The sequence below is a fragment of the Kitasatospora sp. NBC_01302 genome (genome assembly GCF_035976515.1).
Classification (GTDB): Bacteria; Actinomycetota; Actinomycetes; order Streptomycetales; family Streptomycetaceae; genus Kitasatospora.
This window is the reverse complement of the sequence record NZ_CP108404.1, coordinates 6,509,417-6,565,333: the sequence shown is the minus strand read 5'-3', so window position 1 is coordinate 6,565,333 and position 55,917 is coordinate 6,509,417. Positions and strand designations below refer to the sequence as shown.

The 55,917-nt window shown below is 74.4% G+C and carries 53 protein-coding genes, 1 other RNA gene and 1 pseudogene (1 of these 55 running past the window's edge); 30 read left to right on the top strand and 25 right to left on the bottom strand.

Translation table 11 applies throughout. The annotated features are described in order from the left end of the window. A protein-coding gene (locus OG294_RS28840) for an IS481 family transposase (RefSeq protein ID WP_327069464.1) crosses the window boundary here: on the top strand, positions 1-947 show its 3' portion. It extends 7 nt beyond the left edge of the window; only the last 947 of its 954 coding nucleotides appear in the window; its start codon lies beyond the left edge, outside the window; its stop codon occupies positions 945-947. A 9-nt stretch (positions 948-956) separates the two neighbouring features. Then, positions 957-1,901, top strand: a complete 945-nt coding sequence (gene hemC, locus OG294_RS28835) for a hydroxymethylbilane synthase (protein ID WP_327069463.1) — start codon at positions 957-959, stop codon at positions 1,899-1,901. A gap of 76 nt (positions 1,902-1,977) precedes the next feature. On the opposite strand, the gene OG294_RS28830 is transcribed toward hemC, so the two are convergent. Beyond that, positions 1,978-2,499 (bottom strand): DUF3761 domain-containing protein, encoded by a 522-nt coding sequence (locus OG294_RS28830; RefSeq protein ID WP_327069462.1) that lies wholly within the window; start codon positions 2,497-2,499, stop codon positions 1,978-1,980. A gap of 119 nt (positions 2,500-2,618) precedes the next feature. Continuing rightward, positions 2,619-2,786: a hypothetical protein gene (locus OG294_RS28825; protein WP_327069461.1), complete on the bottom strand. Its 168-nt coding sequence runs from the start codon at positions 2,784-2,786 to the stop codon at positions 2,619-2,621. 241 nt (positions 2,787-3,027) lie between these two features. On the opposite strand from OG294_RS28825, the gene OG294_RS28820 reads away from it, so the two are divergent. The 5 genes from OG294_RS28820 to OG294_RS28800 all read left to right on the top strand — a co-directional run bounded on the left by OG294_RS28820 (position 3,028) and on the right by OG294_RS28800 (position 7,015). Further along, a complete protein-coding gene (locus tag OG294_RS28820; protein WP_327069460.1) occupies positions 3,028-3,510 on the top strand; it encodes an NUDIX domain-containing protein in 483 nt (160 codons plus the stop codon). Beyond that, complete coding sequence (locus OG294_RS28815; RefSeq protein ID WP_327069459.1) at positions 3,507-4,040, top strand: hypothetical protein; 534 nt, start codon at positions 3,507-3,509, stop codon at positions 4,038-4,040. Before OG294_RS28820 ends, OG294_RS28815 begins: the two co-directional genes overlap by 4 nt. A 42-nt stretch (positions 4,041-4,082) precedes the next feature. Beyond that, positions 4,083-5,123: an NAD(P)-dependent oxidoreductase gene (locus OG294_RS28810; RefSeq protein ID WP_327069458.1), complete on the top strand. Its 1,041-nt coding sequence runs from the start codon at positions 4,083-4,085 to the stop codon at positions 5,121-5,123. Positions 5,124-5,258: 135 nt separating this feature from the next. Further along, on the top strand, positions 5,259-5,681 hold the full coding sequence (locus OG294_RS28805; RefSeq protein ID WP_327069457.1) for a hypothetical protein: 423 nt from the start codon (positions 5,259-5,261) through the stop codon (positions 5,679-5,681). Then, positions 5,681-7,015 (top strand): WXG100-like domain-containing protein, encoded by a 1,335-nt coding sequence (locus tag OG294_RS28800; protein WP_327069456.1) that lies wholly within the window; start codon positions 5,681-5,683, stop codon positions 7,013-7,015. Before OG294_RS28805 ends, OG294_RS28800 begins: the two co-directional genes overlap by 1 nt. Here OG294_RS28800 and OG294_RS28795 read toward each other — a convergent pair. The 3 genes and pseudogenes from OG294_RS28795 to OG294_RS28785 form a co-directional block, all read right to left on the bottom strand. Then, a pseudogene (locus OG294_RS28795) lies at positions 6,987-7,187 on the bottom strand (hypothetical protein); the annotation flags it as partial. The gene OG294_RS28800 and the pseudogene OG294_RS28795 sit on opposite strands and share 29 nt — an antisense overlap. Before the next feature lie 74 nt (positions 7,188-7,261). After that, a complete protein-coding gene (locus OG294_RS28790) occupies positions 7,262-8,095 on the bottom strand; it encodes a GH25 family lysozyme (RefSeq protein ID WP_327069455.1) in 834 nt (277 codons plus the stop codon). Between the two features lie 270 nt (positions 8,096-8,365). Continuing rightward, entirely contained in the window at positions 8,366-8,581 is a 216-nt protein-coding gene (locus OG294_RS28785) for a hypothetical protein (RefSeq protein WP_327069454.1), read from the bottom strand. Between the two features lie 146 nt (positions 8,582-8,727). Here OG294_RS28785 and OG294_RS28780 point away from each other — a divergent pair, with 146 nt between their 5' ends. Beyond that, positions 8,728-9,129: a MauE/DoxX family redox-associated membrane protein gene (locus tag OG294_RS28780; protein WP_327069453.1), complete on the top strand. Its 402-nt coding sequence runs from the start codon at positions 8,728-8,730 to the stop codon at positions 9,127-9,129. Positions 9,130-9,585: 456 nt separating this feature from the next. Here OG294_RS28780 and OG294_RS28775 read toward each other — a convergent pair whose 3' ends face one another. Beyond that, the gene (locus OG294_RS28775) at positions 9,586-9,822 is read right to left on the bottom strand and encodes a hypothetical protein (protein WP_327069452.1); all 237 of its coding nucleotides are present in this window, start codon (positions 9,820-9,822) and stop codon (positions 9,586-9,588) included. Here OG294_RS28775 and OG294_RS28770 point away from each other — a divergent pair. Next, complete coding sequence (locus OG294_RS28770) at positions 9,815-10,309, top strand: hypothetical protein (protein ID WP_327069451.1); 495 nt, start codon at positions 9,815-9,817, stop codon at positions 10,307-10,309. The genes OG294_RS28775 and OG294_RS28770 overlap by 8 nt on opposite strands. 83 nt (positions 10,310-10,392) lie before the next feature. Here OG294_RS28770 and rnpB read toward each other — a convergent pair. From rnpB to OG294_RS28755, 3 genes are all read right to left on the bottom strand, one after another. After that, an RNA gene (gene rnpB / locus OG294_RS28765) (RNase P RNA component class A) lies at positions 10,393-10,798 on the bottom strand. A gap of 13 nt (positions 10,799-10,811) precedes the next feature. Next, on the bottom strand, positions 10,812-12,308 hold the full coding sequence (locus tag OG294_RS28760; protein WP_327069450.1) for a DHA2 family efflux MFS transporter permease subunit: 1,497 nt from the start codon (positions 12,306-12,308) through the stop codon (positions 10,812-10,814). A 68-nt stretch (positions 12,309-12,376) separates the two neighbouring features. After that, a complete protein-coding gene (locus OG294_RS28755) occupies positions 12,377-12,853 on the bottom strand; it encodes an SRPBCC family protein (RefSeq protein WP_327069449.1) in 477 nt (158 codons plus the stop codon). 116 nt (positions 12,854-12,969) lie between these two features. Between OG294_RS28755 and yaaA the strand changes: the two genes are divergently transcribed. Then, positions 12,970-13,761, top strand: a complete 792-nt coding sequence (gene yaaA / locus OG294_RS28750) for a peroxide stress protein YaaA (RefSeq protein ID WP_327069448.1) — start codon at positions 12,970-12,972, stop codon at positions 13,759-13,761. Between the two features lie 45 nt (positions 13,762-13,806). Here the strand turns inward: yaaA and OG294_RS28745 are convergent, their stop codons facing one another. From OG294_RS28745 to OG294_RS28735, 3 genes are all read right to left on the bottom strand, one after another. Beyond that, entirely contained in the window at positions 13,807-14,979 is a 1,173-nt protein-coding gene (locus OG294_RS28745) for a bifunctional RNase H/acid phosphatase (RefSeq protein ID WP_327069447.1), read from the bottom strand. Between the two features lie 4 nt (positions 14,980-14,983). After that, positions 14,984-15,727 (bottom strand): zinc ribbon domain-containing protein, encoded by a 744-nt coding sequence (locus tag OG294_RS28740; RefSeq protein ID WP_327069446.1) that lies wholly within the window; start codon positions 15,725-15,727, stop codon positions 14,984-14,986. Positions 15,728-15,804: 77 nt separating this feature from the next. After that, positions 15,805-16,656 (bottom strand): Nif3-like dinuclear metal center hexameric protein, encoded by an 852-nt coding sequence (locus OG294_RS28735; RefSeq protein ID WP_327069445.1) that lies wholly within the window; start codon positions 16,654-16,656, stop codon positions 15,805-15,807. A gap of 422 nt (positions 16,657-17,078) precedes the next feature. Between OG294_RS28735 and lanL the strand changes: the two genes are divergently transcribed. The 7 genes from lanL to OG294_RS28700 all read left to right on the top strand — a co-directional run bounded on the left by lanL (position 17,079) and on the right by OG294_RS28700 (position 27,061). Continuing rightward, a complete protein-coding gene (gene lanL, locus OG294_RS28730; RefSeq protein ID WP_327069444.1) occupies positions 17,079-19,871 on the top strand; it encodes a class IV lanthionine synthetase LanL in 2,793 nt (930 codons plus the stop codon). Beyond that, positions 19,868-21,904, top strand: a complete 2,037-nt coding sequence (locus OG294_RS28725) for a S9 family peptidase (RefSeq protein ID WP_327069443.1) — start codon at positions 19,868-19,870, stop codon at positions 21,902-21,904. Before lanL ends, OG294_RS28725 begins: the two co-directional genes overlap by 4 nt. Positions 21,905-22,237: 333 nt before the next feature. Continuing rightward, positions 22,238-22,393, top strand: coding sequence for a hypothetical protein (locus tag OG294_RS28720; RefSeq protein WP_327069442.1), 156 nt, complete (start codon positions 22,238-22,240; stop codon positions 22,391-22,393). Between the two features lie 217 nt (positions 22,394-22,610). Then, entirely contained in the window at positions 22,611-23,264 is a 654-nt protein-coding gene (locus OG294_RS28715) for a class I SAM-dependent methyltransferase (RefSeq protein ID WP_327069441.1), read from the top strand. Between the two features lie 286 nt (positions 23,265-23,550). After that, the gene (locus OG294_RS28710; protein ID WP_327069440.1) at positions 23,551-24,828 is read left to right on the top strand and encodes a hypothetical protein; all 1,278 of its coding nucleotides are present in this window, start codon (positions 23,551-23,553) and stop codon (positions 24,826-24,828) included. A gap of 6 nt (positions 24,829-24,834) precedes the next feature. Further along, positions 24,835-25,857 carry an N-acetylmuramoyl-L-alanine amidase gene (locus tag OG294_RS28705; protein WP_327069439.1) on the top strand — a complete coding sequence of 341 codons (1,023 nt, stop codon included), beginning with the start codon at positions 24,835-24,837 and terminating at the stop codon, positions 25,855-25,857. Between the two features lie 157 nt (positions 25,858-26,014). Continuing rightward, positions 26,015-27,061: a hypothetical protein gene (locus tag OG294_RS28700; RefSeq protein WP_327069438.1), complete on the top strand. Its 1,047-nt coding sequence runs from the start codon at positions 26,015-26,017 to the stop codon at positions 27,059-27,061. A 73-nt stretch (positions 27,062-27,134) separates the two neighbouring features. On the opposite strand, the gene OG294_RS28695 is transcribed toward OG294_RS28700, so the two are convergent. From OG294_RS28695 to OG294_RS28685, 3 genes are all read right to left on the bottom strand, one after another. Further along, positions 27,135-28,214 carry a prenyltransferase gene (locus OG294_RS28695; RefSeq protein ID WP_442789238.1) on the bottom strand — a complete coding sequence of 360 codons (1,080 nt, stop codon included), beginning with the start codon at positions 28,212-28,214 and terminating at the stop codon, positions 27,135-27,137. Continuing rightward, positions 28,211-28,945: a class I SAM-dependent methyltransferase gene (locus OG294_RS28690; RefSeq protein WP_327069437.1), complete on the bottom strand. Its 735-nt coding sequence runs from the start codon at positions 28,943-28,945 to the stop codon at positions 28,211-28,213. Before OG294_RS28690 ends, OG294_RS28695 begins: the two co-directional genes overlap by 4 nt. 80 nt (positions 28,946-29,025) lie before the next feature. Beyond that, a complete protein-coding gene (locus OG294_RS28685; protein WP_327069436.1) occupies positions 29,026-30,357 on the bottom strand; it encodes a glycosyltransferase family 4 protein in 1,332 nt (443 codons plus the stop codon). Positions 30,358-30,661: 304 nt separating this feature from the next. On the opposite strand from OG294_RS28685, the gene OG294_RS28680 reads away from it, so the two are divergent. The 6 genes from OG294_RS28680 (at position 30,662) to OG294_RS28655 (ending at position 37,710) form a co-directional block, all read left to right on the top strand. Continuing rightward, positions 30,662-31,924, top strand: coding sequence for a prenyltransferase/squalene oxidase repeat-containing protein (locus OG294_RS28680; protein WP_327069435.1), 1,263 nt, complete (start codon positions 30,662-30,664; stop codon positions 31,922-31,924). Further along, complete coding sequence (locus tag OG294_RS28675; RefSeq protein WP_327069434.1) at positions 31,921-32,607, top strand: SCO2322 family protein; 687 nt, start codon at positions 31,921-31,923, stop codon at positions 32,605-32,607. The genes OG294_RS28680 and OG294_RS28675 overlap by 4 nt, the downstream gene beginning before the upstream one ends. Before the next feature lie 5 nt (positions 32,608-32,612). Next, positions 32,613-33,749, top strand: a complete 1,137-nt coding sequence (locus OG294_RS28670; RefSeq protein ID WP_327069433.1) for a CbiQ family ECF transporter T component — start codon at positions 32,613-32,615, stop codon at positions 33,747-33,749. Next, positions 33,746-35,392: an ABC transporter ATP-binding protein gene (locus tag OG294_RS28665; protein WP_327069432.1), complete on the top strand. Its 1,647-nt coding sequence runs from the start codon at positions 33,746-33,748 to the stop codon at positions 35,390-35,392. Before OG294_RS28670 ends, OG294_RS28665 begins: the two co-directional genes overlap by 4 nt. A gap of 41 nt (positions 35,393-35,433) precedes the next feature. Beyond that, positions 35,434-36,237 (top strand): ECF transporter S component, encoded by an 804-nt coding sequence (locus OG294_RS28660; RefSeq protein ID WP_327071702.1) that lies wholly within the window; start codon positions 35,434-35,436, stop codon positions 36,235-36,237. A gap of 249 nt (positions 36,238-36,486) precedes the next feature. Beyond that, on the top strand, positions 36,487-37,710 hold the full coding sequence (locus tag OG294_RS28655; protein WP_327069431.1) for a sensor histidine kinase: 1,224 nt from the start codon (positions 36,487-36,489) through the stop codon (positions 37,708-37,710). Between the two features lie 11 nt (positions 37,711-37,721). On the opposite strand, the gene OG294_RS28650 is transcribed toward OG294_RS28655, so the two are convergent. Together OG294_RS28650 and OG294_RS28645 are read right to left on the bottom strand one after the other, a co-directional pair. After that, on the bottom strand, positions 37,722-38,045 hold the full coding sequence (locus OG294_RS28650) for an antibiotic biosynthesis monooxygenase family protein (protein ID WP_327069430.1): 324 nt from the start codon (positions 38,043-38,045) through the stop codon (positions 37,722-37,724). A 29-nt stretch (positions 38,046-38,074) separates the two neighbouring features. Next, the gene (locus OG294_RS28645) at positions 38,075-40,138 is read right to left on the bottom strand and encodes an MFS transporter (protein WP_327069429.1); all 2,064 of its coding nucleotides are present in this window, start codon (positions 40,136-40,138) and stop codon (positions 38,075-38,077) included. Between the two features lie 193 nt (positions 40,139-40,331). Here OG294_RS28645 and OG294_RS28640 point away from each other — a divergent pair, with 193 nt between their 5' ends. After that, the gene (locus tag OG294_RS28640) at positions 40,332-41,312 is read left to right on the top strand and encodes a peptidoglycan-binding domain-containing protein (protein ID WP_327069428.1); all 981 of its coding nucleotides are present in this window, start codon (positions 40,332-40,334) and stop codon (positions 41,310-41,312) included. Here OG294_RS28640 and OG294_RS28635 read toward each other — a convergent pair. The 4 genes from OG294_RS28635 to OG294_RS28620 form a co-directional block, all read right to left on the bottom strand. Beyond that, on the bottom strand, positions 41,309-41,890 hold the full coding sequence (locus tag OG294_RS28635; protein WP_327069427.1) for a TMEM165/GDT1 family protein: 582 nt from the start codon (positions 41,888-41,890) through the stop codon (positions 41,309-41,311). The two genes, OG294_RS28640 and OG294_RS28635, sit on opposite strands and share 4 nt — an antisense overlap. Before the next feature lie 201 nt (positions 41,891-42,091). After that, a complete protein-coding gene (locus OG294_RS28630; protein ID WP_327071701.1) occupies positions 42,092-42,874 on the bottom strand; it encodes an ABC transporter permease in 783 nt (260 codons plus the stop codon). A gap of 73 nt (positions 42,875-42,947) precedes the next feature. Then, complete coding sequence (locus OG294_RS28625; RefSeq protein WP_327069426.1) at positions 42,948-44,507, bottom strand: dolichyl-phosphate-mannose--protein mannosyltransferase; 1,560 nt, start codon at positions 44,505-44,507, stop codon at positions 42,948-42,950. A 71-nt stretch (positions 44,508-44,578) separates the two neighbouring features. Beyond that, the gene (locus tag OG294_RS28620; protein ID WP_327069425.1) at positions 44,579-45,862 is read right to left on the bottom strand and encodes an MFS transporter; all 1,284 of its coding nucleotides are present in this window, start codon (positions 45,860-45,862) and stop codon (positions 44,579-44,581) included. 154 nt (positions 45,863-46,016) lie between these two features. Here OG294_RS28620 and OG294_RS28615 point away from each other — a divergent pair, with 154 nt between their 5' ends. Then, on the top strand, positions 46,017-46,547 hold the full coding sequence (locus OG294_RS28615) for a MarR family winged helix-turn-helix transcriptional regulator (protein ID WP_327069424.1): 531 nt from the start codon (positions 46,017-46,019) through the stop codon (positions 46,545-46,547). Positions 46,548-46,654: 107 nt separating this feature from the next. Beyond that, positions 46,655-47,443 (top strand): VOC family protein, encoded by a 789-nt coding sequence (locus tag OG294_RS28610; protein ID WP_327069423.1) that lies wholly within the window; start codon positions 46,655-46,657, stop codon positions 47,441-47,443. A 111-nt stretch (positions 47,444-47,554) separates the two neighbouring features. On the opposite strand, the gene OG294_RS28605 is transcribed toward OG294_RS28610, so the two are convergent. Beyond that, entirely contained in the window at positions 47,555-49,414 is a 1,860-nt protein-coding gene (locus tag OG294_RS28605) for a glycosyl hydrolase family 18 protein (protein ID WP_327069422.1), read from the bottom strand. A gap of 439 nt (positions 49,415-49,853) precedes the next feature. On the opposite strand from OG294_RS28605, the gene OG294_RS28600 reads away from it, so the two are divergent. The 4 genes from OG294_RS28600 to OG294_RS28585 are packed head-to-tail and all read left to right on the top strand — an operon-like array spanning position 49,854 to position 53,623. Further along, positions 49,854-50,798, top strand: coding sequence for an ABC transporter ATP-binding protein (locus OG294_RS28600; RefSeq protein ID WP_327069421.1), 945 nt, complete (start codon positions 49,854-49,856; stop codon positions 50,796-50,798). Then, positions 50,795-51,640, top strand: a complete 846-nt coding sequence (locus OG294_RS28595) for an ABC transporter permease (protein WP_327069420.1) — start codon at positions 50,795-50,797, stop codon at positions 51,638-51,640. Before OG294_RS28600 ends, OG294_RS28595 begins: the two co-directional genes overlap by 4 nt. A 25-nt stretch (positions 51,641-51,665) precedes the next feature. Further along, the gene (locus tag OG294_RS28590) at positions 51,666-52,958 is read left to right on the top strand and encodes a sensor histidine kinase (RefSeq protein WP_327069419.1); all 1,293 of its coding nucleotides are present in this window, start codon (positions 51,666-51,668) and stop codon (positions 52,956-52,958) included. Then, positions 52,955-53,623 (top strand): response regulator transcription factor, encoded by a 669-nt coding sequence (locus tag OG294_RS28585; protein ID WP_327069418.1) that lies wholly within the window; start codon positions 52,955-52,957, stop codon positions 53,621-53,623. The genes OG294_RS28590 and OG294_RS28585 overlap by 4 nt, the downstream gene beginning before the upstream one ends. 12 nt (positions 53,624-53,635) lie before the next feature. Here OG294_RS28585 and OG294_RS28580 read toward each other — a convergent pair whose 3' ends face one another. The 3 genes from OG294_RS28580 to OG294_RS28570 form a co-directional block, all read right to left on the bottom strand. Beyond that, positions 53,636-54,214: a Uma2 family endonuclease gene (locus OG294_RS28580; protein ID WP_327069417.1), complete on the bottom strand. Its 579-nt coding sequence runs from the start codon at positions 54,212-54,214 to the stop codon at positions 53,636-53,638. 94 nt (positions 54,215-54,308) lie between these two features. Then, positions 54,309-55,220: an undecaprenyl-diphosphate phosphatase gene (locus OG294_RS28575; RefSeq protein ID WP_327069416.1), complete on the bottom strand. Its 912-nt coding sequence runs from the start codon at positions 55,218-55,220 to the stop codon at positions 54,309-54,311. Positions 55,221-55,373: 153 nt separating this feature from the next. Then, positions 55,374-55,916: a DoxX family protein gene (locus OG294_RS28570; RefSeq protein ID WP_327069415.1), complete on the bottom strand. Its 543-nt coding sequence runs from the start codon at positions 55,914-55,916 to the stop codon at positions 55,374-55,376. Between the last annotated feature and the right edge of the window lies 1 nt (position 55,917).

Genomic DNA, 55,917 nt, shown 5'->3' with positions numbered 1-55,917 from the left:
ACCGTAACGCACCCCTGACCGAGACCGGACGCCTGCGCCTGGCCCGCTGCGTGGTCGAGGACGGCTGGCCCCTGCGCCGGGCCGCCGAACGCTTCCAGGTCTCGCCGACCACGGCCAAGCGCTGGGCCGACCGCTACCGTGCGCTCGGCGAGGCCGGGATGGTCGACCTCTCCAGCCGGCCCCACCACAGCCCCCGCCGGACCCCGACCCGCACCGAGCGGCGGATCATCAAGGTCCGCGTCCTGCGGCGCTGGGGCCCGGCCCGCATCGCCTACCTCCTGCGACTCAACCCGGCCACCGTGCACCGGGTCCTGACCCGCTACCGCCTCGCCCGCCTGGCCCACCTGGACCGCGCCACAAGTCGGCCGATCCGACGCTACGAACACAGCGCGCCGGGCGAGTTGGTCCACGTCGACATCAAGAAGCTCGGCAACATCCCCGACGGCGGCGGCCACAAAACCCTGGGCCGCCAGGCCGGCCGCAAGACCCGCTCCGCAGTCGGATACAGCTACCTCCACAACGCCGTCGACGACCACTCCCGCCTGGCCTACAGCGAGATCCTGGCCGACGAACGCAAGGACACCGCCGCAGCGTTCTGGACCCGGGCGAACGAGTTCTTCGCCCGGGCCGGGATCACCGTGAAGCGCGTGCTGACCGACAACGGCTCCTGCTACAAGTCCCACCCCTGGCGCGACGTCCTCGCGGCGGCCGGGATCACCCACAAGCGCACCCGGCCCTACCGCCCGCAGACCAACGGCAAGGTCGAACGCTTCAACCGCACCCTGCTCGACGAGTGGGCCTACGCAAGGCCCTACCGCACCGAGCAGGAACGACGCGACGCCTACCCCACCTGGCTCCACACCTACAATCACCACCGCGGACACACCGCACTCGCAGGCAAGCCACCCGCCAGCCGCGTCCCCAACCTCACGGGTCAGAACACCTAGGCTGGATGCATGCCTTCCTCATCGCTGCCCGCAGTGCTCCGGATCGTCTCCCGCTCCTCCCCCATGGCGCTCGCCCAGGTGGAGCGGTTCCGCACCGAACTCGCCGTGCTGCACCCGGGGATCCGCACCGAGGTGGTCCCCGTCAGCACCGCCGGCGACCGCTGGACGGGCGCGCTCTCCGCGCTCGGCGGCAAGGGCGCGTTCACCAAGGAGGTGGACGCCGCGCTGCTCGCGGGCGAGGCGGACGTCGCGGTGCACTGCGTCAAGGACGTGCCCGCCGACCGGCCGCTGCCGGCCGGCACCGTCTTCGCCGCCGTGTTGCGCCGCGACGACCTGCGCGACGCGCTGGTTCACCCCGGCGGCCTGACTCTCGATCAGCTGCCCCCCGGCAGCCGGATCGGCACCTCCTCGGTCCGCCGGGTCGCCCAACTGGCCGTCAGCCACCCCCATCTGAGCTGCGTGCCGATGCGCGGCAACGCCAACAGCCGGCTGGCGAAGCTCGCCGCGGGCGAGGCCGACGCCCTGCTGCTGGCCGCCAGCGGACTCGCCCGGATCGGCGAGGAGCAGCAGATCAGCGAGGTGCTGAGCCTGGAGGCGATGTGCCCGCCGATCGGCGCCGGCGTGCTGGCGCTGCAGTGCCGCGAGGAGGACACCAGCACCATCGAGGCGGTGCGCGCGCTGAACGACGAGGCCACCTGGCGGGAGACCACCGCCGAGCGGATGTTCCTGCACGTGCTCCAGGGCCACTGCAACAGCCCGATCGCCGGCTTCGCGCGCGCCGAGCGGGACGGCCGGCTCTCGCTGCGCGGGCGGGTCTTCTCGCCGGACGGCAAGAGCGTGCTGGACGCCCACGAGTGGGCCGGGCCGCTGGACCCGGCCACCCTGGGGACCTCGGTGGCGGTGGCACTGCTGCGGCAGGGCGCGCGCGAGCTGATCGACAGCATCCCGCACTGAGCGCACCCGGCCGGCCACCCCGTCGCGGTGGACCGGCCGGACAGGGCCTGTCCGGCCGGTGTTCGCCGGACAGGCCCTACTTGAACCAGTGGCGGACGCCGTGGTGCTGCGAGCAGGTGCCCTGGAAGTGCGCGGAGTCGGAGGTGCTGCCGTCGGCGCACTCGGCGGTCTCGCCCGAGTGCGCCGGGGTCAGGCCGAGGTCCCAGCCGCAGTCGCCGGTGGTGTGCGAGGCGCAGCTGCCGGCGGGGGCCTTGGTCTGCGCCGGGGGCTGCGACGTCGGCTCGGCCGCGGGCCCGGTGGGCTCGGCCGGCTTCGTCGGCGGTGCGACCGGGGCGGACGGCCGGCTGGTGGGCGAGTGCGTCGGCTGGTGGCTCGGGGCCGCCGCGGTCGGGGCCGCCGGGCTCGCGCTCGTCGGCGTGGGTGCGGGTGCCGACGAGGCGGGCGCGGGCGCCTGAGCCGTCGTCCGCGTGGCTGCCGCCTGCGGCTTCGCCGTGTCCGTCGCGTCCGGGTCGCACCCCGCCGTCAGCAGCACCGCCGCCACCGCGCCGGCCGCGATCCAGCCGCCGGCCCTGCGCGGACCCTTCGTCCAGTTCCCCACTGGTCCCCCACCCCTCGTACGTTTCTCGGACATCATTGCGTCCGATCTTCATACTTTATTAAGGGGTATCGGCACCACCCTTCACCCGGTCACCGATCGGTCACACCGCGCACCGCCCGCTACTCCCCCTCCCGGCGGTGCTCCTCCGCCGCCTCGGCCACGCCCGCCTCGTGCCCGGCCGCGTAGACCCGGCGCACGAAGTCGGCGGCCTGTTCCTGCGTCAGGTCGCTGGTCAGTGTCATCAGCTCGTCAGTGAATCGGATCAGCCAGTGCTGTCGGTGTGCCATGCCTCCTATGACACAGCGTCAGATGTCCACCGCGCACGCCGACCTCACCCGTTCGGGGGTTCGAGCCCCGTACGCGGCACCGATCCGCGAGACTGACCGCCACCATGCCCCGCGAGGCGCAGCCGACACTCTGGGAACCCTGGGAGCAGCCGATGCCGACCGCCCAGCACCTGCCGATGATTCAGCACATCCAGCAGACGCTGTCCGACTATCTGACCCACCATCCGAGCAGCACGCCGAGTTGGCCCCCGCGCTGGCACTGGCCGCCGAGTTGGCCGCCACCCCCGGCGCCGACCCGGCCGAGCACTTCACGGTCAGCACGGCCGTCCAGGGCCCCGGCGGCGTGGTCCTCTACCTGCACCACCGCGCCCAGGCGGCCTGGCTGCTGCCCGGCGGACACCTGGACACCGCCGACGGCTCGCTGCTCGCCGCCGCCGAGCGCGAGTTGGCCGAGGAGACCGGGATCCGCACGGCGGTGGCGGTCGGGGAGCTGCCGCTGGAGTTCTTCCGGTACGTCAGCCGGCTCACCGGCAGCACGGCCTACCACGCCCGGTTCCGGCACACCGTCGATCCGCTGCCCGACTGCCGGCTCCAGGAGTCGGAGGTGACGGCGGCGCGCTGGATCCCGCTCGCCGAGCTGACCGACCGGCGGCTGCGCGAACGGCTGACCGGGCCCGGCCCGGATGCGGCGGTCGGCCGGGGATCGGCGAGCATGTCCGGATGACCTCCACGTACGCGCACGTCGAACGCGAGCGCCGCTTCCTGCTCGCCGCGCCACCGGACCCCGATGCCGTCACCGCCACCCGCCGGATCACCGACCGCTACCTGGACGGCACCCGGCTGCGGCTGCGCCGGATGGCCTGCGTGGACGACGGCACGGTGGTCCACAAGTTCACCCAGAAGGTGCCCGCCGAACGACCCGGCCCGGTCCAGGGGTTGATCACCAACACGTATCTGACGGCCGCCGAGCACCAGGTGCTCGCCGCCCTCCCCGCGGCGGTCCTGAGCAAGACCCGGCTCAGCGTGCCGCCGCTCGGCATCGACGTCTTCGACCCGCCGCTGCACGGCCTGGTGCTCGCCGAGGCCGAGTTCACCAGCGACGAGGCCGCCGAGGCGTTCCGGCCCCCGGCCGGGGTGGTCGCCGAGGTGACCGCGGACGCGCGCTTCACCGGCGGGCGGCTGGTCCGCACCGAGCGGGCCGAGCTGCTCGGCTGGCTGGCCGGGTACGGGATCGCGGTGCCGGACGGGCGGTAGGGTCGCCCCGCACGGCGACCAACAGGGGCGGGGGCGGATCGCATGGCACGGGTACTGCTGCTGGACGCGGCACCGGGCGAGTTGCTCGGGCGGGAGCTGACCAGGCTGCTCGACCACGGGCTCGCCGTCACGCTCAACCTGCGCCGCATCCCCGCCGCCGAGCGCCCGGCGGTGCGCGCCGCCTGGGGCGGCCGGGTCGGGTTCACCGACTTCGACGCCTTCGACCAGCAGGCGCTGATCGCCGCCACCGTCCAGGACGGGCGAGGGCACGACGCCGTCAAGTCCCGCTCGGGTCCGGCCCTGCGCGCCGCCTTCCTGGCGGCGGCCGCCGACCCGGCGCTGGCGCACCCGCTGCGGGTGATCGGCCGGGCGGGCGCGGGCACCGACCACGTCGACCTGCCCGCCGCCACCGCGCACGGCGTCACCGTGACCCATACGCCCGGCGCCAACGCCGCCGCGGTCGCCGAGTTCGCGCTGGCCCAGCTGCTGACCCTGACCCGTCGGCTGCAGGAGCACAACCGGGCCGCGCACCAAGGGCGCTGGCCGACCGCCGTGGCCCCGGCCGCCGAGCTCTCGGAGCTGACCCTGGGGATCGTCGGCGCCGGACGGATCGGACAGGCGCTCGCCGGGCGGGCCACCGCGCTCGGGATGACCGTGCGGACGCTGGGCCGGGAGGGCGACCCAGGGCCTGCCCTGGCGGCGCTGCTCGCCGCCAGCCAGGTGGTCTCGCTCCACCTGCCGCTGACCGGGCGGACCCGCGGCCTGATCGGCCGGGCCGAGCTGGCGCTGCTGCCGCCCGGGGCGATCCTGCTGAACACCGCGCGCGGCGGCATCGTCGACGAGCAGGCGCTGGCCGAGGCGCTGCGCGATCCGGCGCATCCGCTGGCCGCCGCCGCGGTCGACACCTTCGAGCACGAGCACGCCGCCTTCGCCTCACCGCTCTTCGGCCTGCCGAACGCGCTGCTCACCCCGCACGTGGCGGGGATGACCCGGGGCGCGATGGCCACCGCCGCGCTGCGCTGCGCGGACCAGGTGGCGGCGCTGCTGGCCGGCGCCCGCGCGGGCGTGCCCGTGGCGAACTGAGCCGCGACGGCCGCTGAACGGGCGTCAGCAAGGCGTCAGGAGCGGGGCCATGATCGTTGGGATCTCGTCAAGGGCGGGTGAACCCGGGCTGAACTCCGGTGAGCTGGCGGGGTGCCGAATCCTCCACTGCCCGATGTGCCGTCCCCCACCGGCGGCTATCGCAACGCCCCCACCCAGGACCCGCCGTACAACGGACCGAGCCTTCCGACGCTGCCGAGCCTCGACGGCACCCTGGTCGTCGACTTCGCCCTGATCGGCAAGGCGGGGGCCGACGCGGGCAACGCGGCCGACAGCATGGCCACCGCCTGGACCGCCCTGAGTTCCGCCGCGCTGTTCGGTGCGGCGCCCTGGGGGGACGACGCCGCCCTCGGCCAGGGCTTCGACCAGCAGTTCGCGCAGCCGCGGGACGACCTGCTGAAGGCGATACAGGCGCTGCCCGACACCCTGAAGCACCTCGCCGACGCCCTCGGCGGCGCCCACGCCACGCTCAAGAGCGGCGATGAGCAGAGCAAGGACCTCGCCCGGTCGTTCCTGCCGCCCGGCACCGGAGGCGCATGATGGCGGTCGATGCCCCCCACGCCCACCTGTCACAGGACGTCCAGAACCTGATCATGATCCTGGTGGGCAACCAGTGGCCCACCGGGGACGAGACCTCCCTGCGGACCGAGGCGGCGGCCTGGAGCGCGGCGGGGGCCGCGGTCCGCACCTGCATCCGGGACCTGGCAGACGCCAAGGCCCAGCTCGACCAGGGCCTGACCGGCAGCACCAAGGACGCCTTCGACGCCTATCTCGCCAAGCTCGCCACCGCCGACGACGCCGCGATGCCGCTCATCGCCCAGTGCTGCGACGCCGCCGCCGATGCGCTGGACAACCTGGCGAACGAGATCGAGACGCTGCGGATCGAGATCATCGGCGCGGCGGTGGTCCTCGCCATCCAGTTGGCGATCGATCTCGCGATGTGGATCTTCGGCGGCGCGGCGGCGGCACCCGTGGAGATCGCGATCACCCGGGCCACCGTGCTGGCCTTCCTGCGCAAGGCGATGATCAGCGCGCTGGCCCGGATCGCCGAGTCGGTGCTGGCCCAGGTCGGCTTCGACCTGCTGGCCCAGGTGATCGAACTGGCCCAGGGTCACCGCAAGTCGATCGACGGCAGCGAGCTGAACACGGCGGCCATCAACGGCGCGATCGGCGGCGCGGTCGGCGTCGGCGCCGGATGGCTCGGCAAGGGTCTCGCCAAGGGCCTGGGCAAGGGCCTCGGGAAGGGCTTCACCTCGCTGACCGGCAACGAGGCCGGCAAGTTCGCCAAGGGCGCGGCCGACCTGGTCTGGAACACCGGCTACGGCGCGCTGACCGGGATGGCCGAAGGCGCCGCGCAGGACGCGAGGTGGGGGCTGTCGGGCGACTACGTCTCCGGTGCGGCCAACGGTGCGTTCGGCGGGGCGTGGGGTTCGCGACACGCGGCGATGAACCCCGGGAACAAGTTCTCCCTCTCGCCGGCCGACCACTTCGAGGGCTGGCTGAACGGCAAGCTGGAGGGGCCGCCACCGCCGGCCGGCGGCGGCACCCACGGAGGTGGGGACATCGAGCTCAAGCCGCTGCCGCCACTGCCGCCGCCGGACCTCGACAAGCCGCTCCCGCCGCCACCGATCCCCCGGGCCACCAGGCCCTCGACGTCAGGCGGGCCACAGATCACGGTGCTCGACCCGCCGCCGACCGAGGACGCCCCGCCGACCACCGGTGGCCCTCCCGTGCTGCCGCTCCCGGACTTCGGGCCGGAGCTGCCGACGCACCTGTTCGACCCGACCCCGCCGCCGAGTCCCCGCCCGCATCCGCAGAGCGTCTCGGACTCCGTGCTGGCCGAGCTCAACCCCGGTCCGCACGGCGGCTCCTGAGCTCGTCCCAGGAGATCCCCAGCAGCCGCAGCACCGCCGTCGTGCCCGCGGCGGCGAGGATCACCAGCAGGAACGGCGCCCGGCGCCAGGCCAGCACGCCACCCACCAGCACGCCGAGCGGGCGGGCGAATCCGGCCGGGCCGTGGCCGGCGAAGAGGGAGAAGGTCGCCACCCTGATCTCCGAACACAGCTGACCGGCCCCGCGGCAGCGCGGGGCCGGTCAGGTACGGGGCCGGCGGCGGACCGTCAGGTGACGGGCGCGGTCCAGGCCGCCGACCAGGTCTGCGGACCGACGACGCCGTCCACCTGGAGCCCCTTCTCCTGCTGGAACTGACGGCAGATCGAGTCGCTCTGCTGGCCGTAGTAGCCGTCCACGCCGATCGACCAGCCGCGGTCCGCCATCCGCTGCTGCCAGACCCGGACGTTGTTGTCGTGCAGCAGCGGGTCCTGCAGCCGCAGGTACTCCCCGGGCCAGGCCGGCGCGCTCGGCTGGGGTGCGAACGACAGAGCCCAGGAGCGCAGTTGGTCGGTGCTGTCGAGGTGGCAGTAGTCCTTGTCCGCGTCCCCGGTGTCGTCGTACTGGTGGAAGAGCCAGTTGGCCGTGATCCCCGGCTGACCGGCCGGCACCCCGGCGGTGGCGATCCACAGGAAGTCCTGGAAGAACCCGCTGGTGTCGACGTTCTGCCAGTAGTCCAGGTTGCAGTACAGACCGACCGGGCTGTGCGGCAGCCGCCCCTTGACGTACCGCAGCCAGGTGTCCTTGTAGCTCACCTGCGTGCTCGACGCGACGCCTCTGTTGGCTGCGTCGTAGCCCTCCCAGTCCAGGCAGACCAGCTCGCCCTGCTCCGGCTGCACCAGCGAGAGGAAGTAATCGGCCTCCGTCTGCGGCGAGTCGGCCATGTCGGGGTAGTGGTAGTACCCGACCACGAGCCCCGCCCCGCGCGCGTGGTCGCGCTGCGCGGTCCACTCGGGATTGGTGTAGCTGGTGCCCTGGCTGACCTTGACGAATGCGAAGCTCAGGCCGGTCGTGTCCGGCGTGGCCGACTGGTAGCTTGCCCAGTCCTGACCGTAGATCCCCAACGGACTCCTCCGTCTTCGGCGACCCTGGCCGCCCGGCACCGCGCCCGCGGCGCACTCGCACCGTACGGTTCGCGGCGTCGGCCCGGCTGCTGACGTGGTCTGTATGCCCACCTGTCAGCCCGCCACGCGCGGGCGCACGCTGCCGGTACGCCAACGTCGGAGACCGCCCGTCCTGGCGGAAACGCCCTGTTCTGATCCCTTCCCGTGAATCCGTCTCCCGGGCGGGACCGGATGTCCCGCCCGGGAGACGGATTCAGTGGGCCACCGGGCTCAGCTGTTGTTCGGGCAGCAGTACGGCATGGTCTCCCAGCCGGCACAGAAGGCGCTGTCCCAACACTTGTAGACGCTGGCCCGACCGGGGCTGTATGCGCCACAGGTCGAGTCGGTGATGCACCGGCTGTCCTTCACCCACCAGGTCGCCTCGGCGGTGACCTTCGGGGCCACGGCGTTGGCCATGCGGTCCGCGATGCGCTGAAGAGTACGCATGCGCTCTCCTCTCCTCAGGGACCGCAGGGCGCGGTCCGGTGCTCGGACGCTAGGCGGTCGGTGTCGAGGGATCGTTCGGGTGCTTCTGAATCTTTCGCGAATGCGGTCGCCCTAGGCTGCGGCGGACCGGGAAGAGGAGGTCGTCCGTGTTCTGCACTGCTGTTGCCTGCAGGAGTCTGCTCGCGCTGGTCTTCGGCGTGTCGGTCTTCTCGAAGCTGCGCAGCCGCCATGCGTTCGCCGGCTTCGTCGCCGGCGCCCGGGCGCTGCTGCCCGCGCCGGTACCCGCCGGGCTGCCCGTGCTCGGCGCCGCGGTCGCGGCCGAGGCCGCCGCGGCCGTGCTGACCGTCCTGCCGTGGACGGCACCGGCCGGTCTGACCCTGTCCTGCGGGCTGCTGATCGTCTTCAGCTGGGCGATCGCGGCGGCCCTGCGGCGCGGCGCACCGCCGCCGTGCCCGGCAACGGGGCCACCGGTGCGCCGGACTGCGCCGGGCCCAGACCCGGCAACACGATCCACCTCGGTGACGGCACCACCGAGAACCGCGTCGTGAACGCCAACTCCAACACCAACCAGTGGGTCAGCCTCGGGGTGTTCAACTTCGCGGCCACCGGCAACGACATCCAGGGCGTCGAGCTGAGCAACTTCACCCAGGACGGTACCGGCGCGAGCGGCGACGACATCGCCTGGGACGCCGCCTACTTCCAGCCGCTGCCCCTCGCCTGGTCCCGTCAGGGCGTCCTGCCGGACAGCGTCAACTCCATCGGGACCCGGGCGGACACCGGTGACTCCACGATGGAATACCACCTGATCGGAGTTCGCCCAGCTCGACCAGGGCTACCTGGACGCGAACACCACGCTCGTCACGCTCTCGGTCGGCGGCAACGACGCGCGGTTCATCGACGTGGTCAAGAACTGCATCCTCAACATCGCCTTCAGCGACTGCGCGAACACGACGCTGAGCGGCGACACCGCTCCCCTCGGTCAGGCCGAGCCCAACATCATCAACTCACAGGTCCACGACTCGGTCCTGCTCGACCTCCAGGAGATCCACAAGCGCGCACCCAATGCCAGGATCGTCCTCATGGGCCATCCGCCGCTCTTCGAGAACCACGGGAACTGCCTCCACAGTCGTTCCATCCACCGCCAACGGTGCGACCCTGTACGGGCAGGCTCTCACCCAGACCCTCAACAGCACGGGCAAGTAGTTGACCAAGCGCTCCAAGCGGACCGCCGCGGTGATCATCGGCATACTCTGCCTGGTCACCGCGGCGGTCGCCGGCCTCGTCCACGTCATCGACCGGTTCACCCGGACCGGTGGTGATCTCGCGTACGCACACGCCAAGACGGCGGCCCGCTCGATCGCCCACCAGGTCCAGCAGGACTTCGACAGGTCCGCGGCGGCGGACAGCGCGTCCGACCGCACGGCGGTGGCGCAAGGCCTGGTGAAGTCCGTCCCCCAAGGACAGCAGGGCAACGGCCTCGTCTTCGCCACCGGCAGCGACGGAGCCACCAGCAGTGTCTCCTTCGCGGTCGACGCCCACGCGTCCAGTCCCGACACGATGGGGGCCGGCGAAGCCGAGTCCTCGATCCGCCTGTGCGTCAAGCTCTCCTGGAACAGCGGGGCGGACAAGCCCTCACGGCTGAGCGACACTCCCTGCCCGGCAGATCTGCAGCCGGGCGGCAAGGGGGAGCCCGGGTACGTCTCCAGGCTCGTCACCCTGTCCGACTGAATCGACGGCTGCCGCAGGGGCCGGAACGGACCTGTGGCAGCCGTCAGTCGGGCGTGCGCCCTGAACTGCGGCGGTACAGGAGGCGGTTGAGTCGGCCTGTACGCCGGGTTCTGTCTCCCGGGGTGCTTGCGCGGCCCGGGGAGGCGGTCATCCATCTAGGGCTGCCGTTGCCGACAGCCTCGTGCGGTCTACCCGCGAGCTCGGGCGAGCAGCCCTCGAACACCCGCGCACGGTGCCCGAGGGCACCGATCTTGACCTTGCTCCGAGTGGGGTTTACCGAGCCGGCCGAGTCACCTCGGTCGCTGGTGGTCTCTTACACCACCGTTTCACCCTTACCCGCCGCCGCTTGCGCGACCACGGGCGGTCTGTTTTCTGTGGCACTGTCCCGCGGGTCACCCCGGGTGGGCGTTACCCACCACCCTGCTCTGTGGAGCCCGGACGTTCCTCGGCGGATCCGTGAGGACCCGTCGCGACCGCCCGGCCGGCTCAACCGCCGTGCTGGCTATCGTAGCCGGTCGGAGGGCGTCGGCCGGACAGCGGGCCGACCCGACGCCGGGGCGGGGGCGGTGGGGTCGAGGCGGGCGGCGACCCGCTCGGCGGTGCCGCGGGCCCAGCCGGTGGTGGTGACCACGCCGAGCAGGGCGATCACCCCGCCGAGGGCGGTGATGATCCACCAGCCGGCGTGGCTGGCCGGGGCCAGGCCGGTGGCCAGCGGGCCCACCACGGCGGCGGTGACCACGGTGCCGATCACCGCGACGCCCAGCGACTGCCCGACCTGGCGGCTGGTCGAGGCGACGGCCGCCGCCACCCCGGCCTGCGCGCGGGGCATGCCGCTGACCGCGGCGTTCGTGATCGGCGCGTTGACCAGGCCGAAGCCGAGCCCGAAGAGGCTGTAGGCGAGCAGCAGCAGGGCGGGCGGCGAGGTGGCGGTCAGCCGGGTGAGCAGCGCCCCGCTGGCGGCCAGCGCGGGACCGGCGATCAGCAGCGGCAGCCGCGGGCCGCGCGAGCCGACGATCCGGCCCGAGATCGGGGCGCAGACCAGCGTGAAGGCGGCGATCGGCAGCGTCCACAGGCCGGCCTCCACCGGGCTGTAGTGGCGCACCTCCTGCAGGTACAGGGTGTTGAGGAAGAGGAAGCCGCCGAGCGAGGCGAAGGCGCAGACCGCGATCACGGTCGCCCCGCTGAACGGCGCGCTGCGGAAGAACCGCAGGTCGAGCAGGGGTTCCCGGCGGCTGCGCTCCCAGAGCGGGAAGGCGATCAGCGCGAGCAGCGCGACCACGGCCAGGGTCAGGATGCCCGGCGAGGTCCAGCCCTGCCCCGGCCCCTCGATGATCGTGGCGGTGCCGGCGCCGAGCGCGACGATCGCCAGCAGCTGGCCGACGGGGTCGAGCCGGCGCGGCTTCGGCGCCCGGGACTCGGGGACGAAGCGGGCGGCCAGCACGAAGGCCAGCAGGCCGATCGGGATGTTGATCAGGAAGATCGAGGGCCAGCCGTAGCTGTCCACCAGCAGGCCGCCGAGCACCGGGCCGAGCGCCATGCTGATGCCGACCACGCCGCCCCAGACCCCGATGGCCTGGGCCCGCTCGCGCGGATCGGTGAAGACGTTGGTGATGATCGACATGGCGACCGGGTTGAGCATCGAGCCGCCGACGGCCTGCACGGCGCGGAAGGCGATCAGCCAGCCGAGGCTCGGGGCGATGCTGCACAGCAGCGACCCGAGCACGAAGAGCAGCAGGCCGAGCTGGAATATCCGGCGCCGCCCGACCCGGTCGGCGACCGAGCCGGAGAGGATCAGCAGCGAGGCCAGCACCAGGGTGTAGGCGGCGATCACCCACTGCAGGCCGGAGGCGGGTGCGTGCAGATCGCGCTGGATGGCGGGGAGCGCGACATTGACGATGGTGTTGTCGAGTCCGACGATCAGCAGGCTCAGACAGCAGATCGCCAGGATCAACAGGCGCCGCCGTCGGGTGAGGGCGGTCGGCTCGGTTACGTCAGTCACTCGGCCATCCTATGCATTCGTAGGATGATTTCGGAATGCCTCCCAGGCAGAGGTATTCACCGGATCCGTCAGCGCGTGCCGGCCAGCGCCTCGCAGTACACCTTCAGCCCGGCCGCCTCCAGGGCGAGGTAGCGCCGGGTCAGGCGCCCGAGCAGCAGCCCGGCGAGCCAGGCGAGCGGCCCGTTCTGCCGCAGCTCCAGGGTGACCTCGGTGCCCCGCGGCTCGGCGGCTCCGCGCGGGTACGGGTACAGCAGGTGCGCCGCCACCGTGCGCACCCCCGGCGCCTGGCTCTGCCAGGTGAACGAGCTCGCCGGCTCGAAGACGGTCACCCGCCACCGGGCACCGGGCAGCCTGGGCTGCTTGACCCAGGCCTCGGACCCGACCCCGAACGAGGAGCCGGCCCCGGCGGGCGCTCCCGGGCGGGACAGGATCCGGACCAGCTCCACCGTCGGCGTCCACTTGCGCCAGCCCTGGACGTCGGACAGCACGGCCCAGACCGCCTGCGGCGAGGCGAGGATCTCGACCTGCTCGATGTATCTCGGCATCGTGCACCCCCTCGCCTCCATGGTAGGGAGCCGGTTGGCGGGCCCGGTAGATTTGCACGGCACCATCCGCACCGCTGGAGCACGAAACCGCTGGAGCACGAAAGAGGAGGCCGCGCATGGCGTTCCAGGTCCTGCTGCCGCCGTCCGAGGGCAAGGCCGAGGCACCCGACGGGCCGCCGCTCGCACCCGCCGGGCTCTCGCTGCCCGCGCTGACCGGGGCCCGCGAGCGGGTCCTCACCGCGCTGGTCGAGCTGTGCCGGGGCGATGAGGACACCGCCGCCGAGGTGCTCGGGCTCAGCAAGGGCCTGCGCGGCGAGATCGCCCGCAACGCCGCCCTGCGCACGGCGGGCACGCTGCCGGCCGGCGAGCTGTACACCGGCGTGCTCTACGACGCGCTGGGCCTCGGCAAGCTGGACGAGGCCGCCTACGCGCGGGCCGAGCGCTCGCTGCTGATCTTCTCCGGCCTGTGGGGCGCCGTCCGGCTCGGTGACCGGATCCCGGCCTACCGCTGCTCGGGCGGGGTGAAGCTGCCGCCGCTGGGCGCGCTCGGGACCTACTGGCGCGGCGAACTGGCCGAGGTGCTGCCGGGCGAGGCGGACGGGCTGGTGCTGGACCTGCGCAGCTCGGCGTACGCGGCCGCCTGGAAGCCGGCCGGTGAGACCATCGCCCGCACCGCCACCGTGCGGGTGCTCCAGGAGCGGGACGGCAGGCGCACGGTGGTGAGCCACTTCAACAAGGCCACCAAGGGGCGACTGGTGCGCGACCTGCTGAACTCGGGCGCGGAGCCGGCCACGCCGGGCGCGCTGCTGGAGGTGCTGCGCGTACTCGGCTACACCGTCGAGGTCGCGGCGGCGGGGACGGCGCGCAAGCCGTGGCAGCTGGACGTGGTGGTCACCGAGATCCACTGAGACGCACCGTCAGGGGCCTTGCTGTGCAAGGCCCCTGACGGATGGTCAGCGCAGGTGGCCGGTGTCGTTGAACAACCGCAGCGAGGCGTTGCCGTCGCTGTAGTACTGCACGGCGCAGAGCGAGGCGGCCGACAGCTCCATCCGGTAGACCGCGTCCGGCGGGGCGCCGAGCGCGAGCCGGGCCAGCGTCTTGATCGGGCTGACGTGCGAGACCACCAGCACCGTCTGCCCCGCGTACCGGGCCAGGATCCGGTCCCGGGCCGCACCCACCCGCTGGGACAGCGCGGCGAAGCTCTCGCTGCTGCCGGTGGGCCTGGCCCTGGTGGAGGCGAGCCAGGCGTCGAGGTCCTCGGGGTGGCGCTCCTGCACCTCGGCGAAGGTCAGGCCCTCCCAGGCGCCGAAGTCCAGTTCGCGCAGGCCCTCCTCGATCCGCACCGGCAGGCCCAGCCGCACGGCCGCGGCCTCGGCGGTCTGCCGGGTGCGCAGCATCGGCGAGCTGACCACGGCCTCCACGGTGCCGCGCGCGGCCAGCGCCTCGGCGGCCCGTTCGGCCTGCCAGCGGCCCTTCTCGGAGAGCTGCGGGTCGCTGCCGGTGCTGCCGGAGAACCGCTTCTGCGGGGTGAGCGCCGTCTCGCCGTGCCGCAGCAGCACCAGCGTGGTGGCGACCATCTGATCGCCCGCCGCGGCCCAGCCGGCCTGCGGCGCGGGAGCCTGGAGCGCCAGGGCGGGTGCGGGCTCGTCGACGGCCGCGGCGGGTGCGACGGGGTGGGCGCTCGGCTCGCCCCTGGGCTGCCACGGCCTGCCCGCCTGGCCCGCGTCCATCGCCTCGTTGGCCAGCCGGTCCGCGTCCTTGTTCCGCTCGCGCGGGATCCAGGAGTAGCCGACCTGCCCGGGCGGGAAGACCGTGCGCGCCTCGGCGGCCAGCGGCTGCATGTCCGGGTGCTTGATCTTCCAGCGCCCGGACATCTGCTCGACCACCAGCTTGGAGTCCATCCGGACCTCCACGCCCGCGGCCGGGTCGATCGCGTGCGCCGCCCGCAGGCCGGCGATCAGTCCCCGGTACTCGGCCACGTTGTTGGTGGCCCGGCCGAGGTACTCGGCGGCCTCGGCGATGATCCGGCCGGTGTCGCCGTCACGGACCACCGCGCCGTAGCCGGCCGGGCCCGGGTTGCCCCGGGACCCGCCGTCGGCCTCGACGATCAGCCTGCGGGCGGTCACCGGATCAGATGCCCGACTCTGCGGTGCGCACCAGGATCCGGCCGCAGTTCTCGCAGCGCACGACCGCGTCCTTGGGCTCGGCCTTGATCGCGTTCAGGTCGGAGACCGCGAACTCGACCCGGCAGCCCTCGCAGCGGCGCTGGAAGAGGCGGGCCGCGCCGACGCCGCCCTGCTGCTCGCGCAGCCGGGTGTAGAGCTTCAGCAGGTCGGCCGGGACCACCTGGGCCACGGCCTCGCGGTCGCGGCCCACCTTGGCGGCCTCGGCGTCGATCTCGGCGAAGGCCGCGTCACGACGGGTGACGGCCTCGCCCAGCACGACCTCGGCGTGCTCCAGCCGGGCGGTCAGCTCGGTGACCCGGGTCTGGGCCGTCTCCAGGCGCTCCATCACCTCCAGCACCACGTCCTCCAGGTCGGCCTGGCGCTTGGCCAGCGAGCCGATCTCGTGCTGCAGGTTCTCCAGGTCCTTGGCGGAGCTGACGGCGCCGGAGTCCATCCGCTGCTGGTTGCGGGTGGCGCGGGTGCGCACCTGGTCCACGTCCTGCTCGGCCTTGGTCAGCTCGCGGGCGGTGTCGCCCTGCTGGGCCTGGGCGGCGATGACCAGGTCCTTGAGCGCGGTGTGGTCGGCGGTGGCCTTGTCGATCTCCGCGTGCTCGGGCAGGGTGCGGCGCCGGTGGGCCAGCTGGTCGAGCTTGGAGTCGATGGCCTGCAGGTCGAGGAGGCGGATCTGGTCGGCGGGCGCGGCGTTCAAGCGGGGGGCTCCTGTGATGACGGGGTCGAGCGGATGGCAGGTACGGGGGGCGCGCGGGGCGCCGGTGGTCGGCGGCGCTAGCGGGCCGACGGCGGGTCGAACGGCATCGGCGTGTGCGCCGTCCACGGGTCGGTGACCAGGGTGGAGACCCGGGTCGTGAGGTCCCAGCCGGCCTTGGCGGCGGCGGCACCCAGGTCGCGGGCGGCCAGGTTCAGCCAGGGCCACTCGGTGGCCCAGTGCGCCGCGTCGAGCAGCGCGGTGTCCGGGCCGGCCTCGGCGGCCTCGGAGGCCGGGTGGTGGCGCAGGTCGGCGGTCAGGTAGGCGTCCACGCCCGCGGCCCGGACCTCGGCGAAGAAGCTGTCACCGGAGCCGCCGCAGACGGCGACCCGGCGGATCGGGCGCTGCGGGTCGCCGGCCACCCGCACACCGGCGGCGGTCGCGGGCAGACCGGCCGCCACCCGGGCGGCGAAGTCGGCCAGCGCCAGCGGCTCGGGCAGCTCGCCGATCCGTCCGGTGCCCCGGCGGCCGGCCGGGTCGCTCGGGTCCGGGATCAGCGGTCCGGTGATCCGCAGGCCGACGGCCTCGGCCAGCGCGTCGGAGACGCCCGGGTCGGCGTGGTCGGCGTTGGTGTGTGCCACCTGCAGGGCGATCCCGGCGCGGATCAGGGTGTGCACCACCCGGCCCTTGAAGCTGCTCGCGGCCACGCTGGTGGTGCCACGCAGATAGAGGGGGTGGTGGGTGACCAGCAGGTCGGCGCCCCAGGCCACGGCCTCCTCGACCACCGGCTGCACGGGGTCGACGGCGAACAGCACCCGGCGCACCTCGTCGTCCGGATCGCCGCAGACCAGGCCGACGGCGTCCCATGACTCCGCCCAGTGCGGCGGGTAGAGCTCGTCGAGCGCGTTGATGACGTCGGACAGTTTCGGCACCCGTTGAGACTACCGCGCGCCGGGGCGGCGCCGGGGCCGCGGGCCGGGCGGGGAGCGGGTGCGGGCCGGGCGGGGAGCGGGTGCGGGGCACGCGGGGAGCGGGTGCGGGGCGCGCGGGGAGCGGCACCCGGGCCGGGCGTCAACCGGGGCACGGCGCCGAGCACGCCGCCGCCGCGACCGCGCACCCGGGCCGCGCGCCGGGAACCGCCATGGCAGAGCGGGACGGGCGTCCGCAGCGGAACGCGCCTGTGGATCACCCTAACGAGTGAAGTGACCCGGCCTGCGTTGAGCGCCCTCGGCCCCAAAAGTAACTTCGCTGGAGCGAAGGGGAGTTATCCGTTCCGGCGGACTCCAGGGGGCACCGGGAGCAGCCGGGAGCAGCCACGGCGGGTCGGCGAGGAGAGAGTGGGGGTGGGACGCGGATGGGGGTGGGCATACCGCTGCGACCGGCCGGGGAGCCGGCGCCGCTGGGGAGCAGTTGGCGGACCGGGGCGCCCGCGGACGACACACTGGTGGAGGTGGCCCGGGCGGCCGTGGCCGGCAGCACCGCGGCGCCGGGTGGCGGCGGAGCGGGCGGCTGGGAGGCCGCCTTCGACGACTTCTGGTGCACGGTGCGTCCGCCCGAGGCGCTCGCGCACCCCGGGCTGCTGCCCGCGCCGGGCTGGAAGATCCACATCAGCGCGGCCGGCACGGCCGCCACCGAGGTGCTCTCGGCGGTGGCGGGGGTGCTGGCCGAGGATCCGTGCGTCTTCAGGTTCGCGGCCGACCGGGAGCGGCTGCACCGGATCAACGCGCGCGCCGGCGATCACGGCCCGGCCTGCGGGTTCATCACCGTCCACCCGATGGACGAGGCGCAGTTCCTGCGGCTGCTCGAAGAACTGCACCTGGCCACCGAGGGCCTGCCGGGCCCGGCGGTGCCCGGCACCCGGCCGTTCGCACCGGACAGCCGGGTGCACTACCGCTACGGCGCCGTCGCCGGGCAGCGGTCCGAGGACGTCCGGGGGACGGGTCACCGGTGCCCGCCGCCGGTGGCCGACCCCGTCGAGGGGAGGGGGCCGGCCACCGGCGGCGGCACTGGAGGCGGGCGACAGGACGCAGGCAGCGTGCTGGTCGGCGACCGGTACGCGCTGACGGCGGCGGTGCGGTCCGGCGGCCGGAACCGGGTGTACCTGGGCACCGACACCAGCACCGGCGTGCCGGTGCTGGTCAAGCAGGCCCGGTCCCGCATCGGGGTGGACCGGACGGGCGCCGGGGCCCGCCCCGCGCTGCGCCGCGAGGCCCGGTGGCTGGGCGAGCTGGCCGGGCAGGGGCTCACCGCACGGCCGCTGGAGCTGATCGAGCAGGCCGACTCGCTGCTGCTCGTCCAGGAGCACCTCCCCGGCCAGCCGCTGGGCAGTTGGGTGGCGGCCCGGCTGAGCCCGGGCAGCGCGCCGGGCGTGCCGTGGGAGCAGGCCGGGCCGATGGCGCTGGCACTGACCGATCTGCTGACCCGGGTGCACGCCCACGGGCTGGTGCTGCGCGACCTGTCCCCCGACAGCGTGCTGGTCGCACCGACGCCCCGGGGCCCGCAGCTGCGCCTGGCCGACCTCGAACTCGCCTGCCCGGCGGGCACGGTGGCCGGCCCCGCGGGCACCCCGGGCTACCGGGCACCGGAGCAGGGGGCGGCGGGCGGGCGGCCACCGGGGTCCGGGGAGAGCCGGCCGGCCGAGCCCGCGGCCGACCTGTTCGCGCTCGGCGGCCTCCTCTTCCTGCTCGCCACCGGGCACGACCCGCTGCTGCCCGAGGATCTGCCCAGGTTCCGGCCGGTGCCCGAGCGGCTCGGCCGCTGGCTGGCGCTGGCCGCCCGCGAGAGCGACACGGCGCGGCGGCTGGCCCCGGCGGTGCTCGGCCTGCGGGCCGAATCGCCCCACCGGCGCTGGACCCTGGACCAGTTGCGGGAGCTGCTGACCCGGACGCGGGCAACGCCGTCGGCGGGCGCGCCCGCCGCGCCGCCACCGGAACAGGTCGACCGCGTCCTCGACCGGGTACTGCTCGACGGGCTGCGCCGACTGGCCACCAGCGCCACCGCGCGGCGCCCGGACCAGCTGTGGCCCGCCGTTCCCGGCGGGCAGCACGCCGACCCGTGCGACGTCCGGCGCGGCACGGCCGGCGTGCTCGCGGTCCTGGCCCGCGCCCTGCGGCAGCCGGGCCTGCTGCCCGCCGAACCGCGCTCGGCGGTGGAGCTGACCGTGCGCCAGGCCGCGCGCTGGGTCGAACGCCACTGCGCCGCCGCGCCGTTGGCGCTGCCGGGGCCGCCCTTCGCGCGCTCCGGCGCGATCTGGGCCCTGCTGGACGCCGCCGAGGCGCTCGGCGACCCGGCGCTCGGCGAGCGGGCCCGCCGGCTGGCCGCCCCCGCCCCGTGGCAGCGGCCCGGCCCGGCCCGCTGCCACGGCGCGGCGGGTGCCGGGTTCCTGCAACTGCGGCTGGGCGACACCGAGGCCGCACTGGCCATCGCCCGGCAGCTGCTGGCGGCGGCCGAGCAAGAGTCCTGCGGCACCCTCCGGCCGGTGCCGAAGGACGTCGACGTCGACCTCGACCACGTGCCCGGCGTGGCGGGCGTCGGTGCCTTCCTGCTCGCGGTGCACCGGGCCACCGGCGACGCTGCGGCCTTGGCCGGCGCCGAGCGCGCGGCCCGCACCCTGGCGGCCACCGCGTGCCTCGACGGCGCGGCCGCCCGGTGGCCGCAGCGCGCCGGCGAGCCGCCCGGCGTCCGCCTCGCACACGGGTGCGGCGGCGCCTCGCACGCGGGCGGCTTCCTGGTCCGGCTCTGGCAGCACACCGGCGACCCGGCCCTGCGCGAACCGGCGGTGGCGGCGGGTCTCGCGCTGCTGGACGGCCATCGGCACGGCGGCACCGGCGCCTGCCGGGCCCTGGCCGACGACGGCGAGTACCTGCTGGATCTGGCCCGGGCCACCGGCGAGCCGCGGTTCCGGGCCGGGGCACGCGAGCTGGCCCAGCTGATCGCGGCACGCGCGACCCTGCACGACGGCCTGCTGGTGCTGTCGGACGGGACCGGGACGGGCTGCCCGCCGACCCGCGGCACCGGCAGCGCCGGACCGCTCGCCTTCCTGCTGCGCCTGCGGCACGGCGGCCCACGGCTCTGGCTGGACCTGCCGACGGACCCGGTGGCCGCGGTCCCCCGACCCACCGGCAGATTCGAAGAGGTGTCCCCGTGACCGCCGCTCTGCGCACGACGGCGCCGGCCCTGCGCCGGCTGAGCTTCACCTTCGCCGCCGACGGCTCGCACGCCGCCTGCCTGGCGGCCGGCGCCGAAGGCGGCTGGTATGCCGAGAGCTGGCGGCTGACCGCCGACGCGCCGGCCGAGCCGACCGCCCTGCCGCTGCCCGGCGGCCGGTGCGAGCAGCTGCGCTCGCAGCTGGTGTCGCTGCCGGACGGACGGGTGCTGGTCTGCCGCCACGACGGCGAGCGGCACGACCTGGTGCTGCTGTCCGCCGCGGCGCAGCCCGGCGGGCCCGCGGTGGAGCAGCCGCTGGCGACCCTGCGGATGGCCGGTCTCCGTCTGCTCCCCCTGCCCATGGACGGTGTTCCCGCGCAGGACGCGCCGGTGGCCGTGGCGCTCGGGACCGATCCCCTCCCCCGCACCAGCAGTGGCGGCGGTCCGCTCGCGACCACCACCGCCTGGCTGGTGTACGCCGACGGCCGCGCCCCGGGCCGGATCGCCGAACTGCCCGGACTGCACGGCGGCGGCGTCTGGCTGGACCACGACGGCCGGATGCTCGCGCTGGACGGGGTGCGCGCCAAGCTGGTGCGGACCGTCGCGCTCGATCTGCGGCTCGGCACGGCGACCCCGCTGCTGGAGATCGCCGAGCACAGCAACGACCGGCTGCTGCTCTGCGACCCCGCCACCGGCTTCCTGCTGCTGCGCAGCGACGCCCCCGGCGAGGACCGGCTCGGCTGGGGCGTCCTGGGCAGTTCCGACCCGGTGCGCTTCCCCGACTGCCTGCACACCCCCGGGCAGTTGCTGCGGCCGGTGGCGCTGGAGCCCGGGGCGCAGCGGGCAGGGCAGAGCCGGGTGGCCGTCCAGCTCGACCGCGGCGCGGGCTCGGCGCTGGCCCTGTGGCGGCCGGCCGCCGGGCAGTTGGAGCCGCTGGCGGTGCCGCCGGGGCGGCTCGGCGGCATCGGCCACTGGTCGCCGGCCGGGCTGCGGATGCCGTACTCCGCTCCCGACCACCCGGCCGCCCTCGCCGCGCTCCAGGTCGACCTGCTGCGCGGCCAGGCGGCGCCGCCGCTGACACCGGTGGCCAGCGGGCTGGCGCCGGGCCTGGCCAACTCCCGCGCCGGGGCGGCGGCGAGCGGGCGGCCGTGGTCCGCCGACCCGCCGTGGCCGGCCGGTGCCACGACGGCGCCGCCGCGGGCCGGCTGGCGGCTGGACGGCAGCACCGCCCCCGCCGGTGGCGGCGCCTGGCACGGTGCGCGCTGCCTGGAACTGCCCGGTCCCGCCGGGCCGTTGGAGGCGGTGGTGTACGGCGGCGAGGGCTGGCTGAGCAGCCCTCGGCTGGTGCTCGCGCTGCACGGCGGTCCGGCCGACGCCTGGCGGCTGGAGTTCGACCCCGCGCTGCAGCGGATGGCCGCCGCGGGCCTGGCGGTGCTGGCGCCCAACCAGCGCGGCAGCACCGGCTACGGCAGCGAGCACGCGATGGCGATCCGCGGCGCCTGGGGCGGGCCCGACCTGGCCGACGTGCTCACCCTGCTGGCCGACGTCGCGACCCGGCGCGCGGCGCTGGGCCTGGCGCCGCCCGCCCTGTTCGGGGTCAGCTACGGCGCGTTCCTGGCGCTGCTCGCCTGCGCCCACGCGCCGCGCGAACAGGTGGCGCGCTGCGCGGTGGTGGCCCCGTTCCTGTCCGGCGCGCGCCTGCTGGCCGAGGCCGCCGCGCCGGTGCGCTCGCTGGCCGCCCGGCTCGGCGGCGACGAGCCGATCGAGGACGCCTACGGCCCGCGTGACGTCCTGGCACTGGCCGAGCGGCTGACCGCACGGCTGCTGATCGTCCACGGCGACCGGGACGAGGCCGTCCCGGTCAGCCAGTCCCGCGCACTGCGGCACGCGCTGCTGCGCCTGGGCCGGGTGGAGGGCACCGACTTCCGCTACGTGGAGGCGGTCGGCGCGGGCCACGAGGTGCTGGCCGAGGAGGGCTCGGCGGTCCTGCACGAGCTGCTGGCCGGCTTCCTGCACGGCGACCGGACCGCGTAGGGCGATCGGTCCGGGTCGGCGCGATCGGTTCGGGCACGTCCCGCCGAACATGTGACCGACCGTCGGACACGCCGACGCGCGTACCACGGGCCCCGGCCGGCACAGCCCGTCCTACCAGCACCTCGGCGCCCCGCACCGGCCGACACGGCACATCTCGATAGGTTCTTGTCCCACCCTGCCGTTAGGGTGACTAACCAACGGGGTGATCGCCTCGGCGTGTCGCGGCCCACCGCGGCCCACCAGGTGTCGGTTTCCCCTGTCCGGCCCGGTCACGGCCGGCGGTGCCGTGCGGCACCACAGACCTTGCACCCACGCACGGAAAAGACAGAGCTGATGTCCGAAACCCTCACCGCCACCACCGACCACGGCGCCGACGAGGCCACCTCCAGGGACTCGATCCACGGGCGCCACCGCGGCGGCACCGCCGCCGACGACAACCCCGAGGCCGACCCGCACGGCAGGCACCGCCTGAACGCGGGCGCCCGCTGACCTCCGGGCCGGCCCGCCGGCCGGCTCGGACCCCAGCCCCACCCGAGGGCCCGGCACGTCACCCGCGTGCCGGGCCCTCGGGCGTGCTCCCACCGGCTACCGGGCGGTAACCGGCGCGGCGCCGCCATCGAGTAGGGTCCCGGGGACCAGGGCCCCACCGGCGCCGGACGCCCGACCAGCGGCAGCCGGCCGGGGCCAGTACGAGGGAGCAGCAGCCATGACCGAGACCCGGGAGCAGTCCGTCCCCGCACCCGAGGTGCTCGCGGCCTTCACCGCGGCGGACGGCTTCATGCCCGTGGACGAGGGGCTGGCGCTCTACGCCGCCGCCGTCGAGGCCGCGGCGCGCACGGGGCTGCCGGTGCTGGAGATCGGCACCTACTGCGGCCGCTCGGCGATCCTGCTGGCCGACGCCGCCCGGCGCACCGGCACCGTGGCGCTGACCGTGGACCACCACCGCGGCTCCGAGGAGCAGCAGCCCGGCTGGGAGTACCACGACGCGACCCTGGTCGACCCCGAGGTCGGCCTGATGGACACGCTGCCGCGGTTCCGCCGCACCCTGCACACGGCCGGTCTGGAGCAGCACGTGATCGCGCTGGTCGGGCGCTCGCCGCAGGTCGCGGCCGTCTGGGGCGGCAAGCTCGCGCTGGTCTTCATCGACGGCGGCCACACCGACGAGCACGCGAGCGGCGACTACCAGGGCTGGGTCCCGCACCTGGCGGCGGACGGCCTGCTGGTGGTGCACGACGTCTTCCCCGACCCGGCCGACGGCGGCCAGGCTCCCTACCGGGTCTACCTGCGGGCGCTCGCCGAAGGCTTCGAGGAGGTCTCGGTCACCGGTTCGCTGCGGGTGCTGCGCCGCCCGGCGGCCTGATCGCGACCCGACCGCGAGCCGACCGCGGCCTGACCGCGGGTGCCGCCCGCCGCACGCCCCCGCCCCCGCTCGGCGGGCCCGCTCCGCCACGCCGTTTTTCGGCCGGCAGCGCCCCGCCGGAGGCGGCCGGCCGGTACCGTGACGACCGACACCCGGGCCCGCGCACGGCCGCACGCACCGGGCGTCGCCGCACCGCGCACCGCCGAGCCGCCGACGGCGCGGGCACACTGACCACGACCGAGCACCGAGCAGCCACAGGGCGAGACCTGAGGGCGGGGGCCACACCATGACGGACCAGGGCGACATGACACCGGCGGTCTGGGATCCGACCGCGCGCGGTGGCGAAGGCGGCTGGGTGCGGCGCCCGGCGCCGGGGACGCAGCCCACCGGCCCGGGCGCGCCGGTGCCAGCGGCCGGTCCCGGCCCGGTCCCCGGCGCGCCCGGGCCCGGCGACCAGGGACCGCCCCCGGTGGCCCGGCCGTACCTGGCCCCGGGCGCCCCGGCCGGCTCACCACCGCCCCCCGCCGCCGCACCCGCCGCGCCGCCGTGGCAGGGCGCCCGGCCGCCGGCCGCCGGAGGCTTCCCCGACCACGCCACCGCCCAGGGCGCCGGCCGCCCCACCGCTCCCCCGCCGATGCCGCCATTGCCACCGGGCCCGCCGGGCGGCGGCGACTTCGACGCGACCCAGGCGATCCCGCGCACACCCGCGCAGGCCGGCCCGCCCTTCGCCCAGCAGCCCTTCGCCCAGGCCGGCTACCCTCCGCCGCCCGCGCAGGCCTCGGGCGGCATCAACCTGCCCGGCCGCTACGAGGAGTTGGAGCCCGCCGGACCCGACCGGGACGGGCGCCGGCGCCGCGGCCCGCTGGTGGTCGGCGCCGGCCTGGTGCTCCTGCTCGCGATCGGCGGCGGCACCGTGCTGGCGCTGGAGAACTCCGGCTCCAGCAGCCCCACGGCGAAGGCCGCCCCGCCCGCCACCAGCACCCCGTCGGGCTCGCCGAGCCCGGGCGGCGCGCCCACCGGCACCCCGTCAGGCGCACCCGGTGCCGGCTCCTCGGCGAGCGCCGGCGCCTCCGCGGGGGCGAGTTCCTCGGTGTCGGCGAACGCGCAGGCCGAGGCCCAGGCGCTGGACGCGCTGCTGACCCAGGGCGAGTCGGCCAGGGCCCCGATCAGCAGCGCGGTGGCGCTGGTCGGGAGCTGCCCGGCCAAGTCCGACATCGACAGCGCCGCGCAGACCCTGGACACCGGCGCCCAGCAGCGCGACCAGCTCGTCGCCTCGCTGGACAAGCTGAACATGGCCGACGTCCCCGGCGGCGCGGACGCGGTCGCCAGCCTGAAGACGGCCTGGCAGGACTCCGGCGACATCGACCGCGCCTACGCGGCCTGGGCCCGCACGATCAGTGCCCAGGGCTGCGGCGGCAGCGGCACCGCCCCGAACACGCCCGACAAGCAGCGCGCCGACCAGCTGAACCCCCAGGCCACGCAGGCCAAGAAGGACTTCGTGACGAAATGGAGCGCGCTGGCCGGCAGCTACGGCCTGACCGCCCCCACCTGGGACAGGATCTGACGACCAGTGAAGCGCACCACACGCACCAACCGTGCCGACCGTGCCGACCGCACCGCCGTGACCCGCCTGCTGGCCGCGCCGCTCGGCCTGCTCACCCTGCTCGCGCTCGCCGGGTGCGGCACCTCCGCCCGGGCCGGCGCCGACGCGGTCGGCGCGCTGGCAGCGCCCAGCACGGCCGGCACCGGCAGCGCGACCACCCCGTCCGCGAGCCCCAGCCCTGCTCCCGGCAGCAGCCCGATCAGCGGCCCGGCCAGCACCCCCGGCGCCGGTGCGAGCCCGAGCCCGGCCAGCACCCCCGGCGCCGGTGCGAGCCCGAGCCCGGCCGGCCCCTCCGGCAGCCCGGCCGCCGGCAAGCCGCTGGCCGGCCGCACCATCGTGCTGGACCCCGGCCACAACCCCGGCAACGTGGACCACACCACCGAGATCAACCGCCAGGTGGACGTGGGCAACGCCCACAAGGAGTGCGACACCACCGGCACCGAGACCGACGCCGGCTACACCGAGGCCGAGTACACCCTTGACGTGGTGCACCGGCTGCGCGGCCTGCTGCAGGGCCTGGGCGCCACCGTGCTGCTCACCCAGGACGGCGACCGCCCCTTCGGCCCCTGCGTGGACGAGCGCGCGGCGATCGGCAACACCGCGCACGCGGACGCCGCGATCTCCGTGCACGGCGACGGCGGCCCGGCCTCCGGCAGCGGCTTCCACGTGATCATGCCCGCCAAGGTGGTGGCCGGAAAGGCCGACAACAGCGCCATCGTCGACCCCTCGCACCAGCTCGGCCTGGCGATCCGCGACAGCTTCCACGCCGCCACCGGCGAGCCGTACGCGGACTACGTCGCCGACCAGGGCCTGGACACCCGCAGCGACCTCGGCGGCCTCAACCTGTCGACCGTCCCCAAGGTCTTCATCGAGTGCGGCAACATGCGCAACGCCGGCGACGCCGGGAAGATGACGGATCCCCAGTGGCGCCAGCGCGCGGCCCAGGGCCTGGCCGACGGTTTCACCCGGTTCCTGAGGCCCGCGGGCTGACCCCGACCGGGCGACGCCCGCAAGCCCAGTCCCGCGGGTCCGGGCCCGGTTGACTAGAATCACTCCCCGTCACGCCGTCACGCCACACCAGCGAGGGGACCGATCAGTGAATCTGCGCGCTCTCACCAGGGGAGATGCCGCCGTCGCAGGTGCGGCCGTGCTCCTGCTCATTTCGTCGTTCCTCCCGTACATCTCCGTCGACTGCTCGCCGTCGCTGAAGCAGTTCGGCGGCTGCTCGACGGTGTACTCCACCAGCGTCTGGACCAGCGACCTCTTCCCGATCCTGCCCTCGGTCTACCTGCTGGGCATCGCGGCCGCCGCGCTGGTGCTGCTGCAGCGCTTCCAGGGCGAGGCCGCCAAGACCCGGCAGATCCTGGGCCTGCGCCTGGACCAGTGGGGCGTCTCGTTCTCGGTCGTCGCGCTCTGGACGGCGCTGTGGGCGCTGGGCAGCGGCTCGGACCACTCGTGGGGCGCCTACCTCGGCGTCGTCGCCGTGCTCGTGCTGGCCGGTGCCGCCGTGGCCGGGCCGCTGGTGCCCGCGCTGCAGGCCCCGCTGCTGACCGACAAGCCCGCGGTTCCGCAGGGCTACCAGCCGCCGGCGGGCGGCTACCCGGGCGCTGCCCAGGGCTACCAGCAGCCCGGCGGCTACGGCTTCCCGGCGCCGGGCGCGGGCCAGCAGGTGCCCGGCCAGAGCTTCGGCGGCCAGCAGTTCGGCGGCCAGCCGCAGCAGCCGGGCGGCTACGGCTTCCCCGCGCCGGACGCAGGCCAGCCGATGGCGGGCCAGCCCGGCCAGGAGTTCGGCTACGGCCAGCCCGCCGCCGGCCTCGGCGCCCAGCCGGTGCCCGCGGCCGCCGCCCAGGCACAGCCGCAGGACGCCGCCTTCGCCCAGGCCGCAGCCCAGGCCCCCGCCGCCGCGCAGCCCGTTCCGGCCGCCGCCGAGCCCGCCCCGGCCGCCCAGCAGGCCCCGGCCGCGCAGCAGGTCCCGGCCCCGGCGCCCGCGGCCGACTTCGCGCCGTTCTGGTTCGCCGTGCCCGAGCCGCGCCAGCTGGCCCCCAAGGACGGTCCGGCCGGTGCGCCGGTCGGCGAACTGCTGCCCGGCACCTGGTACCTGGCGGTGGACCAGCGCGGCACCGCGCTCGTCGCCCAGCTGCAGGACGGCACCCAGGGCGTGCTGGCCGACGTCTCGGGCATCCAGCGCGGCTGAACCCGCCCCGCACGAACGAAGGGCCGACGGGAGTCTCCCGTCGGCCCTTCGCGTTGCGCTCACACCGCGCGGCTCAGCAGCAGCCCTGGACCGCGAGCCCGTGCGGCAGCCGCTCGGCCCCGAAGACGGCCACCGTCGCCGGGTCGCCGCGCAGCGCCGCGACGGCGAGCAGCAGTGCGCCGGCCGTCCAGGTGGTGCGTTCCTCGGGCCAGATGGCGTCGTCCTCGAAGACGTAGCCGGTCCAGTAGGAGCCGTCCTGGTGGCGCAGGTGCTGGATCCAGCGCAGGATCTCGACCGCGCGCTCGGCATCGCCCACCGACCAGAGCGCGAGCGCGAGTTCGGCGCTCTCACCGCCGGTCACCCAGGGCCGGTCGCTGACGCAGCGCACGCCGAGCCCGGGCACCACGAAGCGGTCCCAGTCGGCCTCGATGCGCCGCAGCGCGGCCGGTCCGCGCAGGGCGCTGCCCAGCACCGGGTAGTACCAGTCCATCGAGTAGCGGCCCTTGTCCAGGAACCGCTCGGGGTGCGCGGCCACCGCGTGCTGGAGCCGGCCGGTGGCCAACTCCCAGTCCGGCTGGGGCTCCTGGCGGTAGTCGGCGATGGCGAGCCCGCAGCGCAGCGCGTGCAGGATGCTGGCCGAGCCGGTGAGCAGCGCCTCGTCGGCGGGGGTGCCGTCCTCGGCCAGCCGCCAGGCGATCGGCCCGCCGGGCAGCTGGGCGCCGACGGTGAAGTCCAGCGCGCGGCGGACCACCGGCCACATCCGGTCCAGGAAGGCGTCGTCACCGCAGGTCAGGTGGTGGTGCCAGACGCCGACCGCCACGTAGGCGCAGAAGTTGGTCTCCACCGCGCGGTTGCTGACGCCGTCCGCGCCGTGCTCGAAGTAGCCCGCGTACCAGGAGCCGTCCGGGTTCTGACAGTCCGCCAGCCAACGGTAGGCGCGCTCGGCCGCGGCGTGCTCGCCGGCCGCGTCCAGCGCCATCGCGGCCTCGGTGTGGTCCCAGGGGTCGAGGTGGCCGCCGGTGAACCACGGGATGGCGCCGTCGGGCCGCTGCTCGGCCAGGATGCTGCGTACCGTGGCAGCCGCCTGCGGCCCGTCCAGCACGCCGGGCAGCAGCAGCGGCCCGGGGGTGGCCACCCCCTCGTGGGCCGTCACGCGCCGGCCCGGTTGGGCTTGCTGGCGTAGGCGACGAAGCTCTTGCCGATCACCGGGTTGAGCGCGGCCTCGGCGGCCTTGGTGAGCTTGCTGATCACCGGGGTGCCGACGATGTCCCAGACCAGCAGCTGGTGGTAGGCCTTGACCGGCAGCGCCTTGTCGTTGTCGACGCCGACCGCGCACTTGATCCACCAGTACGGCGCGTGCAGCGCGTGGGCGTGGTGGGTGCCGTAGGGGGTGAGGCCGGCCTCGCGGATCCGGTCGAGCAGCTCGTCGCCGCGGTAGATCCGGATGTGGCCGCCCTCGACCTCGTGGTACTCGTCGGAGAGCGCCCAGCAGATCTTCTCGGGCAGCCAGCGCGGCACGGTCACCGCGAGCAGCCCGCCGGGCTTGAGCACCCGGAACATCTCGTTGAGCACGCCCTTGTCGTCGGGGATGTGCTCCATCACCTCGGAAATGATGATCTTGTCGAAGGACTCGTCCTCGAACGGCAGCGCCAGTGCGTTGCCCTCCATCGCCACCGCGCTCGCCCCGGCGGGGGCCTCGCCGGCCGCGTCCATCGCGTCGAACCAGCGCTTGACCTCGGCGATCTCCTCGGCGTTCTGGTCCAGTGCGACCACGTTGGCGCCGCGGCGGTAGCACTCGAACGCGTGCCGGCCGCCGCCGCAGCCCAGGTCGAGCACCCGATCACCGGGGGCGAGTGGGAAGCGGGAGAAATCGACGGTCAGCACGGTGTGGAGCTCCCATTCGGTACACGGAGGGTCGGGTAACGCACGTTCAGGCCACGCTCTTCACCGCGGGCCGAGGACCGTCAGGCGACGTAGCGCCAGCCCGCGCCCGAGCGGGCCCGCTGCCCGACGCCGGTGGCGATGGCCGCGCGGTAGCGATCGGCGGTGAGTTCGGCGGCGCGCTCCCAGGTGAAGTGGGCCAGCACCCGCTCCCGGCCTGCCGCGCCGAGCCGGGCGCGCAGGGCGGGATCGTCCAGCAGCCGGCCCAGCGCGCCCGCCAGCGCGCCCGCGTCGCCCGGCGGCACGGCCAGGCAGCTCTCCTCGTCCGGGCCCGCCACCTCGGGGATCGCCCCGCCGGTGGTGGCCACCAGCGGCGTGCCGGTGGCCATCGCCTCGGCGGCCGGCAGCGAGAAGCCCTCGTAGAGCGAGGGCACGCAGGCCACCTCGGCCGAGCGGTAGAGGTCGACCATCTCCTCGTCGCTCAGGCCGGTGCGGAACTCGATGTGCTCCTCCAGGCCGAACCGGCGCACCGCGTCGGCCACCGGGCCCTCGCCCTGCTTCTTGCAGACCACCACCAGGTGCGCGTCCCGCTCGGTGCGGACCTTGGCGAGCGCCTCCACCAGGTGGACCAGGCCCTTGAGCGGCACGTCCGCGCTGGAGGTGGTGACGATCCGGCCCGGCACCACCGCGACCTCGTCCGAGGGCGACCAGCGCCCGGTGTCCGCGCCGATCGGCACCACCGAGACGGCCCGGGGGGCGGCGCCCAGCTGCTCGACGATCCCGGCCTTGGAGCTGCCGGAGACGGTGATGATGTGGTCGAGGCGGGCGGCGACCCGGCGCTGCATCCGGGTGAAGGCGTACCAGCGGCGCAGCGAGAGCCGGCGCAGCCGGGTGGCGGCCGCCGTCAGCTCCAGGCGGCGGTCCTCGGTGACCGGGTGGTGGATCGTGGTGACCAGCGGGAAGCCGTGCCGGGCCAGGCCCAGCAGGCCGTAGCCGAGGGTCTGGTTGTCGTGCACCACGTCGTAGCGGCCGCGGTGGGCGGCCAGGTACTGGCGGGCCCGCAGCGAGAAGGTGAGCGGCTCGGGGAACCCGCCGGTCCACATCGTGGCGACCTCCAGCAGGTCCACCGGGCCGCGCAGTTCGGCCGCCGCGGGGGTGCGGAACGGGTCGTCGGCGCGGTAGAGGTCCAGGCTGGGCAGTTCGACCAGGCGCACCGAGCCGGGCCCCTCGACCTCGTCGAGCACCGGGAAGGGCTGGGCGCCGATCACGTCGACGTGGTGACCGAGCCGGGCGAGCTCCCGGGACAGGTGGCGGACGTAGACGCCCTGGCCACCGCAGAACGGGTCACCGCGGTAGGAGAGCAGCGCGATCCGCAGCGGCCGCTGGTCGGCCGTGGAGGGTGGCTGCCCCGTCATGGATCGGCCCCTTGAACATGTGAACAGTGCGAGACCTCGAAGATACCGGCCCGTAGCTTCGGCATCCCGGGCGGGGAAGGTGATTCACGCCACGCTCCCCCGCGCTCCGCCCGCACGGCGGTTCCACGGCCGCGACCCGGCGGCTCCTTTGCATACGGACGGTCCGGTGGCGGCCGGAAGTGCCCAGCAGCGGTCCGCTTGGAAAAGCCCGTTAGAGTTGCCGGTGGCCGCAACCGGCGCTGACCCGAGCCGTCGGCGGGGACCGCGGACCACCCGCCGTCCAGCGAAAGGCCCCCGCCACACCATGCCCACGCCCGCCCGTACCGGCGCCGCCCTGCTCACCGCCGCCCTGCTGACCGGTCTGGTCGCCGGGCCCGCGCTGGCCGACACCAGCTCCTCGCCCAGCCCCGCCACCCCGGCCTCGCCCTCGCCGGTGGCCCCGCCCGCCGCGCTGTACGGCAAGGGCGACCCGACCTACGACGGTGTCTGGCGCCAGGCGATGGCACTGATGGCGCTGAACAGCGCGAAGGTGACGCCCGGCGCCGCGGCCGTGGACTGGCTGACCGGCCAGCAGTGCGCCGACGGCGGCTGGCCCTCGTTCCGCGCCGACGCCAAGGCCGCGTGCACCGCCGCCACCGAGGACAGCAACGCCACCGCGCTGGCCATGCAGGCGCTGGTCGCGCTCGGCGGCCACCAGGCCGCGGTGGACAAGGGCGTGCAGTGGCTGAAGACCAATCAGAACAGCGACGGCAGCTGGTCCTACAACCCCGGCAGCCCGGGTGACGCCGACTCCACCGGCCTCGCCGTCAGCGCGCTGCGCGCCGCCGGCGCCGACCCGACCCAGGTGGCCAAGGACGGCAGGACCGGCCTGACGGCGCTCGGCGCCCTGCAGTTGGGCTGCGCCGCACCCGCCGAGCAGCGCGGCGCCCTCGCCTACCAGGCCGCCGCCGCGGGGCAGCCGGCGAGCGCCAACGCGCTGGCCACCGCCCAGGCCACCCTCGCCATCGCGGGCGGCTCGCTGCCGGTGGCCGCCGGCAGCCCGACCGGCCCGGCCCCCAAGGCGCCCGAGTGCGCGACGGGCACGGACGCCGCCGCCGGAGGCGCCGCCTCCGCGGAGAGCGCCGCGGCCTACCTCGCCACGACGCTGGCCGCGGGCGGCCAGCACCTGACGCTCAGCACGCCGGGTGCCGCCGCGCCGAGCCCCGACTACAGCGGCACCACCTGGGCGGTGCTGAGCCTGGTCCGGTCCGGCCACCCGCAGCAGGCCGCCGGAGCGGTGGACTGGCTGGCCGCCAACGGCGGCAGCTGGACCAAGGGCCCGGCGGGCCCGGACGCCGGTGCCACCGCGGCGCTGATCCTGGCCGCCCAGGCCGCCGGCCGCGACCCGCACAGCTTCGGCGGCACCGACCTGGTCAAGCAGCTCACCGACAGCGGGCCCGCGGTGCAGACCGCCGCCAAGGAGAGCAAGAAGAAGAGCGGCTTCTCGCCCTGGCTGCTGGGCTGTGGCGTGCTGATCGGTATCGGCGGCGGCCTGGCGATCAGCCTGAGCCGCAAGCGCGGCCAGTGATCCCGGCCCGGCCGAGCGGCGCGGGGCAGCGCGCCGCCCTGCTGGCCCTGGCGCTGGTGGCCGCCCTCGCCACGCTGACCGTGCTGGCCGGGCGGGCCGAGGCGGCCGGCTACCGGTACTGGTCGTTCTGGCGCGGCGCCGACGGCGGCTGGAGCTACCAGCAGCAGGGCCCGGCCACCTATGTCCCCGCCGACGGCTCGGTCGACGGCTGGCGCTTCGCGCTGAGCCCCGACGGCGGCCAGGACGCCGCCCGCCCCACCGGCGGGGCGGCGGACTTCGCCGTGCTCTGCGCCGACACCCCGGCCAAGCCGGGCCTCAAGCGGGTCGGCGTGGTGCTGGACTTCGGCACCCGGACCGACGCGCCGTCAGGCTCGGTGCCGCCCGCGGCCCGCACCGGCTGCGCCCAGGTGCGGCAGCAGGCCAGCTCGGCCGAGGTGCTCGCCGCGCTCGCCCCGCCGCTGCGCTACGACACCAACGGCATGCTCTGCGCCATCGCCGGCTACCCGGCGGCCGGCTGCGGCGAGGCCGTCTCCGGCAGCAGCGGCACCAGCGGCAGCACCACCAGCGGCGCGACCAAGGCCCCGAGCAGCGGCCCGAACCTCGGCCTGGCCGCCGGCGGCGCGCTGGTCGTGCTGCTCGGCGCGGGTGCCGTCTGGCAGGTCCGGCGCCGGCGCCGGACCTGATCCCGATGGCCCTGACCGCCCTGCGCCGCGCCCCGCGCCCGCTGCACCCCGCCGCCTGGTGGCTGTGGGCGCTCGGCCTGGCCACGGCCGCCTCCCGGACCACCAACCCGCTGCTGCTGCTCCTGATCGTCGCCGTCGCCGGCTACGTGGTCGCGGTGCGCCGCACCGAGGCGCCGTGGGCCCGCTCCTACGGCACCTTCCTGCGGCTGGGGTTGGCGGTGCTGGTGCTGCGACTGGGCTTCACCGTGCTGCTCGGCTCGCCGGTCCCCGGCACCCACGTGCTGCTGACGCTGCCGCAACTGCCGCTGCCCGGCTGGGCGCAGGGCGTGCGGGTCGGCGGCCGGGTGACCCTGGAGGGGCTGCTCGCCACGCTCTACGACGGGCTGCGGCTGGCCACCCTGCTGATCTGCGTCGGCGCCGCGAACGCGCTCGCCTCGCCCGCCCGGCTGCTGCGGCTGCTGCCCGGCGCGCTCTACGAGGTGGGCGTGGCCGTGGTGGTGGCGATGTCCTTCGCGCCGAACCTGGTCGCCGACGTCCAGCGGCTGCGGGCCGCCCGCCGGCTGCGCGGCCGTCCGGACCGCGGTCTGCGCTCCGTGCTCAGCGTCGGTCTGCCGGTGCTGGAGAGCGCGCTGGAGCGCTCGGTGGCGCTGGCCGCCGCGATGGACAGCCGCGGCTTCGGCCGCACCGCGCCGGTGCCGCGCGCGGTGGCCCGGGCCACCGCCGCGCTCACCCTGCTGGGCCTGCTCGGTCTCTGCGCGGCGGCCTACGGGCTGCTCGCCGACGGCGGCGCCGGCTGGGCGCTGCCGGTGCTGCCGGCCGGGGTGGCCGCGAGCGCGGGCGGCCTGGCGCTGGGCGGGCGGCGCACCGTGCGGACCCGCTACCGCCCCGACCGGTGGGGGCTGCCGGAGTGGCTGGTCGCCGGCTCCGGGGTGCTGGTCGCGGCGGTCATGATCTGGCTGGTCACCCGCACCCCGGCGCCCTTCGCGCCCACGGTGGTGCCGCCCACGGTGCCCGAACTCCCGCTGGTCGCGGCCCTCGCCGTGCTGCTCGGCCTGCTCCCCGCCGTCGCCGCCCCCGCCCCGCGCCCGCTGACCCTGCGCCGCCCCGCCGGCGCCGACTTCCGGAAGGCCGACCGCCCGTGATCACCTTCGACCAGGTCTCGGTGCACTACCCGGACGCCGCCGCGCCCGCCCTGACCGGTCTCGACCTGACCGTGCCCGAGGGTGAACTCTGCCTGCTGGTCGGCCCGTCGGGGGCCGGCAAGTCCACCCTGCTCGGCACCGTCAACGGACTGGTCCCGCACTTCACCGGCGGCGTGCTGCACGGTCGGGTGACCGTGGCGGGCCGCGACACCCGCGACCACCGGCCGCGTGAACTCGCCGACCTGGTCGGCACCGTGGGCCAGGACCCGGGCGCGCACTTCGTCACCGACACGGTCGAGGACGAACTTGCCTACGGCATGGAGTCGCTGGGCCTGGCCCCGGCGGTGATGCGGCGCCGGGTGGAGGAGACGCTCGACCTGCTGGGCCTGGCCGAGCTGCGCGACCGCCCGCTCGCCACCCTCTCCGGCGGCCAGCGCCAGCGGGTGGCGATCGGCTCGGTGCTGACGGTGCACCCCAAGGTGCTGGTGCTGGACGAGCCGACCTCCGCGCTCGACCCCGGGGCCGCCGAGGAGGTGCTGGCGGTGGTGCAGCGGCTGGTGCACGACCTCGGGACCACGGTGCTGATGGCCGAGCACCGCCTGGAGCGGGTGGTCCAGTACGCCGACCAGGTGCTGCTGCTGCCGGGCGACGGGGGCCCGGCGGTGCTCGGCGAGCCGGCCGAGGTCCTCGCCCACTCCCCCGTCCACCCGCCGGTGGTGGGCCTGGGCCGGCTGGCCGGCTGGTCGCCGCTGCCGCTCTCGGTGCGCGACGCCCGTCGCCGGGCCGCCCCGCTGCGCGCCCGGCTGGCCGGCGCCGACCCGGCAGCCGGGCGTCCCCGCGGTGACGCGGCCGGTGCCCCGGTCGCCGAGACCGCCCGGCTGACCGTGCAGCGCGGCCCGGTGCCCGCCCTGCGCGAGGTCTCGCTGACCCTGCGCCGCACCGAGATCACCGCGCTCATGGGCCGCAACGGCGCGGGCAAGTCCACCCTGCTCGGCGCGCTCGCCGGCCTGCACGCCCCGACCGGCGGCAGCGTGCGGATCGGCCCGCTCACCCCGCACCGGGCCCGCCCCAAGGAGCTGGTCCGCCAGGTCGGCCTGGTTCCGCAGGACCCGCGCGACCTGCTCTGCACCGCGACCGTGGCCGCCGAGTGCGCCGCCGCCGACCAGGACGCCGACGCAGCGCCCGGCAGTTGCCGCGCGCTGCTGGAGCGCCTGCTGCCGGGCCTGGCCGACGACACCCACCCGCGCGACCTCTCCGAGGGCCAGCGGCTGACCCTGGCGCTGGCCGTGGTGCTGACCGCCCGCCCCGCGCTGCTGCTGCTCGACGAGCCCACCCGCGGCCTGGACTACGCGGCCAAGGCCCGCCTGGTGACGATCCTCGGCGCGCTCGCCGCCGAGGGCCACGCGATCCTGCTGGCCACCCATGACGTGGAGCTGGCGGCCGAACTCGCCCACCGCACCCTGGTGCTGGCCGAGGGCGAGCTGGTCGCCGACGGCCCGGCGGCCGAGGTGGTGCTGGCCTCCCCGGTCTACGCGCCGCAGGTCGCCAAGGTGCTGGCCCCCGAGCCGTGGCTGACGGTCCGCCAGGTGGCCGCCGCCCTGCGCGAGGCGCCCGGGGCGCCGGAGCGGGCGGCCGACCGGTGAACCTGGCCCGCCCCGTCCCGCTCGGTCCGCGCTCGATCGCGATGCTCGCGCTCACCTCCCTGGTGGGTCTGGCCGCCTTCGGCTGGCCGCTGCTGGCCGCGCCGTCCTCCACCCTGGTGGGCCACGCCGCGGATGCGCCCTGGCTGTTCGCGCTCCTGCTGCCGCTGCTGCTGGCCGTGCTGGTCGCCCAGCTCTCCGAGCACGGGCTGGACCCCAAGACCGTGGCCCTGCTCGGCGTCCTCGCCGCCGTCGGCGCCGCGCTGCGTCCGCTGGGCGCGGGCACGGCGGGCCTGGAGCCGATGTTCTTCCTGATGGTGCTGGCCGGGCGGGTGCTCGGCCCGGGCAGCGGCTTCGTGCTGGGCTCGGTCACCATGCTGGCCTCCGCCCTGCTCACCGGCGGGGTCGGCCCCTGGCTGCCGTTCCAGATGCTCAGCATGGGCTGGGTCTGCCTGGGCGCGGGGCTGCTCCCCGGCCCGGCCACCCTGCGCGGGCGCGGCGAGCTGGTGCTGCTGGCCGGCTACGGCGCCGTGGCGGCCGTGCTCTACGGCACCGTGATGAACCTGCAGGGCTGGCCCTACATCGGCGGCCTGGGCAGCTCGATCGCCTTCGTCCCCGGCGCCCCGCTGACCACCAACCTCCCCAAGTTCGCGGTCTACTGCCTGACCACCTCGATGGGCTGGGACCTGCCGCGCGCCGCACTGACCGCCACCCTGTGCCTGACCGTCGGCACCCCGGTGCTGCGCGCCCTGCGCCGCGCCACCCGGCGGGCCGCCTTCGACGCCCCGGTGCGCTTCGAGCCGCCCGCTCCGTCCCCGGTGGCAGCCCGGGATACCGCGCAGGGATGACGAAGATCCGGCCCGGCCGCCCTAAGCCGTGTCTCACAATTCCCGCCAGGCGCGCGACGCCGGGCATCCAGCCTGGACGCACCGGCGAATCATCCAAGTACGACCCAGTACGAGGAGGCTTCGCCGGCACGCCCAGCCGGGCGCCACCCAGCCGCCAGGCTGGGTGGTGGGGGTACCTCCCGGCCGAAGGCTGGGGGAGCCGCGCGCTGATCCGACGCGAATTTGTGAGACACGGCCTAGGCTGCCGCAATGCACAGCGGCATGGCACGGGGGTGGGAGCTGCTCCGCCGGCACCCCGGGACGGTGGACACCGCCCTCGCGTTCGTCATGGGCGGCCTCACCCTGGCGTTCGCCCTGCAGACCCGGCACCAGCTGCACGTCCAGGACCACTACCCGCTGTTCGGCACCTCGGCGATCCTGCTGACCCTGGCGGTCAACCTCCCGCTGGCGCTGCGCCGCCGCCGGCCGTGGACGACCCTGCTGGTCTCCGGCGCGGCCCTGGCCGTCTACACGGCCGCCGGGAACGAGTCCTCGGAGAACCTCTGGGCCCCGCTGTTCGCCTTCTACACGGTGATCAGCCGCCCCGAGCGCCGGGCCACCAAGGCGGCGGTCGCGCTGACCGCCGGGCTGTGGTGCTGGAACGCGCTGGAGGTCGGGGTCTCGGTGCTGTTCGCCGTCGGCCAGACGGCGGTGGGCGTCGGCATCGTCTGGTACTTCGCCGAGGGGATGCGCAACCTGGGCCTGCGCAACGCCCAACTCGCCCGGCTGACCGCCCAGCTGAACGCGGAGCAGGCCGCCCGCGCGCAGCACGCGGTCACCGAGGAGCGGGTGCGGATCGCCCGCGAGCTGCACGACGTGCTGGCGCACCACCTCTCGGTGGTCGCCCTGCAGGCCGGGCTGGCCCGCTACGTCTTCACCGCCGATCCCCCCACCGCCAGCGGCGCCCTGGACACCATCGCCGAGACGGCCCGGCTGGCCCTGGACGAGATGCGCGGCCTGCTCGCGCTGCTGCGCGTCGCCCCCGACGGCGGATCCCCCGGCGACGAACCCGGTGCCTACCTGCCCGCTCCCGGGCTGGCCCAGCTGCCCGAGCTGGTGGAACGGCTGCGCGTCGCGGGCCTGGGGATCGAACTGACCGTCACCGGCCGGCGGCGCGAGCTGCCCCCGGGCCTGGACCTGGCCGCCTTCCGGGTGCTCCAGGAGTCGCTCACCAACACCCTCAAGCACGCGGGCCCCACCGCCCGCGCCGAGATCGAGCTGCACTTCGACACCCACACGCTGACCGCCCGGGCCGCCGACGACGGCGGCACCGGCGGCCCGGGCGCGGTACCGGTCGCCACGGTGTCCGGCGGCCACGGCCTGATCGGCATGCGCGAACGGGTCCAGCTCTACGGCGGCCGGCTGACCGCCGGGCCCCGGCCGGCGGGCGGCTACGAGGTGCTCTTCACGCTCCCCCTCGCACCGCCCGCCTGACCGGCCCGCCCTCAGGCCTGCTTGGGGCCCGCCGACTGCACGACCTCGAAGGACCACAGCGTGGACCCGGAGGCCGCCGGGCGCTGCGCCCCCTCACTGCCGGCCGGCCGGTGCGCGGCCTGCATCGGCCCGGTCATCCACGCCTGGAACGCCTCCTCGGTGGCCCAGCGGGTGTAGACGAGGTACTGGTCGGTCCCCTCCATCGGCCGCAGCAGCTCGAACCACTCGAAGCCGTCCTGCCCCTCGACGGCCCCGGCCCGCGAGGCGAACCGCTGCTCCAGCACCTCCCGCTGCTCGGCGGGAACGGTCAGCACATTGATCTTCACGACAGACATGTCCCCATCGTCGCACCCCCGCGGCCCGCTCAGAACGACCGCCCCTCGCTGTGCGGGACGTGCTCGCCCGTCGTGCGGTCGGCGCGGTCCGGGCGGTCGCGCTGGTCGCCGCAGAGTGAGTTGCTCAGCCGGGTGAGCAGATCGGCCAGGTCGGCGAACTGCTTCTCGTCCCAGTCGCCGAGCAGTTCGGAGAGCTGGGTGCGGCGGGCCGCCACCAGTTTGAGCGCGGCCTGCTCGCCCGCCTCGGTCAGCCGCAGCGGCAGCCCGTTGCGCAGGGCCAGGCCCCGGCCCTCGACCTCGCGGGCCGCCGCCTCCACCACGCCGGGCGGCAGGATCCGCCGCTCGGCCAGTTCGGCCGGCTCCACCGAGCCCTGATGGTGCATCTGGAGCACCAGCCAGCTGGCGGCCGGCTGCAGGTCCAGGCCCGCCCGCTCGGTGATCCGCCGGTACAGGTCGCGGCGGGCCTCACGGGTGTTCAGCACGGTCAGCGCGCGGGCGATCTCGTCCACCGAGGAGCGCTCCACCGGGTTCATCCCGATCGACTCGCCGAGGTCGGGCGCGGTGACCGAGGCGCGCAGCGGCTCCTCCCGGATGAAGAGCGAGAAGAGGAAGGCGACGAACGCCACCGGCGCGGCGTAGAGGAAGACCTCGGCGATGGAGCTGGCGTAGGCGTGCAGCACGCTGTGCGCGACGGCTGCCGGCAGGGACTTGATCACGTGCGGGTCGGCGGTGATCGAGCTCAGCGCGAAGCCGGGCGGCAGGTGCACCCCGCGCAGCGCATCGGTGAGCTTGTGGGTCAGCTGGGTGGTGAAGATGGTGCCGAAGATCGAGACGCCGAAGGAGGCGCCGATCGAACGGAAGAAGGTCGCGGCGGCGGTGGCCGCGCCCAGGTCCTGGTAGCCGACGGAGTTCTGCACGATCAGCACCAGCACCTGGAGCACCAGGCCGAGACCCAGGCCGAAGACCAGGAAGTACAGGCTCATCACGGTGGTCGAGGAGGATTCGGTGAGCCGCGAGAGCAGGATCAGACCCACCGTCACCACCGCCGTGCCGGCGATCGGGAAGATCCGGTAGTGCCCGGTCCGGGCGACGTACTGCCCCGAGCCGATCGAGGTGACCAGCATGCCGAGCACCATCGGCAGCATGTGCACGCCCGACATGGTGGGCGAGACGCCCTGCACCACCTGCAGGAAGGTCGGCAGGTAGGTGAGCGCGCCGAACATCGCGAAGCCGACCACGAAGGAGATCACCGCGACCAGGCTGAAGGTGCGCGAGGCGAAGAGCCGGGGCGGCAGCACGGCCTCCGTCGCGGCGCGCTCCACCTGGACGAAGGCGGCCAGCAGCACCAGCCCGAGCACGCCCAGGCCGATGATCTGCCAGGAGCCCCACGGGTAGCTCACCCCGCCGAGCGAGGTCATCAGCACCAGGCAGGTGGCGACCGCCGCGATCAGCACGATGCCCAGGTAGTCGATCCGGTGCTGCCGCTTGACCTCCACGCTGTGCAGCACCGCCGCGATCACCGCCAGCGCGACCACGCCGATCGGCAGGTTGATGTAGAAGACCCAGCGCCAGGAGAGCTGGTCGACGAAGAAGCCGCCGAGCAGCGGGCCGAGCACGCTGGTGGCTCCGAAGACCGCGCCGAACAGGCCCTGGTACTTGCCCCGGTCGCGCGGCGGCACCAGGTCGCCGACGATCGCCTGGGTCAGCACGATCAGACCGCCGCCGCCCAGGCCCTGCAGGGCGCGGAAGGCGATCAGCTCGCCCATGTTCTGGGCCACGCCGCAGAGCGCCGAGCCGATCAGGAAGATCACGATGGAGGCCTGGAAGAACCGCTTCCGGCCGTACATGTCGCCGAGCTTGCCCCAGAGCGGGGTGGCGGCGGTGGAGGCCAGCAGATAAGCGGTGACCACCCAGGAGAGGTGCTCCAGGCCGCCCAGGTCGCTGACGATGGTGGGCAGCGCGGTGGAGACGATGGTCTGGTCGAGGGCGGCGAGCAGCAGAGCCAGCAGCAGCGCACTGATCGGGACCCAGAGGTTGTGGACGGGCGCGTCCTGGGAGATCAGCGGTTCGGGCTCGGTCTCCGGTGCCGCCATGGCGGTCCTCCTCGGTCCTAATTGCCGCTTATATGATGATCCGTCCGACTTCTCGCCCTCATGGTGTCAGATTTGCCCTGTTCTGCGGCGAACGATTGCGCCATTCGTAAGCCGGGCGCCCCTGTTGGGCACGATGCGGGTCCTGCATAATCGGGCGCAATCCACGCAGTCGACGCTCCAGGAGGACCGGGCCATGCCGGGATTCGCCCCTTACGGCCCCGGCCCGGAGCCCGACGGCCCGTATCCGGGCCTCCCCCAGCACCCCGACGTCACCGAGACCGCGGTGCTGCCGCTCCTGGAGGGCCCGCCGCTGGTGCGCCCGTACGTCCCGCCGGTCGCGGTGACCGACGAGGTCGCACCGCCGCACGTCACCGCCGTCCTGCCGCCCGTGCCGGACGCCGCCCCGGCGCCGCCCAGCGCCCCGGCGCGCGAGCTCGGGCTCTTCCCGCTGGCCGGCGACCTCGCACCGGCCGGCGGCGGTCGGGCGGCGAACCGCCGGGCCCGGGGCCGCGGCAGTAGACGCGGCGGCGTGATCGCCGCCGCGGGCGCCGGGGTGGTCGCGCTCGGCGTGGGCCTGGCCTTCGCCCTCTCGCCCGGTCCGCAGAGCAACCACGAGGCGCTGCCGGTGCTGCCCACCGGCGCACCCGACCCGGCCCCGTCGCCCAGCCAGACCCCGCAGTCCGCCCCGACCACGGCCGCCGCCAGCACCGCCCCCACCAGCAGCGCGCCCGCAACGTCGGCCCGGCCGACTTCCGCCGCGCCGCGGCCCGTGACGAGGACGGTCGCCCCCGCGACCACCCAGGCCCCCGCGCCCCCGCCCGCCGCCCCGGCCACCACCGCGGCCCCGGCGCCCGCGCCCTCCAGCGCACCCCCGAGCACCCAGGCCCCGGTCACCACCGCACCGCCGACCAGCGCGGCACCGAGCAGTCCCTCCCCGAGCGCCTCGTTCCAGACGCTGCACCAGGGCGACTCGGGCCCCGCGGTCACCACGCTCCAGCAGCAGCTGCGCGCGGCGGGGTGCGGCAATCGCTTCACCCCGGGCACGTACGACAACCGGACGGTGCAGGCGGTGCAGTACTTCCAGGACCAGAACAACGTCGGCGACTACAGCGACTACGGCGTCTACGACCAGCAGACCCGCGACGCGCTGGCCGCCGGGGACACCTGCTACTAACCCGTCACCGCTCCCACGATGCTCACGCCGGCCAGGATCAGCATCGCCGCCGCGGCCACCCGGATGATCACCTTCATCGGCACGTGCTTGAGCAGCTTCTGACCGCCCAGGATGGCCAGGCCGCCCACCGCGCACAGGGCCAGCCAGGCGCCCAGGCCCACCGAGAGCGGGTCGGCGTACTTCGCGGCCAGGTTGGCGGTCATGATCTGGGTCAGGTCGCCGAACTCGGCCACCGCCACCACCAGGAAGCTGGCCCCGGCCACCTTCCAGAAGCCGGTGGAGGACGGCTCCTTCGCCTCGTGCCCCTCGTCCTCGTCCTTGTGCAGCAGCAGCATCACGGCGCCGGCCAGGAAGAGCAGCCCGCTGACCCCCTCCACCCAGCGGTGCGGCAGCAGCGCCAGCAGGCTGCCGGCCGCGAGCGCCAGGCCGACCTGGACCGCCATCGCCGCCGCGACACCCGCGAAGACGTAGGCCGCCCTGTAGCGGGTGCCGAGCATCAGCGCGGCCAGCGCCGTCTTGTCCGGCAGCTCGGCCAGGAAGATGATGCCGAAGGTCACGGCGAATACGGTCAGTTCCATCGGGGGTGATGTCCCTACGGTCGGGCTGCCCGACCGCACGGCCCCAATAAAAAAAGAGACCTCGGCCCGGCAGCACTGGTCATGATCACAGCACTGCGGCCGAAGGTCTCGCCAACACCCCTGACGAGGTGTCCCGGGCGCCGGGCCGCTCCGCGAAGAGCCGGCCAGTATGTCGACGGTCCGGTGGAGGGCTACTCCCCTTCAACGCCTCCACTGTACCGGACGCCGCAGCCGCCACCGGCTGGCCCGCGGCCCGGGACGACCGGCCCCGCGCACCTGCACCGGGCGCCGGACCAGTCCGCGGCCCACCAGCTCCAGCACCACCACGATCGCCACCGCCTCCACCGCGAGCAGCGCGACCAGCACGAAGAGCTGCACCGCGCCCGCGGCCACCGGCGAGGAGCCGCCCAGCAGCATGCCGACGAAGGCGCCGGGCAGCGTGACCAGGCCCACCGTGCGGGTCTGGTCCAGCGCCGGCACCAGCGAGGTGGCGGCCGCTGTGCGGCAGATCTCCAGCCGGGCCTCGCGGTCGGGCAGGCCCAGGGCGAGGGCCGCCTCCAGCTCGCCGTGCCGCTGGTTCAGCTCGTCCAGCGCCCGGCGCCCGGCCAGCGAGGTGGCGCTCAGCGCGCCGCCGATCAGGATCCCGGCCACCGGCACGACGGACAGTCCCTGCAACGGCAGCAGACGGCCGGCCAGCAGCAGGACCAGCACCGGCAGCACCCCGGCGCCGATCGGTGCCGCCGCCCAGGCCCAGCTCCAGCCGGGCTCGTCGGTGATCCGCCGCCCGGCGGTGCGCACCGCCACGGAGAACATCAGCAGCACGAAGACCGCGGTCCACCAGAGCGAGTGCACCACGAAGGTGATCACCAGCGAGACCGCCGCGAGCTGCACCACCGCCCGCACTCCGGCCCGCAGCACCGCGTGGCCGTGCCCGAGCATCCCGCGCCCGGCCACCGCGACGGCCGCCACCAGCAGCACCACCATGGCCACCCCGAGCAGCGGGGTGACCGGCAGCAACTGCCCCGAGCCGCTGGACGCCGCCAGCGTCGGCGTCACCTCAGATCCAGCTGGTGAACCACATGTGGTCCTGCCACACGCTCATCGGAATCACCTGCGCAGTGTAGAGCGGCAGGAAGTAGAGAAAACACCCCATGACGGCCAGCACGATGCCGCCCGCCGCGACCGAGCCCACCGCCCGCCGGGCCGGGGTGACTCCCGCGGGGCCCACCATGGCGCCCAGCATCTGGGCCACCGCCAGACAGAGGAACGGGACCAGCACCACCATGTAGAAGGAGAAGATGGTGCGCTGCTGGAACTCGAACCACGGCAAGTAGGTGGCGGCCACCCCGCAGAGCACCGCGCCCGAGCGCCAGTCCCGCCGGAAGAACCAGCGGTAGAGCAGGTAGGCGAGCGCGAAGCAGGCCGTCCACCACAGCAGCGGGGTGCCGAGCGCCAGGATCTGCGTGGTGCAGCCGCCCGAGGAGGTGCAGCCCTGCTGGCCGGTCGGCACCGGCTGCCAGTACATGCTCACCGGACGGCCCTGGACCAGCCAGCTCCACGGGTTGGACTGGTAGGTGTGCGGGGTGGTCAGCGTGGTGTTGAAGCGCCACATCTCGGACTGGTAGTGCCACCAGCTGCGCAGCGCCGCGGGCAGCAGGCCCGAGCGGCCGTCCGCCCAGTGCCGGTCGTAGCCGCCGGAGGTGGCGAACCAGCCGGACCAGGAGGCCAGGTAGGTCAGCGCACCGACGACCACCATCGAGCCGAAGGCGGGCGCCGCGTCCCGGCGCAGCATGCTGCGCAGCGGGGAGCGGGCACCGGCGGCCCGGCGGCCCGCCTGGTCCCAGAGCACGGTGAGCAGGCCGAACGCGGCCAGGATCTGGGCGCCGTTCCACTTCACCGAGCAGGCCGCACCCAGCAGCAGTCCGGCGGCCAGTCGCCACGGCCGCAGGCCCAGGCCGACCCGGTCGGCGTCCACGCCGGGCTCGGCCAGCCTGGCGCGCACCCGGTCGCGGTCGATCAGCAGGCAGCCGAAGGCCGCCAGCACGAAGAACATCAGCACGCCGTCGAGCAGCCCGGTGCGGCTCATCACGAACTGCAGGCCGTCCACCGACATCAGCAGCGCGGCCGTGCAGCCGATCAGGGTGGAGCCGAAGAGCCGGCGGCCGATCCTGGCCAGCATCAGCACCGACAGGGTGCCGAGCAGCGCGACCATCACCCGCCAGCCGAAGGGGTTCAGCCCGAAGGCGGCCTCGCCCAGCGCCATCACCCACTTGCCGAGCGGCGGGTGGGCGATGAAGGCGGGGGCCGAGGTGAGCGGGATCACCTGGGGGTGGGCGAGGATCTGGTCGTTGGCGTTGGCCGGCCAGACGCCCTCGTAGCCCTGCTGGAGCAGCGACCAGGCGTCCTTGGGGTAGTACGTCTCGTCGAAGACGAAGGCGTTCGGCGAGCCGAGGTTCCAGAACCGCAGCACCCCGGCGAAGAGCGCCACCGCGAGCGGCCCCAGCCAGCCGGCGTACCGGCCCAGCCAGGGCGCGCGGCGGCGCAGCTCCAGCAGCACGGACGGGCGGGCCGGCGGCGCCTGCGCCGCCGGCCGCTCGGTGACTGCCGTATCTGCCATGACCCCACCGTGCCCGACTAGCCGATCAGTGCCGCCGGCCCTGGCCGACGGCGCTCTCCCCCGTCACCCTCTCATGCCGCCGTCTGCAGCTCGCGGATCGGCACGATCACCGGGGCCGGCGCCTCGGCGTTGTCCTGCACCGGGGTCAGGTGCCGGCGCAGCCGCAGCGCCAGGACGATGATCAGCAGCGTGCAGCAGGTCATCGCCGCCAGGTAGAGCGGCCAGGTGCCGGAGCCGACCAGCAGCACGCCCACCGCCGGGCCCACCGCGATGGCGGTCTGCTTGACCAGCGCGAAGGCCGAGTTGTAGGTGCCCAGCAGCCGGGCCGGGGCCAGGTCGGCGACGATCGGGCCCAGGGTCGGGGCCAGCATCGACTCGCCGACGCCGAACAGCACGTAGATCGAGACGATGGCGACGGTGGCCGCCGCGGCCTCGCCGCGGACCAGCCCGGCCAGCAGCGCGGCGCCCCAGGCGCCGAGCCAGACCACGCCGGTGGCGGCCATCGCGGTGGTGCGCCGGCGCCGGGCGGTGATCCGCACCATGAACATCTGCAGCACCACGATGGTCAGCGCGTTGGCGCCGATCGCCATGCCGAGGGTGGACGGGGCGGTCTTGACCGTGTCGGTGGCGAAGGCCGCCACGCCCGACTCGAACTGGCCGTAGCAGGTGAAGAAGATCAGCCCGGCCAGCAGGCACAGCCGCAGCATCGCCTTGTCGGCGGTCAGCGCGCGCAGCCCGCTGCGCTGCTCGGTGCCCTCGGTGACCAGCACCGGCGCGGGGCCCGGGATCCGGGCCGTGCCGGTGACCAGCGCCAGGCCCAGGAAGGTCAGCGCCTCGATGGTGAACAGCCGGGTCAGGCTCGCCGGGTCGGCCACATTGACGATCTGCCCGCCGACCAGCGCGCCGATGCCCATGCCCAGGTTGACCAGGGTGAACTGCAGCGCGAAGGCGTGCGAGCGGGTCTTCGCGGTGGAGCAGCGCACGATCATGGTGGCCAGCGCCGGCTGGCAGGTGGTGACACCGCCGCCGAACAGGAAGGCCGCGATCAGCAGCCCGGTGGTCCCGCTCGCCTGCCCGAAGGAGAAGGCGCCGGTGGCCGCCAGCGCGCAGCCGGCCAGCAGCACCGGACGCGGACCGTAGCGGTCGATGCCGCGCCCGGCGAACGGCAGCACGACGAGCGCGGCCAGCGCGAAGAGGGTGAAGACGAGGCCCGCGGTGAGCGAACCGAGCCCGCGCACCTGGTCCACGTACACGAACATGTACGGCATGGTGAAGCCGCTGCCGAAGGCGCTGAGCGCGTTGCCGAGCTGGACGCGACGCAGGGGGCCGCCCGCGCCGTACTTCTGCTGCTTCATGGAGACACCCCTTTGTCGGTCGGGAGCCGGCGGATCACTGGACTGCTTCGGATCGACGCTTCGACTCGCAAGATTTCAGAGCTAAAGTCTATGGATGGAAACACTGTCGTGTCAAAGTCTTAATGGGGGCAGTCGAGCGTGGGAGACTGAGGCCATGAGCGCACCGAAACCCGCGCCGGACGCCGGCAACGAGCTGGACATCTCCGAGCAAGTGGCCATCTACCAGCGGGAGTTCCCCACCGTCGACCCCCAGGTGGAGACCATCGTCTCCTCGCTGTCGCGGGTCGCCCGGCGGATGGGGGTGGCCTACAGCCGGCAGTTGACTGTGCTCGGAATCACCAGCGCCGAGTGGGAGGTGCTCAAGGCGCTGGTGATCGCCGGCAGCCCGTACCGGCTCGGCCCCGGCGAGCTGGCCAAGCGGCTGGGCCTGACGCCGGCCGCGATGACCCACCGGATCGACCGGATGGTGGCCGAGGACCTGGTCACCCGGGAGCGCGACGAGTCCAACCGGGTGCGGGTGATCATCGAGCTGACCGAGAACGGCCGGGACAAGTGGCTGGAGTCGATGCGGATGGCCGCCGTCTTCGAGGAGGAGCTGCTCCAGGACGTCGGCGCCGACGAGCGCGGGGTGCTCTCCGGGCTGCTCGGACGGATGCTGACCCGGCTCGAGGACGGCGGCGCCTGAGCGGGGGCGCGGCGCGTTGAGTGGCGGGAGCACCGCGGCGGCGGCAGGGTGAGTCCGGGGGGCAGGAACGTCTGTCCGGACCACTCTCCGCCCTGGAGGCGACACTCATGCCCGTGGTCAGTACTCCCTACCCACCCGGCACCCCGTGCTGGGTCGACCTGATGGCCCCCGATCTCCAGGCGGCCATCGACTTCTACCGCGACCTGTTCGGCTGGCAGGGCGAGCGCGGCCCCGACGAGTTCGGCGGCTACGCGGTGCTCACCCTGAACGGCAAGCCGGTGGCCGGCATCGGCCCGGCGGTCTCCATGGACGGCAACCCGCCGCCGCCCACCGTCTGGACCACCTACCTGGCCACCGCCGACGCGGACGCCACCGCGAGCAGGGTCACCGCGAACGGCGGCAAGCTGCTCTTCCCGGTGATGGACGTGGGCACGGTCGGGCGGATGTTCCCCGCCGTCGACCCGACCGGCGCGGTCTTCGGCGTCTGGCAGGCGGTGGACTTCGGCGGCGCGGAGATCGTCAACGAGCCCGGCGCGGTGATCTGGAACGAGCTGAACACCCCCGACGTCAAGGGCGCCGCCGCCTTCTACAAGGCGGCGCTCGACATCGAGTTCGCCCCGATGCCGGAGATGCCCGAGTACAACGGGCTGCTGGTGGAGGGCAAGACGGTCGGCGGCGCGCAGGGCCTGGGCAGCTTCCCGCCCGGCACGCCCCCGCACTGGGCCACCTACTTCGCGGTGGACGACGCCGACAGCGTGGTGGACGCCGCGGTGCGGGCCGGCGCCACGCTGCTGGCGCCCGCCACGGACACCCCGGTGGGCCGCATCGCCGGGCTCAAGGACCCGCAGGGCGGGGCGTTCAACGTGATCAAGCCGCAGCCGTTCGAGGCGGGCTGACCGGCCGGCCCCGGCAGGCCGGCGCAGTGGGCCGCGGCCCGGACCGAGGTGGTGCTCGGTCCGGGCCGCGGTGCTGTGCGGGAGCGGCGCGGTGCCGCTCGGCGGGGTGGGTCAGCAGGGGCCGTTGTCGGTCCAGACGCCCCAGGCGCCGCTCTGGCTCGGGTCGTCGCCGGTGGTCCACCACTTGTTGGTGTAGCTGTGGCCCTTCCAGGAGACCTTGGTGCCGGCCGTGGCGTAGACCGCCGAGGCGGACCAGCTGGGGGCGGCGCAGACGCCGGTGGTGGGCGAGGAGGTGACAGGCGGCGTGGTCGGGCCGGTGGGGCCGGTCGTCGGACCCGTCGTCGGGCCGGTGGTCGGACCCGTGGTGGGGCCGGTGGTCGGACCCGTCGTCGGGCCGGTGGTGGGGCCAGTGGTCGGACCGGTCGTCGGGCCGGTGGTCGGCGGCGCCGGGCAGCTGGCGGCCGAGCCGTTGGTGGCGTCGACCATCTTGTCGAAGAGCCCGGTCTGGGTGCCCAGGTCGTAGAGCGAGAAGGCGAAGGAGCCGCCGAGGCCGTTGCAGTGCAGGTAGTCCGCCTTGGCCTGGATCGACTGGGCGTCCTCACCGGACCAGAAGTTGGTGCCGTCGTAGAAGTACGCGGCCTGCGCCACCGGGTCCCAGAACGTGTCGGCCGGGTTGTCGACGACGCCGTTCAGCTCCTTGTACATCCGGATGCCGTTGACGTTGCCGGACATCGCCGCGCCGGGCGCGGGGCCGGTCGCGGTCTGGAAGAGGCCGTGCGAACTGCCGGCCGGCACGCCCGTCCAGCCGCGGTAGTAGAACGGCACCCCGATATTGATCTTGTTCGCGGGGAAGCCGCCCGGGATGCCGTACTGCGGATCACCCGCGGTCCAGGCCTTGATGGCCTCGTCGATCGAGTACTTGCTGGTCCCGGGGGCGATCGGGCCGGATGGATCTGCCGGGTCCGAGTACAGCGCCGCCTGGTGGTTGGTCGGCCCGGTGGCCTCCCAGCCGCCGTGCATGTCGTAGCTCATCACGTCCATGAACGTCAGGTACTGGCCGATCTTGTCGGTCTCGACGTTCTGGATCTTGTCCTGGCCCGCACCGACCGCCGCGCTCAGCGCGTAGGTCTTCCCGTCGGCCTTGCCCTGCGCGTCCAGCTCGGAGCGGAGCTCGGCCAGCAGCGCGGTGTAGTTCTGCTTGTCGGCCGGGGCGGCGTGGTTGCCGGTGTGGCCGCCGCCGCCCGGGTACTCCCAGTCGATGTCGAAGCCGTCGAAGATGCCGGCCGCCGAGCCCGGACCGCCGAAGCCGGCGTCGGTGGGCAGGTTGCCCTTGACGAACATGTCGATGCAGGAGGAGGCGAAGGCCTTGCGCGAGGCGTCGGTGGCCGCCACGTCGGAGAAGTACTTCGAGTAGGTCCAACCGCCGATCGACAGCAGGATCTTGAGGTTGGGGTTCTTCGCCTTCAGCTCCTTGAGCTGGTTGAAGTTGCCCGTGATCGGCTGGTTCCAGGTGTCCGCGACGCCGCTGACGCTGCTGGAGGCGTCGAAGGACTTCTCGTAGTCCGCGAAGGCGTCCGCCGCGCCGTCACCGGCGCTGGGGTTGTTGTCGTCCTGGGAGGCGGCCTTGGTGGCCTCGAAGCACTTCCCGCTGGTCGGGTCGATGTTCTCGAAGTCGTAGATCAGGTAGTCCAGTTTGCCGGCCTCGCCGGTGTCCTGGATGGTCTTGGCGGTGTAGGCGTTCGCGTAGACCGACCACTGGTCGAAGTAGGCCACCTTGAGGCCGCCGCTGGTGGCGGGCGCACCGGTGGTGTTGGTGGCAGCGGCCAGCGCGGTGCCGCCGGAGGTCAGCGAGAGCGAGGCGCCGAGCAGCAGCGAGGCGCAGGCGCCGAGGGCGAGGGCCGCGAGCCCCTTGGAACGGCGGCGCCCGGCGGGGGCGCCATCGGCTCCCCTGGGGAGCGTGCGAGTGAACATGGGTGCGTGACTCCTGGCTGTGGGGGACCGTCACGCCCGCGGGGACCGGCGGGGTGGGTGGGACCACTCAGCCATGGGCATGACATGGGGGAATCGTGCGGACGCCGAGCGCCCCAGGGCCACCGCCAGAGGCCGGAACCTCTGACGGTGACTCAGGGGCTCCCTGCACCTGTCGATTAAAATGGACTAGACCAACATCGGCGTCAAGAGCCGGTATCGACACTTGAGTTGCCGTTAAGGTTCGCCCCACCGGGCCTTGAGGTCTGACCTGGCCCTAAACCTCTGTGTCCGAAGCAAGGTCCGTCTCAGGATGTAGTCGGGCTGCATCTGGCGTCGCAACCGTGCCCCGTTCGACTCCTCCTCACGCGGCTCGTGGCGTCCGGGGCCGCCACCTAGCGTGGACAGCGTCGCCCGTCCCCCCTCGTTTGAGGACCAGAAAATGATCGAAGCCGTCGGCCTCACCAAGCGCTACGGCCCCAAAACCGCCGTCCAGGACCTGAGTTTCAGCGTCCGCCCCGGCATCGTGACCGGCTTCCTCGGCCCCAACGGCGCCGGCAAGTCCACCACCATGCGGATGCTGCTCGGCCTGGACAACCCGAGCGCCGGCCACGCCACCATCAACGGCCGCCGCTACGCCGACCACCCGGCCCCGCTGCGCGAGGTCGGCGCGATGCTGGAGGCGCGCGCCATCCACACCGGCCGCTCCGCCTTCAACCACCTGCTCGCGCTGGCCGCCACGCACGGCATCGCGCGCTCGCGGGTGGAGGAGGTGATCGACCTGGTCGGGCTGCGCCAGGTCGCCCGCAAGCGGGCCGGCGGCTTCTCGCTCGGCATGGGCCAGCGCCTGGGCATCGCCTCCGCGCTGCTCGGCGATCCCGCCACGCTGATCCTCGACGAGCCGGTCAACGGCCTCGACCCCGAGGGCATCCTGTGGATCCGCAACCTGCTCAAGTCCCTTGCCGCCGAAGGCCGCACCGTGCTGGTCTCGTCGCACCTGATGAGCGAGATGGCACTCACCGCCGAGCACCTGATCGTGATCGGCCGCGGACAGCTGATCGCCGACACCTCGGTGGCCGACTTCACCGAGCGCGCCTCGCGCGGCGGCGTGCTGGTGCGCACCCCCGACTCGGTGCGGCTCGGCGAGCTGCTGCGCGAGCTGCCCGGCGTCACCGTCACCGCGGGTGACGACGCCCAGCTGCTGACCGTGGACGGCACCGACAGCGAGCGGGTCGGCCGGCTGGCCGCGGAGCACGCCCTGACGCTCTTCGAGCTGACGCCGCAGAAGGCCTCGCTGGAGGAGGCCTTCATGGAAATGACCAAGGACGCCGTCGAGTACGACGCCGTGGTCGCACCCCGCACGCTGGTCGAGGAGCACGCCGCATGAGCACCGCCACCGCCACCCCCGCCGCCCCCGCGGCGGCCCCGGCCCGGACCGTGACCGGCAGCCCGGTCACGCTGGCCCGGGTGGTCCACTCCGAGTGGATCAAGTTCCGCACCCTGCGGTCGACCTACTTCACGCTGCTCGCCGCGGTGGTCTTCATGGTCGGCTTCGGCCTGCTCGCCTGCTACGGCGCGATCGACCACCTGAACCACCCGGACGTCCGCGACCACGGCTTCTCGATCAACGCCGCCGACCGCAGCCTGCGCGGCTACCTGGCCGCCCAGCTCGCCGTCGGCGTGCTCGGCGTGCTGGTGGTCAGCGGCGAGTACAGCACCGGCATGATCCGCGCCTCGCTCTCCGCCGTACCGCGCCGGCTGCCGGTGCTCTGGGCGAAGGCGGCCGTCTTCGGTGCGGTGACCTTCGTGGTGACCCTCATCACCGCATTCGTCGCCTTCTTCGGCGGCCAGGCGGTGCTCTCCAGCCACAACGTGCAGACCACGCTGTCGGCCGCCGGCGTGACCCGCACGGTGATCGGCACCGCGCTCTACCTCACCGCGATCGGCATCTTCGCGGTCGCCATCGGCACGCTGATCCGCAACACCGCCGGTGGCATCGCCGCGATCTTCGGCATGCTGCTGGTGCTGCCCACCCTGGTCGAGGTGCTGCCCGCGAACTGGAGCGCCCACATCTCGCCCTACCTGCCCGGCGCGGCCGGCCAGGCGGTGGCCACCCTCAACCCGGACCCGGGCACGCTCGCCCCGTGGACCGGCTACGGGGTGCTCTGGATCTACGTCGTGGCCGCGCTGATCGGCGCCGCCGCGGTGCTCAAGCGGCGTGATGCCTGACCTGCTCCGGGTGCACAATGGCGCGATGAGTGCGATCGACCAGCTCCCGGCAGCCCTCGGGCGGCGCTTTCCCAGCGCCGCCCGGGGGCTGGCCACGATGCGGGGCTGGCTGCTGGAGGAGCGCTACCCGTTCGCCGTCGACCTCGCGTTCGCCCTGGTGGTGCTCGCCCTGTCCAGCGCGGCGCACGGCCGGGACCTGTCCCGGCACCCGCTGGTCTGGCTCCCGCAGCTCGCGCTGATCCTGCCGCTGGCGTTCCGCCGCCGGGCCCCGCTGGCCGTCTTCGGCGTGATCGCGGGCGTCTCCTTCGTCCAGTGGCTGACCTACCAGGCGATGCCCGCCAACATCGCGGTGCTGCTCGCGCTCTACACCGTCGCGGGCCACTGCGCGCGCCGCAACGTCCTGCTGTCGTACCTGGTCGCCGAACTCGGTGTCGCGCTGGTCGTCTCCGGCATCCGCCACGCGGGCGAACTGGCCGACCCGCTGCACACCATGTTCAAGGCCGCCTTCGCGCTCTCCGGCGCCACCACCGCCGCCGCCGTGCTCGGCCTCAACGTCCGGGCCCGCCGTGCCCAGCTGCGCGCGCTGCGCGAGCGGGCCCGCGAGCTGGAACGCCAGCGCGACCAGCAGGCCGCCCTGGCGGTGGCCGAGGAGCGCTCGCGGATCGCCCGCGAGATGCACGACATCGTCACGCACAACCTCTCGGTGATGGTGGCACTGGCCGACGGCGCGGTCTACGCCAACCCGACCGCCCCCGAGAAGGCCACCGCCGCGATGCGCCAGTCGGCCGAGACCGGGCGCCAGGCGATCACCGACATGCGCCGCTTCCTGGGCGTGCTGCGCGCCGACGAGCCCGACGCGCTGCGCCACCCGCAGCCGGGCCTGGGCCAGCTCGCCGCGCTGGTCTCCCAGGTGCGCGCCGCCGGCCTGCCCACCGAGCTGCGGGTGACCGGCGATCGTGCCGCCGTCTCCCCCGGCGCCCAGCTGACCGTCTACCGGCTGGTCCAGGAGTCGCTCACCAACACGCTCAAGCACGCCGCCTCCGGCGCCCGCGCCGAGGTCACCGTGGAGTGCACGGCGCAGGCCCTGCGGGTGGAGGTCCGCGACGACGGGCGCGCGCTGCACCCGGCGGCGCCCGGCGGCTTCGGCGCGGGTGGCGCCGACGAACGCTCCCGCGAGTCCGGGCACGGCCTGGCCGGCATGCGCGAACGGGTCGCCGCCTATGGTGGTGGCCTCACCGCGGGCCCGCTGCCGCACGGCGGCTGGCAGGTGGCCGCCACCCTCGACCTCGGCCCGGACCCCCAGGAGGCACCCCGATGACCATCCGCGTCCTGCTGGTGGACGACCAGCCGCTGCTGCGGGTCGCCTTCACCCTGGTGCTGGACTCACAGCCCGACCTGGCGGTGGCCGGCGAGGCGGAGGACGGCGCCCAGGCGGTGCGCCTGGTGCTGGAGCACCGCCCCGACGTGGTGCTGATGGACGTCCGGATGCCCGGCATGGACGGCATCGAGGCCACCCGGCGGATCGTCGAGGAGTCCCCCGACACCAAGGTGCTCATCATGACCACCTTCGACCTGGACGAGTACGCCTTCGCCGCGCTGCGCGCCGGTGCCTCCGGCTTCATGCTGAAGAACGCCCAGCCGGCCGAACTGCTCAGCGCGATCCGCAGCGTGGCCGCCGGCGACGCGGTGGTGGCCCCCCGGATCACCCGGCGTCTGCTGGACACCTTCGCCTCCCAGCTGCCCGCCGACGGCGGCTCGCCGGTCCGCGCGGAGAGCGCCGTCGAGACGCTGACCGCCCGCGAGCGCAGCGTGCTGGAGCAGGTCGCCCGCGGCCTGTCGAACGCCGAGGTGGCGGCCGAGCTCTACCTCGCCGAAGCCACCGTGAAGACCCACGTGAGCCGGATCCTGCTCAAGCTCGGCCTGCGCGACCGGGTCCAGGCCGTCGTCTTCGCCTACGAGAACCGCCTGGTGCTGCCGACCTGAGGCGGGGGCTGATCAGAGGCGGTCGATGGCGGTGAGGTCGATCGCGATGGGGTAGGGGAAGTCGGTCTTCAGCTCGTCGTGGTAAATACCGGTCAGACCATAGGACTTGGTGGCCGGGTCCCGTTCGTAGACGTAGACGACGGGGCGGCCCTTGTCACCCTTCTCGACCCGCCAGAAGTGCGGGATGCCCGCCTCGGCGTACTTACGGGGCTTGACCTCGCGGTCCCGGATGACGGAGTCGGGCGAGACGACCTCCACGGCGAGCACGACGTCGGCGACCTGGTACCCCGTCTCGTCACGCTCGGCGGTGACCGCCGAGGCCCGCACGACGGACAGGTCGGGCTCGGGCCGGTCGCGCATGCCCAACGTGATGGCCATCTCGCGCACCACCCGGACATCGTCCGGCGCGGTGGCACGCAGTCCCACTTCGAACAGGAACATCGCCACCGAGTGGAAGTACTTCTGCGGACTCACGAAAATCAGGCTCCCGTCGAGCAACTCCGTGTGCGGCGGGAGGTCGGGCAGGCGATCGAGGTCATCGGCGGTGAACCCGTCCACCGGCGGAATCAGCCAGTCGGGTACGGCAGTCATGGTTCCTCCCATGGGCGCGATCCTCGCCTACGAGGCCAGCGTATCCGGAGGCTTTCCAGGCCGGATCACTCTTCCGTGCGAGTCCCCAGGGAAGTCACATGCTCAGGTACACCGCGCTGCCGATGCCGGCGAGCATGCAGTAGACGGCGAACGGGGTCAGGCTGCGGTCCTCGAAGTACTTGGTGAGGAACTTCACCGACACGTAGCCCGCCACGAACGCGCAGAGCGAGCCGACCAGCAGCGGGCCGCGGATGCCGGCGTTCTCGGGCTTGAGCAGCTCGGGCATCTTGAGGACGGCGGCGGCGCCGATCACCGGGGTGGCGAGCAGGAAGGAGAAGCGGGCGGCGTCCTCGTGGTTGAGGCCGCGCAGGATGCCGGTGCTCATCGTGACGCCGGAGCGGCTGATGCCCGGCAGCAAGGCGAGGATCTGGGCGGCGCCGATCCAGGTGCCCTGGCGGAAGCTGAGCCTGGCCAGCCGGCGGTCCGACTCGATCGCGGGGTCGGCGCCCGGCGTGTGCGCGACCTGGGCCCCGGCCCGGCGACGCCCGCCGCCGCCGCGGCGCAGCCGGTCGGCGCCCAGCAGCACGAAGCCGTTCAGCGCCAGGAAGACCGCCGCGACCACCGGCTTGCCGAGCGCGTCGCGCAGCGCCTTCTCGGCGACCAGGCCCACCAGGCCGACCGGGATGGTGCCGACGATCAGCAGCCAGGCCAGCCGCTGCTCGGAGGTCGCTATTCGGCGCTCGCGGATGGAGCTGAACAGACCCCGCACCACCCGGACCCAGTCCTTGCGGAAGAAGAGCACCAGCGCCAGCGCCGTCGCCAGGTGCAGGCCGACCAGCACCGACAGGTAGGGCGAGGAGGCCGCCGTGACGTTCAGGTCCTTCTGGACGCTGCCGCCGATCAGTGCGGGTATCAGGATGCTGTGCCCGAGGCTGGAGACCGGGAAGAGCTCGGTGACGCCTTGCAGCAGGCCGACGCCGATCGACTCCGGGTAGGTCAGGGACATCGCACACCTTCTGCACTGGTACGGGTCGTGGGAGGGCGACAGCGTACCCAGGCGTGCTGACACGGGCTCGGGCCCCTCCCCGGCAGAACGTACTACGGATCTGTAGACGTCAGCCGGGGCGAGGCCCGAATTCACCTGCTGCTCATCTGCTCGCTACTCGGGCTCACTCTCCATCGCCTTGGCAGCCGCCTCCCGGATGCCGCGCTCGCGCTTGCAGACCACCGAGAAGGCGCCCGCCGCCGAGGCCACGAAGGCCAGCGCACCCAGCCACGGACGGTTCAGCCGGTGGCCGGTCAGCTGGTCGAGCGAGTAGCAGCCGGGCCCGGCGATGCCCAGGGCCAGGCCGCAGACGCCGAGCAGCGCCGGGTACTCGTAGCCGCCCTTGGTGGCGAAGAAGCCGTGCGGGAAGTGCACCACGCTGGCGCCGGCCATGGTGCCCGCCACGATCGGCCCGGCCACCGGGGTGGCCAGCCCGGCGATCAGCAGCGCCCCGCCGCCGGCCTCGCCGAGACCGGCGGCCAGCGCGCTCTGCCCGCCCGGCTTGAACCCCATCGCCTCCATGCCGCTGGCGGTGCCCTCCAGGCCGCCGCCACCGAACCAGCCGAAGAGCTTCTGGCCGCCGTGGGCGAAGAGCACCCCGCCGACGGCGGCGCGCAGGGTGAGCAGCCCCAGATCTGTGCGGTTGACGCAGCCCATA

Coding starts and splice junctions, on each gene's coding strand:
- yaaA (WP_327069448.1), top strand. CDS start 12,970: ATGGCGTTCCAGGTCCTGCTGCCGCCGTCCGAGGGCAAGGCCGAGGCA.
- OG294_RS28810 (WP_327069458.1), top strand. CDS start 4,083: ATGGCACGGGTACTGCTGCTGGACGCGGCACCGGGCGAGTTGCTCGGG.
- OG294_RS28610 (WP_327069423.1), top strand. CDS start 46,655: ATGCCCGTGGTCAGTACTCCCTACCCACCCGGCACCCCGTGCTGGGTC.
- OG294_RS28685 (WP_327069436.1), bottom strand. CDS start 30,357: ATGACGGGGCAGCCACCCTCCACGGCCGACCAGCGGCCGCTGCGGATC.
- OG294_RS28785 (WP_327069454.1), bottom strand. CDS start 8,581: ATGCGTACTCTTCAGCGCATCGCGGACCGCATGGCCAACGCCGTGGCC.
- OG294_RS28595 (WP_327069420.1), top strand. CDS start 50,795: ATGAGCACCGCCACCGCCACCCCCGCCGCCCCCGCGGCGGCCCCGGCC.
- OG294_RS28775 (WP_327069452.1), bottom strand. CDS start 9,822: ATGATCACCGCGGCGGTCCGCTTGGAGCGCTTGGTCAACTACTTGCCC.
- OG294_RS28825 (WP_327069461.1), bottom strand. CDS start 2,786: ATGGCACACCGACAGCACTGGCTGATCCGATTCACTGACGAGCTGATG.
- OG294_RS28655 (WP_327069431.1), top strand. CDS start 36,487: ATGCACAGCGGCATGGCACGGGGGTGGGAGCTGCTCCGCCGGCACCCC.
- OG294_RS28575 (WP_327069416.1), bottom strand. CDS start 55,220: ATGTCCCTGACCTACCCGGAGTCGATCGGCGTCGGCCTGCTGCAAGGC.
- OG294_RS28710 (WP_327069440.1), top strand. CDS start 23,551: ATGACGGACCAGGGCGACATGACACCGGCGGTCTGGGATCCGACCGCG.
- OG294_RS28600 (WP_327069421.1), top strand. CDS start 49,854: ATGATCGAAGCCGTCGGCCTCACCAAGCGCTACGGCCCCAAAACCGCC.
- OG294_RS28680 (WP_327069435.1), top strand. CDS start 30,662: ATGCCCACGCCCGCCCGTACCGGCGCCGCCCTGCTCACCGCCGCCCTG.
- OG294_RS28585 (WP_327069418.1), top strand. CDS start 52,955: ATGACCATCCGCGTCCTGCTGGTGGACGACCAGCCGCTGCTGCGGGTC.
- OG294_RS28580 (WP_327069417.1), bottom strand. CDS start 54,214: ATGACTGCCGTACCCGACTGGCTGATTCCGCCGGTGGACGGGTTCACC.
- OG294_RS28645 (WP_327069429.1), bottom strand. CDS start 40,138: ATGGCGGCACCGGAGACCGAGCCCGAACCGCTGATCTCCCAGGACGCG.
- lanL (WP_327069444.1), top strand. CDS start 17,079: ATGGGGGTGGGCATACCGCTGCGACCGGCCGGGGAGCCGGCGCCGCTG.
- OG294_RS28650 (WP_327069430.1), bottom strand. CDS start 38,045: ATGTCTGTCGTGAAGATCAATGTGCTGACCGTTCCCGCCGAGCAGCGG.
- OG294_RS28625 (WP_327069426.1), bottom strand. CDS start 44,507: ATGGCAGATACGGCAGTCACCGAGCGGCCGGCGGCGCAGGCGCCGCCG.
- OG294_RS28570 (WP_327069415.1), bottom strand. CDS start 55,916: ATGGGCTGCGTCAACCGCACAGATCTGGGGCTGCTCACCCTGCGCGCC.
- OG294_RS28590 (WP_327069419.1), top strand. CDS start 51,666: ATGAGTGCGATCGACCAGCTCCCGGCAGCCCTCGGGCGGCGCTTTCCC.
- OG294_RS28640 (WP_327069428.1), top strand. CDS start 40,332: ATGCCGGGATTCGCCCCTTACGGCCCCGGCCCGGAGCCCGACGGCCCG.
- OG294_RS28800 (WP_327069456.1), top strand. CDS start 5,681: ATGGCGGTCGATGCCCCCCACGCCCACCTGTCACAGGACGTCCAGAAC.
- OG294_RS28630 (WP_327071701.1), bottom strand. CDS start 42,874: ATGGTGGTGCTGCTGGTGGCGGCCGTCGCGGTGGCCGGGCGCGGGATG.
- OG294_RS28620 (WP_327069425.1), bottom strand. CDS start 45,862: ATGAAGCAGCAGAAGTACGGCGCGGGCGGCCCCCTGCGTCGCGTCCAG.
- OG294_RS28720 (WP_327069442.1), top strand. CDS start 22,238: ATGTCCGAAACCCTCACCGCCACCACCGACCACGGCGCCGACGAGGCC.
- hemC (WP_327069463.1), top strand. CDS start 957: ATGCCTTCCTCATCGCTGCCCGCAGTGCTCCGGATCGTCTCCCGCTCC.
- OG294_RS28755 (WP_327069449.1), bottom strand. CDS start 12,853: ATGCCGAGATACATCGAGCAGGTCGAGATCCTCGCCTCGCCGCAGGCG.
- OG294_RS28660 (WP_327071702.1), top strand. CDS start 35,434: ATGCTCGCGCTCACCTCCCTGGTGGGTCTGGCCGCCTTCGGCTGGCCG.
- OG294_RS28615 (WP_327069424.1), top strand. CDS start 46,017: ATGAGCGCACCGAAACCCGCGCCGGACGCCGGCAACGAGCTGGACATC.
- OG294_RS28670 (WP_327069433.1), top strand. CDS start 32,613: ATGGCCCTGACCGCCCTGCGCCGCGCCCCGCGCCCGCTGCACCCCGCC.
- OG294_RS28635 (WP_327069427.1), bottom strand. CDS start 41,890: ATGGAACTGACCGTATTCGCCGTGACCTTCGGCATCATCTTCCTGGCC.
- OG294_RS28715 (WP_327069441.1), top strand. CDS start 22,611: ATGACCGAGACCCGGGAGCAGTCCGTCCCCGCACCCGAGGTGCTCGCG.
- OG294_RS28815 (WP_327069459.1), top strand. CDS start 3,507: ATGACCTCCACGTACGCGCACGTCGAACGCGAGCGCCGCTTCCTGCTC.
- OG294_RS28605 (WP_327069422.1), bottom strand. CDS start 49,414: ATGTTCACTCGCACGCTCCCCAGGGGAGCCGATGGCGCCCCCGCCGGG.